The following is a 56529-nucleotide window of genomic DNA, read 5'->3' as shown; positions in this document are numbered from 1 at the left end:
ATGTCGCCGAAGCGGTAGCCCTTGGACGCGGTGTCGTACTTCAGCAGCGACGTCGCGTGGTAGAGGCGGCGTACGGCATCGGCGATCCCGCGCTTGACGGGCTTCGGCACAGCGCGGCCGTATCGCGAGGTCCAGTACCCGAGCAGCTCACCGGGCTCGTCGGCGCGCAGCAGGACGGAGTCGACGACCTGCCGGTTGGACGGTCCGTCCTCGGCACCCGCGTCGAGCCGCGCCTTCACGTACTCGGCGGCGCCGACGATCGACGCGGTCCGCATCCCGCCCTCGCAGCGCAGCCACCCCAGCAGGCCGGCGGTCCACTCGGGGTCGCCGACGGCGAGGATACGCACCAGCTCCGCGAAACGGTTGTCGCGCTGCTCGGCGTTCTCGTAAAAGGTCTGCTGCGAAACAAAATTGGCGACCGCGAGCAGAAAGAGCTCGGAGCGGTTGTCGCGAAGATATCCGCGGCCGCCCTGGCAGGTGGGCGCGGTACGCCCGGTGGACTGCACGGGCGAGGCAACACGGGGCTTGACCGTACGGGTGTTGAAGCGGGTCATGATGAATTCCCCCGAATTCATTCGGAGAAGGAACAGCGCGTGCGGTGCCCGAGATCAAAAGGCGGCGACGGCATTTCTGATGCTCTACCCAGTTGAGCTACCGGCCGCGGCCGGACGGGACTTGAACCCGTAACCGTCAGTTCACATGAAGTAGCCGTCGCCTGCGCACCGGGCACCACCGGCGCTGCGCCTCCCGAGATCAGAGTCGGCGACGGCGGAACTTGTTTCGAAGAAGTAGCCGCAGCCTGCGCACCGGGAGGTGCATGCAGTTCGTGAGGTTGTCTGTGCCCAGAGATCGCAGTCGGCGGAACCGACGAGGGCGTTCCTCCCCTGAACCTCACCGGTCGGAAAACCGGCGGCGGGACTCGGACCCGCAGTCTCCCCCTTGGAAGTAGGTCCTGCCTTCGCACCTGGACACGGACAGCAACCTAGAGGATCAACCCCCGGACGCACCAAGGCTTTTCATCGGGTACCCGCGCGGCGTCATTACCGGTTCGGCTGGCGCTTCCACGGGCCGGTGATGGCGAGCATGATGCCGGGCGTCTGGATGTTGGCGAACAGCGTCTTCCCGTCAGGCGAGAAGGTGACCCCGGTGAACTCGCTGTACTCCGGCTTCTCAGCGGTGCCTGCGTTCAGCTCGTTGCGCGCGATCGGGTACGTACGGCCGCTCTCGGTCGCCCCGAAGAGGTGCTGGATGCCCTCGCCGTCCTCGGCGATGACCAGACCGCCGTAGGGCGAGACGGTGATGTTGTCCGGGCCGTCGAACGCGCCGTCCTTCGACGGGTCGGCGTTCACCCCGAGGAGCACCTTCAGCGTCAGCGTGCGGCGCTTCGGGTCGTAGAACCAGACCTGGCCGTCGTGCTGGACGGGGCTCTCCGCGCGGGCGAACGAGGAGACGATGTACGCGCCGCCGTCACCCCACCACATGCCTTCGAGCTTGCGGGCACGGGTGACGTCCTGGTTGCCGAACTGCTTGCGCACGGAGACGGTCTTGGCGTCACGGTCGACGACGTCGACCCAGTCCACGCCGTACACGGTGCCGATCTTCGTGGCGCGGGACAGGTCGTCGACGAACTGACCACTGCTGTCGAAGCACTTGGTGGCCTGGAGGACACCGGCGTCGTCGGCGAGCGTGCGCAGCTGGCCGCGGCCGTGCTTGAAGCCGTGCGGCGGGACCCAGCGGTAGAGCAGCCCATTGGGACCGGCCGCATCCTCGGTCAGGTAGGCGTGGCCGCGCTTCGGGTCGACGACGACGGCCTCGTGGGCGTACCGGCCGAACGCCTTGATGGGACGCGGGTCGCGGTTGGCGCGCTTGTCGTACGGGTCGACCTCGAAGACGTAGCCGTGGTCCTTCAGCAGACCGTTCTTGCCGGCCCTGTCCTCGGTCTCCTCGCAGGTGAGCCAGGTGCCCCACGGGGTGGCGCCACCGGCGCAGTTGGTGGACGTGCCGGCGATGCCGACCCACTCGGCGGTGTGGCCGTCGCGGCGGGTCTCGACCACGGTGCAGCCACCGGCGGCGATCGGGTCATAGACGAGACCCTCGGTGAGCGGGACCGGGTGCTCCCAGCCGGCCCGGGTGCCGCTCAGCTCGTGGTTGTTGACCAGCAGGGTGACGCCGCGCGGGCCCTCGAAGGTGGCCGTGCCGTCGTGGTTGGAGGGGGTGTACTCGCCGGATTCCAGCTTGGTGACACCGCTGTGCGTGATGATGCGGTACGAGAATCCGGCGGGAAGCGCGAGTATGCCCTTCGGGTCGGGGACCAGCGCCCCGTAGCCGGGTTCGTCGTTCTGACCGTGATCCGGGTCGTCGTCGTGACCCTGGCGGGAATCCTCGGCGGCAAGGGCTCCGGGGGCGGTGGCCAGGGCGGCGACGGTACCCGTCAGGGCAATGCCGGCACCGGTGAGGGCGGACTGCTTGGTGAATTCCCTGCGCGTGAAGGGCATCACGAACTCCTGGTGCAGCTGGGGCGGGTGGGTTGCGGGGTCACGCTCCCGCCCCTGCGCTAACGGAAGTTGAACTGACGGCGACTTCGAATGGCACGCTTCCTGTGAACCTTCACGGAGTTCCTACCGCCGTCATTTCCTCGGCTGCCCGCCCCGGCCGCCGTATCCCGCTTCAGCCGCCCGACCGCGACCGCGCCTTGAACGCCGCCTTGCGGGCGTCCTTCGCCTTCTTCTTGTCACCGTGCAGCCGCCCCATCGCCTCCAGGACGTCCGCCGTCGCGGGGTGCTCCACCCGCCACGCCTGGTCGAAGAAGCCGCTGTGCTGGCCGGACAGCCCTTCAACCAGTCCTTGGAGCTCGTCCAGGTCGCCGGCCGCTTCCAGCTGCGCGGCAATCGTGTCGATAGCGAGCCAGAAGATCATCGACTCCGGCGGCGGGGGCACATCCGCCGCGCCGTGCTCCGCGAGCCAGACCCGGGCGAGGCCGCCCAGCTCCGGCTCGTCGAGCACCGCGCGGACCGCGGGCTCCGCCTCCGCGCCGACCAGGGCGAGGGCCTGCTGGCAGTGCAGCCGGCGGAGCGGGGCCTGCTGGTCCGCGCCGCGAGCGGCGTCCAGCAGTTCGGCCGCGGCGCCGTCCGCCCCGCGGCGGGCCAGCCACTGCTCGACCTCGCTGCGGGCCGCCGCCTCCGGGTAGTACGCGACGCCCCCGAGGAGCGCGTCGGCGTCCTTGTCGGCGAGATCGCCGATCGCGGGGGCGTCGACACCGGCTTCCAGCATCCGGGCCCGGATGCCGTACAGACCGAGGGGGGTCAGCTCCACCATGCCGTACCGGCTGACGTCCTCGTCGTCGGCGGGCGGCTCCGCCGGGTCGCCCTCCTCGACGAGCAACGCCTCGTCCATCGGCTGGTAGGCGACGAGCCCGATCAGCTCGAGGAGCCGGAACTGGTCGTCGAGGCGCATCATCGCCGCCGACACCTGCTCCAGGATGTCGTCGGTGGGCTCGCCCATGTCGTCGGGCACGATCACCGACGCGGCGAGCGCGGGCAGCGGGACGGGTGCCTCGCTGCCGCCGCCGTCACCGACCGTGAGCAGGTACAGGTTACCGAGCACGCCGTCGAGGAATTCGGCTTCCGCCTCCGGGTCCCAGTCCAGGGCGTCGAGGTCGATCGAGCCGTCCTCGCCGACGAGGTCGTCGAGGTCGTCGAAGAAGGGCGCGGTGGCATCGGCGTGCACGGCTTCCAGGCCGTCGAGCCAGATCGCGAGGACATCCTGCGGAGAGCCGCCGGTCAGCAGCCCCAGATTCTCGCCCGCGGACACGGTCCCCTCCGCGTCGTCCTCCTCCGCGTCGACCTCCGGTTCGTGGACGTCGAGGAGCCCGGTGTCGACCGCGAGCCGCCATGCCTCACTGGCCTCCGCTGCACCGTCCTCGTCCGCCGCCAGCCCGAGGTGCTCGGCCGCCGCGGGCAGCTGTGCTTCGACGAGCTCGCCACCGGCGCCGACCCGGGTCTCCGGTCCCGCCCAGCGGGCGAGCCGGACTGCGCGGGCGAGCAGCGGAGCGACGAGCGCGTCCCGTGCCAGCTCCGCCTCGGTGTGCAGCCGTACCGGCGGCAGGGTGGGGCGCTCTGCGGACATCAGGTGGTTCTCCTCGGGCGACGGGTTTCAGTCCGGCCGGCAGTGGGGGCAGCGTCACGGGGCTCGGGGACGCACCTTCTCCCGCCCTGATGTGCCGGTCGGACTCAGGCCGCCCAAGCGTAGACGCTTTTCGCCCGATGCCGCCTGGTTCATGCAACAGAGGGCGGGCCGCCGCCCGGGGAGACCCGGCAACTCGCTTACACAACCAAGAGATTGACGCGCATGGATCTCTCCCCGGCGCCCGCATCGGCCACCGTTCCGGACCGCTCGGCGGGGCTGGGTGTGTGCAGCTGCAGGGCGGAGGAGGGAGGCAACGACGACATGCCCGTTGATCCCCGGGACCGATGGCCGGGGCCACGCACACCCTACTGCTCGGTCACGGGGCCGCACCGGCATCCGGCCACTGGCCTCTCCGGCGCCCGTGCCAGACTCCGGAGCATGATCCTCCGCGTCGCCACCCGCCCCGACCTGCCCGCCGTCCTCGCGCTCCTCGCCGACGAGGGGCGGGTCGTCGCCCCGGCCTCGGTCGTGGTCGACGAGGCGTACGAGAAGGCCTTCGCCGCCATCGAGAGCGACCCACGCAACGAGGTGCTGGTGCTGGTGGACGGCGACACCGTGCTGGGCTGCCTGCAGGTGACGTACATACCGGGGCTCGGCAGGCACGGCGAGGAGCGGGCGCTGATCGAGGCGGTACGGATCAGGGCGGACCGGCGGGGCGGCGGACTGGGTCGGGAGCTGATGAAACAAGCCGTCGACCGGGCCCGGCTGCGGGGGTGCGGGCTGGTGCAGCTGACCAGCAGCAAGCGGCGCACGGACGCGCACCGGTTCTACGAGTCGCTGGGCTTCGCCCGCAGCCACGAAGGCTTCAAGCTCGCCCTCTGATCCCCGCCCGGGGCATACGGGGGCGAAACGGCTCGCCAGGCTGTCATGTTCAGCTCGTCGAGCAGCCGTACGTCGCTCCCCTCCAGCGGGAACGTCCGCGCCTCCAGCCCCGGAGCCGGCGCGATCGCCAGCGCGTCGCCCTCGATGAGGTCGCCGCCGGTCGGGGTGGACACCCAGGCGAGCAGCGCGTTCAGCGCCTCCCCCGGCTTCAGCATGACCTCCTTCGGCCCCCGGTCGGTCCCCATGTACGACGAGCCCGGGTTCACCGGAACCGGCAGCGGATCTCCCTCGTCGTCCAGGGCCCGCACGGACGGGTAGCCGTCCACTCGGAACGGCTTGCTGCCGCAGTTGGTGAGGGTGAGCGACACGGCCCGGTGGCCCAGCGCCGCTTGCACCTCACCCATGTCCACGACGACGCCGGAGGACGGGCAGTCGCCGGTGACGACGGCGCTCGGGGTGGGCGTGGGGCCAGGAACGCCCCCTGGGGGCGGCCGGTCGGGGGGCGGGGCGATGGCCAGGTCGGACGGATCCAGCTTGTCCGCGTGCACGTCCGGCGTGTACGACGCGCTCGGAGTCGGCTCCGGCTCACCCTCGCCCGCCGGTACGAGAAATCCGGCGCATCCCGACAGCGTCAGAGCCAGCGCCCCGGCGAAGCAGGCGGCCACCAGCGCGTGTTTCGAACGTCCCGCCTGCCGGGCGGACGACGCTCCTTTCGAAGCACGCCCCAACCCTCTCCGCGCTCCGGTGCCCGTCCTGGTACCCCCCGGTCCCCGCATATCCGTGCACCCGCCCCCGCATCGGCCTGCCGCATAGGCGTTCGATCATGCCAGACCGCGGTCCCGGCCCTCAGACCAATGGTTGAGCATTTCTACTCCTTCACCTCAAGCAGAACTAAGTAGACCTTCACGGTCGGGGCGGCGGACACTTCGGACATGACACCCCCTGAAGCCCCAGCCACCCCCGCAGCCCCCTTCGGCCGCGCCCTCTGCGCCATGATCACGCCGTTCACCGCCGACGGCGAGCTGGACCTGGACGCTGCCGGGACCCACGCCGCCGGTCTCGTCGCCGACGGCTGCGACGGCCTGGTACTCAGCGGCACCACCGGCGAGTCCCCGACCACCACCGACGCCGAGAAGACCGCGCTGCTGCGCGCGGTCCGTGAGGCGGTCGGCGCAAGTGTGCCGCTGGTCGCCGGGGTGGGCAGTGCGGACACCCGGCACACCGTCGAGCTTGCCCAGCAGGCCGAACGGGCGGGCGCGGACGGCCTGTTGGTCGTGACGCCCTACTACAGCAGACCGCCGCAGCCCGCCGTCGAGGCACACTTCAGGCGCATCGCCGACGCGACCGGCGTTCCTCTGATGCTGTACGACATCCCCGGCCGCACCGGCACCCGCATCGAACCGGAGACCCTGCTGCGGCTCGCGGACCATCCGCGCATCGTGGCGGTGAAGGACTGCGCGTACGACCTGCTCGGCTCGACGAAGGTGATCGGCGCGGGCTCGCTCTCGTACTACTCGGGCTGCGAGGAGCTCAACCTGCCGCTGTACGCGGTGGGCGCGGCGGGCTATGTGAGTACGGTCGCCAATGTGGCGCCCCGGCAGCTGCGGGCGGTCCTGGACGCTTTCGACGCCGGGGACACCGCCGAGGCGGCCCGGCTCAATCGGCTGACCGTTCCGCTGGCCGAGTTGATGATGTCGTCCGGGCTGCCCGGCACCGTGACGGCCAAGGCGCTGCTCGGCGCCGGACCGGTCCGGGAACCGCTGCAGCCCGCCGGGCGCGAGGCGGCCGACGGGCTGCGGAAGGCGTACGAGGAACTCCTCGCCGCTACACGCCAGGGCGTGTTTCTGAAGTAGCGTCGTCCCCCCGTCTGCCGCCTGGCAGACGGGGTTGTCGAAACGCGCCCTAGTTGTGGCTGTGCAGGACCGCGTTGAGACCGTCCCACACCGCATTGTTCGGGCGGGCCTCGACGGCGCCGGTGACCGAGTTGCGGCGGAAGAGGATGTTCGAGGCACCGGAGAGCTCCCGCGCCTTGACGATCTGGCCGTCCGGCAGGGTGATGCGCGTACCCGCGGTGACATACAGCCCCGCTTCGACGACGCACTCGTCGCCGAGCGCGATCCCGACGCCCGCCTCGGCGCCGATCAGGCAGCGCTCACCGATGACGATGCGCTCCTTGCCGCCGCCGGAGAGGGTACCCATCGTCGAGGCACCGCCACCGATGTCGGAGCCGTTGCCGACGACGACGCCCGCGGAGATGCGACCCTCGATCATCGACGTGCCAAGCGTGCCGGCGTTGAAGTTGACGAAGCCCTCATGCATGACCGTCGTACCGGCGGCGAGGTGCGCGCCGAGCCTGACCCGGTCGGCGTCGGCGATCCGGACGCCCTTCGGGGCAACGTAGTCCGTCATCCGGGGGAACTTGTCGACCGAGGTGACCTGGAGGTGCAGGCCGTCGGCGCGGGCGTTCAGCCGCACCTTCTCCAGGTCGTCGACGGCGACCGGACCGAGCGACGTCCAGGCGACGTTGGTCAGGAGGCCGAAGACGCCGTCCAGGTTCTGGCCGTGCGGCTGGACGAGACAGTGCGAGAGGAGGTGCAGGCGCAGGTACGCGTCGTGGGCGTCGAGCGGCTTGTCGTCGAGCGAGGCGATGACCGTGCGCACGGCGACGACCTCGACACCACGGCGGGCGTCCACGCCGACAGCCTTGGCCGCGCCCTCGCCGAGGAGGTTCACGGCCTGGTCGGGGGTGAGCCGTTCGGTTCCGGCCGGGCCGGGCCCGGTGGAGAGCTCGGGGGCGGGGAACCAGGTGTCGAGAACGGAACCGTCGCCGGCGATGGTGGCGAGGCCGGCGGCGACGGCGCCGGTGGTGCGGGAAGTCGTGTCGGTCATGACACGAACCTAACCGGCAGGGCCCCGCCGGAGCCAACCGGTCTCGCCGGATGGTCGCGGCGGGGCCCCACCCGCCCGGACCACCTGGTCAGCCGGGCTGCGCCTGTCGCTCGGGCATCGGAGTCCGCGCCGGGGACACCACGCCCACCGGCCCCCGCAGCCGCCGCGCCGCCAGCACCGCCATCCCCGCACCGCCGGCCAGCACCGCGCACACCGGCCAGAGCAGCTCGGGTGCGGCCGCGTAGAGCGCGCCGCCGAGCGGCGGGGCCAGCACCTGGCCGCTGATGGACGCCCCCGCGTACAGGCTCTGGAAGCGGCCCTGCACATGGCCGGGTGCCTGGTCGGCGACGTACGCCGTGGCGGTGGACTTGTACAGGACCTCGCCCGCGGTCAGCGACACCATCATGGTGACAGCGAACAGCACGCCGGCCCCCGGGATCAGTGCCGCGAATCCGAGCCCCACCAGCAGCAGCCCGGTGCCCACGATGCTCAGCGGAGCCCGTCGGCGCAGCGCGTGCGCCACCGGGAGTTCCAGGCAGAGGATGATGCCGCCGTTGATGGCGAGCAGCCACCCGTAGAACTGGGCGCTGCGGCCGTGATCGGCGAGGAATACGGGCAGGGTGGAGTACTGCTGCCGGTAGACGAAGTCGGCGCAGAGGCTCGCGGCGAGCAGCACCAGCACCGCAGGCCTGACCGACAGCTCCCGCCAGAGCCCGGGCGCGTCGGGATCGTGCGCCGGCCGGGTGTGCACGGTGCCGCGCGCCGGGAGCACCTTCGATGCGTAGGCGGCGAAGAGCAGCGTCCCGAGGCCGTCGGCGACGAACAGCGGGCCGTACGAGAAGTGGGCGGCGATCAGTGCGCCGAGCGGCGGGCCGACGGCGAAGGCGGCGTTGCTCCCGGCGCGCATCAGGGCGAAGCTCTGGCGCCTGCCGCCCTCGGGAACGGAGACGGCGACGAGGGCCGCGTTGGCAGTGCGTACGACGCCTGCCGCGTACTGCGCGAGCGGCAGCACCCCGTACATCGCCACGACCGGCAGGACCGGCAGGGTGACGAGCGCCGCGCCGCTCACCAGCGCGCCCATCAGCAGCATCCGGCGGTGACCGTAGTGGTCGCCGAACCATCCGCCGGTGAAGTTACCGGCGACCAGGCCGATGCCGCCGATGCCCGCGATCACTCCGGCCTGCGGCACGGTGAGTCCGCGCGGTCCGGTCAGATAGACGAAGAGATAGACGAAGGTGAAGCTGACGACTCCGTTGAAGAAGGCCCCCAAGGTCAGCAGCCGTACCGTCCGTGGTACGTCCCGCACCATCCCGAAGATCCTCATCCGCAGCACCCCTCCCCAGTGAGTTCCCTTTGGGAACGGACTATGACAGCATGCCTTGCACAGGTCAATCCGGTAAGGGGCGACCTCTGCACGAGCAAGAACGGAAGAAGACGAAGCCATGCCGCAGCGCACCAGCCTGTCCGACGCCGATTGCGCGATCGCCCAGGCCCTCGATGTCGTCGGCGACTGGTGGACCCTGCTGATCGTGCGCGACACCGCGCGCGGGGTGCACCGCTTCGACGCGCTCCAGCACGAGCTGGGTGCGTCCCGCAAGGTGCTCACCGAGCGGCTGCGGCTGCTGGTGGACGCGGGCGTGCTGTCCCGGGATCCGTACCAGGACCGCCCCGTCCGGTACGAGTACCGGCTCACCCCGCGCGGCCGCGCGCTGCTGCCGGTACTGATCGCGCTCCAGGACTGGGGCGACACCTGGGTGATGGGAGACGGGGAGACGATGGCGACGGCCACGGAGGCGTCCAAGGAGGTGGCGCGGGTGCACGCCCTGGTGGGCACCCGCCTGCCGGAGCTTCAACTCCTCAACCACGACGGCGTTTTGAGCGACCCGGTCGCCGACACCCGGTCCACCGTCCTGTACTGCTTCCCCGGCGCGTACGCCCGCCGGGAAGCCTACCCGCCGGGCTGGGCCGAGATCCCGGGCGCGAGCGGATGCACCCTCGAATCCTGCACGTACCGCGATCAGTTGGCCGAGTTCACCGCAGCGGGGGCGACGGTGCACGGGGTGTCCACCCAACGCCCCGACGAGCAGCGGGCGTTCGCGGACGCGGAGGGGCTGCGCTTCCCGCTGCTGTCCGATGCGGAACTTGAGCTGGCGGCGGCGCTGCGGCTGCCGACGTTCCGGGCGGCGGGAGTCAGCCGGCTGAAGCGGCTCACCCTGGTGGTGGACCGGGACCGGACGATCCACGAGGCGCTGTATCCGATCACGGACATCGAGGCGAGCGTGCAGGCGGCCCTGGCGGCGGTCCGCCGCTGACATCCCGACGCCCGCCCCGGGCCGACCCGCCGACACCCCGGGGCGGCCGACGTGGTCAGCCGATGATCCGCGCCAGCATCTCCCGCGCGTACGCCGCGTCGTAACTCCCGCCCGTCAGCAGCACCTGCAGACAGATCCCGTCCATCAGTGCGATCAGTGCCCGCGCGGTGGCCGGGTCGGTGCGCCCGGCCAGCAGCTCGGCGGTGACATCCGTCCACTCCGCGGCGACCGGCTGCAGCACGGGTCGGCGCAGCGCGGCGAGGTAGAGCTCGTACTCCAGCTCCAGGCGCCCGCGCCCGCCGGAAAACCACTCCTCCAGCAGCCGGGCCAGCGCCTCGGCGAGATCCGCGTCCGGAGCGAGGAGGGCCTCGCTCTCCCGCATGGCCCGGGAGAAATTCTCGTTCGAGCGGCGCAGCGCGGCGACCAGCAGCTCGTCGAGCGAGGCGAAGTGATACGTCGTCGAGCCGAGCGGCACATCCGCCTCCGCGGCGACGGACCGGTGACTGAGCCCCGCGATGCCTTTGGTACCGACCACCCGGATCGCCGCATCGATGATGCGGCCGCGCCGCTCGGGGTCGTACCGGCGGATCATCAGTGCGCTCCGCCCAGGTTGAGCACGACCACACCGGCGATGATCAGCGCGATGCCCGCCATCTTGACCAGGTTTCCGGACTCGCCCATGAAGAGGACCCCTATGGCGGCGACCGCCGCCGTGCCGATCCCGGCCCAGATGGCATAGGCGGTGCCCATGGACAGCGTCTTCAGGGTCTGTGCGAGCAGCGAGAAGGCGAGCAGATAGCCGACGACGGTGATGAGCGAGGGCCAGAGCCGGGTGAAGCCCTCGCTGTACTTCATGGCCGTCGTCCCGGCCACCTCCGCCGCGATGGCCGCGGCCAGCAGTCCGTATCCCATGTGTACGAGAGTACGCATCGTTGCGTACACCCGTACACATAACCCGGTGCGCAGAAGGGATCCACTGCTCCACCAGGAGCGCTACCGTGTCCCGGCCAGCACATGTACCCCGACACGACGGAGCAGCAGTGACGCAGGACGCAGGGTGGGGCGGCGGTCCTCCGGGACCTCCGTACGGAGGAGTGCCGTACGGAGGACCCCCCGGACCGCCGGGATGGGGCGGCTGGATGCCGCCGCCGAAGCCAGGAGTGATACCGCTCGCGCCGCTGAACCTCGGGGACATCCTCGGCGGCGCGTTCTCCACGATGGGCCGCTACTGGAAGCAGCTCTTCGGCATCGGTGCGGCCGTGTACGGCGGGGCCGTCATCGTGGTCGGCGCGGCGGTCGCGATCGCGTACTCCGCGGTCAGCGACCATCTGCACCGGGTCGTCGAGCTCTCCGCCGAGGAGAGCGCGCCCACGGAGGACATCGCCCCGCTGGTGATCGCCTTCGGCGCCGTCTGGCTGGTCGCTCTTCTGTCACTCATGATCGGCACCGCCATGATGTACGCGACCGTACCGGCGGTCCTGCAGGACGCGGTCCTGGGGCGGCGGACCACGTTCGGCATCATCTGGCGCCGGGCCTGGGCACGCGTACCGGCGGTCATCGGCACGGTGATCCTGACCGGACTGATCACATTGATCCCACTGGTCTTCATGATTGTCACCATGGTGTCCGCCGTCGTCGCGGCCGTCACCCTGGATGCCGGGTCCGGCGCCACGGCGCTGATTCCGTTCAGCTTCCTCGGCGCCCTGGCGACGTTCCCGCTGGCGGCCTGGCTCTGGGTGAAGTTCTCCCTGGCACCCTCCGCCGTCGTCTTCGAGGGGCAGAGCCCGGTCGCGGCGCTGCGCCGCTCCTCGCAGCTGGTGCGCGGCGACTGGTGGCGGATCTTCGGCATCTCGCTGCTGGCGCTGATCATGGCGGCGGTGGCGAGCTACCTCATTCAGGTGCCGTTCTCGTTCCTCGGCCTGTTCCCGGGCATGCTCAGCACAGCGAGCCTGGACTCGGACCCGAGCGTCGCGGCCGTCGTCGTCGCCGTCAGCGGCTACCTGGTGGCCATGCTGCTGGGCCAGCTGATCGGCCAGCTCGTCTCGGCGACGTTCCCGCAGCTGGTGATCGGGCTGCTGTACGTGGACCGGCGGATGCGCAGCGAGAACCTGGGCCCGGTCCTCGCCGAAGCAGCCGCCGCGCCCCCGCAGTTCGGTCCGTGAGCGCGGGTCACGCCACTCAGTCGATGAGCGAGTTCTTCGGTCTCAGCACGCAGAACTCGTTCCCCTCGGGGTCCGCCAGCACCACCCAGCCCGCATCGGCCGCCTGGCCGACGTCCAGCCGGGTGGCCCCGAGGCCGATGATCCGCGCGACCTCCACGGCCTGGTCGTCGGGGACGAGATCGATGTGCAGCCGGTTCTTGACCGTCTTCTCCTCCGGTACTTGGACGAAGGTAATGCCGGGCACGGCGCCCTTGTCGGCGCCGATGACGATCTCGCCGTCGGCCTCGAAGAGCACCGTCCAGTCGAGCACCCGGCACCAGAACCGGGCCTGCGACGGCAGATCATGGGCGTCGACGACGACGGAGTAGAAGGAAACGGCCATGACCGCCAGCCTGCCCGGCGGTCATGGCCGTTCGCCACACAGAATCGCGAAGCCGCGCTCGTCCGCAGGCCGTTGACGGTGTACCGGACGGAGCGGGAGTCGCAACCGGCGGACGAACAACGCCGAACGGCCTCCGGCTCGAGCCGGAGGCCGTTCGGAAGCGCAGAGGATCAGACGTTGAAGCCGAGCGCGCGCAGCTGCTCGCGTCCGTCGTCCGTGATCTTGTCCGGGCCCCACGGCGGCATCCAGACCCAGTTGATCCGCAGCTCGTTGACGAGGCCGTCGGTCGCGGACTTCGCCTGGTCCTCGATGACATCGGTCAGCGGGCAGGCCGCGGACGTCAGGGTCATGTCGAGGGTGGCGATGTTCGCGTCGTCGATGTGGATGCCGTAGATCAGGCCCAGGTTGACGACATCGATGCCCAACTCGGGGTCGACGACGTCGTACAGCGCCTCGCGGACCTCCTCCTCGGAGGCCGGCTTGGTGGTCAGCACCTCTGGCGTGCCGTGATCGCTCATGCCATGTTCCCTTCGGACAGCGCCTTCGCCGTCGCGTCCTTCCACGCCATCCAGCTCAACAGCGCGCACTTGACCCGGGCCGGGTACTTCGAGACACCGGCGAACGCGACCGCGTCCTCCAGCACCTCCTCCATCGCGTCGTCCGGCTCGAGCTGGCCCTTCGACTGCATCAGCTCCAGGAAGGTCTCCTGGATCTTCTGCGCCTCGCCCAGCTCCTTGCCGACCAGCAGCTCGTTCATCACGGAGGCGCTGGCCTGACTGATGGAACAGCCCTGGCCCTCGTACGACACATCGGCAATGGTCTCGCCGTCGTACTTCACCCGGAGCGTGATCTCGTCTCCACACGTCGGGTTGACGTGGTGCACCTCGGCGTCGCCGTCCCGCAGACCGCGCCCGTGGGGGTGCTTGTAGTGGTCCAGGATTACTTCCTGGTACATCGAATCAAGCTTCACCAGTCAACCCTCAGCCGAAGAAGTTCCGTACGTGCTCCAGACCGTCCACCAGGGCGTCGACCTCGGCCGGCGTGGAGTACAGATAGAACGACGCTCGCGTCGTCGCAGGAATTCCGTACCGCAGGCAGACCGGCCGCGCGCAGTGGTGTCCGACGCGGACCGCGATGCCCTGCTCGTCGAGGACCTGGCCCACGTCGTGCGGGTGGATGTCGCCGAGCGTGAAGGAGATCGTGGCGCCGCGGTCCTCCGCGGTGGACGGACCGATGATCTTCAGGTCCGGAACCTCCAGGAGGCGCTTCACCGCGTACTCGGTGATCGCGTGCTCGTGCCGGAAGATCTTGTCCATGCCGATCGCGGAGAGGTAGTCCACAGCCGCGCCGAGGCCGACGGCCTGCGCGATCGGGGGCGTACCCGCCTCGAACTTGTGCGGCGCCGGGGCGTACGTCGACGAGTGCATCGACACGGTCTCGATCATCTCGCCGCCACCGAGGAACGGCGGCAGGTCCTCCAGGAGCTCCTGCCGCCCCCAGAGCACGCCGATGCCGGTCGGGCCGACCATCTTGTGGCCGGTGAAGGCCACGAAGTCGGCCTGCAGCGCCTGCACGTCGAGCACCATGTGCGGGGCCGCCTGCGATGCGTCGATGCAGACCAGCGCGCCGACCTGCTGGGCGCGGCGGACGATCTTCTCGACCGGGTTGATCGTGCCCATGATGTTGGAGACCAGCGTGAAGGAGACGATCTTCGTCTTCTCCGTGATGATCTCGTCTATGTTGGACAGGTCGAGGCGGCCGTCGTCGGTGATGCCGAACCACTTCAGCTTCGCACCGGTGCGCTGCGCGAGCAGCTGCCACGGCACGATGTTGGAGTGGTGCTCCATCTCCGTGGTGACGATCTCCGTCTCGTGGTCCACCCGGTAGGGCTCGTCGGCCCAGCCGAGCATGTTGGCCACGAGGTTGAGCGACTCCGAGGCGTTCTTGGTGAAGATCACCTCGTTGCGGCTCGGCGCGTTGATGAAGGCGGCGACCTTGTCACGGGCGCCTTCGTACAGCGCCGTGGCCTCCTCCGCGATCGTGTACACGCCGCGGTGGACATTGGCGTTGTGCCGCTCGTAGTACTCGCTGAGCGCGTCGAGGACCTGGCGCGGCTTCTGCGAAGTCGCCGCGCTGTCCAGGTAAACGATCCTCTTCCCGTCGTGGACCGTACGATCCAGCAGGGGGAAGTCCTTGCGGATCGCCTCGGTGTCGAGGAGGCCCGGCAGCTGTGTCACGCGGAAGCGCCACCCTTCACATATGCCTCGTAGCCCTCGTTCTCCAGCTTGTCGGCGAGCTCGGCGCCGCCGGACTCGGCAATACGGCCGTTGGCGAAGACGTGCACGAAGTCGGGCTTGATGTAACGGAGGATCCGCGTGTAGTGCGTGATCAGCAGCGTGCCGACCTCGCCGGTCTCGCGCACCCGGTTGACGCCCTCGGAGACGACGCGCAGGGCATCGACGTCGAGGCCGGAGTCGGTCTCGTCGAGGATCGCGACCTTGGGCTTGAGAAGCTCCAGCTGAAGGATCTCGTGGCGCTTCTTCTCACCGCCGGAGAAGCCCTCGTTGACGTTGCGCTCGGCGAACGCGGGGTCCATCTGGAGGTCGGCCATCGTCTCCTTGACCTCCTTCACCCACGTACGCAGCTTGGGCGCCTCGCCGCGGACGGCGGTGGCGGAGGTACGCAGGAAGTTGGAGACCGAGACACCGGGAACCTCGACCGGGTACTGCATGGCCAGGAACAGGCCGGCGCGGGCGCGCTCGTCGACGGTCATCGCGAGGACGTCCTCGCCGTCCAGGGTCACCGTGCCGCTGGTGATCGTGTACTTGGGGTGACCTGCGAGGGAGTACGCGAGGGTCGACTTGCCGGACCCGTTGGGGCCCATGATGGCGTGCGTCTCGCCCTGCTTCACGGTCAGGTCGACGCCCTTGAGGATCTCCTTCGTGGCGTTGTCGGCCTCGACGGAGACGTGCAGGTCGCGGATTTCAAGCGTTGCCATGGGTGACTCAGGACTCCTGGGTGACGGAGACGAGCACATCGTCCCCTTCGATCTTGACGGGGTATACGGGGACGGGGCGCGTCGCGGGAAGGCCGGACGGCTTGCCGGTACGCAGGTCGAAACTGGAGCCGTGCAGCCAGCACTCGATCATGCAGTCCTCGACCTCTCCCTCGGACAGTGAGACGTTCGCGTGCGAGCAGATGTCGTTGATCGCGAACACCTCCCCCTCGGTACGGACGAGAGAGACCGGCGTTCCGTCGAGTTCCACCCGCTTCGGGGTGTCCTCTTCCAGCTCGCTCAGCGCACAGACTCTGACGAAGGCCATCAGACGGAAGCCTTCAGCTCGGCCTCGATCTTGTCGAGCAGACGGGCCTCGACGTCCGGCAGACCGATCTGCTGGACCAGCTCGGCGAAGAAGCCGCGCACGACGAGCCGGCGGGCCTCCTCGGCCGGGATGCCGCGGGACATCAGGTAGAAGAGCTGCTCGTCGTCGAAGCGGCCGGTCGCGGAGGCGTGACCGGCGCCGACGATCTCGCCGGTCTCGATCTCCAGGTTCGGCACCGAGTCGACCCGCGCGCCGTCCGTGAGGACGAGGTTGCGGTTCATCTCGTAGGTGTCGGTGCCCTCGGCCCTGGCCTGGATGAGCACGTCACCGATCCACACCGCGTGCGCGCCGTCGCCCTGGAGCGCGCCCTTGTAGACGGCGTTGGACTTGCAGTGCGGGGTGTTGTGGTCGACGAAGAGACGGTGCTCCTGGTGCTGGCTCCTGTCGGTGAAGTACAGACCGAAGAGCTCCGCCTCACCGCCGGTGCCCGCGTAGGAGACCCGCGGGTGGAGGCGGACCAGGTCGCCGCCGAAGGTGACGACGATCGACTTGAAGGTGGCGTCCCGGCCGATCAGCGCGTTGTGCTGAGCGGCGTGGACGGCGGTGTCGTCCCAGTCCTGGACGGAGACGACGGTCAGCTTCGCACCGTCACCGAGGACGTAGTCGACGTTGCCCCCGAGGACCGCGTCACCGGTGTGGTCGATGACGACCACGGCCTCGGCGAAGGCTCCCAGCTCGATGACCTGGTGGGCGTAGGCCACGCCGCCCTCGCCGTGCACCGCGATCCGGATCGGCTCGGCGAGCACGGCCTCCTTGGCGACCGTGATGACCGAGGCCTTCTCGAAGGACGAGTACGCCTGAGCGGCGACGCGGTCCACCGGGGTGCCCGCCCTGCCGATCCGCGCATCGTCGCGGCCGACGGTCTCGACGGTGACACCCTCGGGAACGTCGACCTCGACCTTGACGGCGCCACCGGTCGCGACGGCCGTGCCGTCGTGCAGGCCGCGCAGCCGCTCCAGCGGCGTGAACCGCCACTCCTCCTCGCGGCCGTGCGGGACCGGGAAGTCCGCGACGTCGAACGACGGGGGCGCGCTCATGCGCGTGGCGACGGTCGACTCGGCGGCCACCGCGATGGACCCGGTGGTGGTGGACCCCGCCGGAATGTTCTGAGCCTCAGCCATGGCTGTCGTAGTGCTCGCTTTCTCTGTCAAAAGTCGGGGGATTCGGTCGTCAGGCTGTACTAGCCGACCGAACCCTCCATCTGCAGCTCGATCAGCCGGTTGAGCTCAAGCGCGTACTCCATGGGCAGCTCGCGCGCGATCGGCTCGACGAAGCCGCGCACGATCATGGCCATGGCCTCGAACTCGGTCAGACCGCGGCTCATCAGGTAGAAGAGCTGGTCCTCGGAGACCTTGGAGACAGTGGCCTCGTGACCCATGGACACATCGTCCTCACGGACGTCCACGTACGGGTACGTGTCGGAGCGGGAGATCGTGTCGACCAGGAGCGCGTCGCACAGCACGTTGGACTTGGAGCCCGCGGCGCCCTCGCCGATCTCGACCAGGCCGCGGTACGAGGTACGGCCGCCGCCTCGCGCCACCGACTTGGAGACGATGTTGGAGGAGGTGTTCGGCGCCATGTGGACCATCTTGGATCCGGCGTCCTGGTGCTGGCCCTCGCCGGCGAAGGCGATGGAGAGCGTCTCGCCCTTGGCGTGCTCGCCCATCAGGTAGACGGCCGGGTACTTCATGGTGACCTTGGAGCCGATGTTGCCGTCGACCCACTCCATGGTCGCGCCCTCGTACGCCACGGCGCGCTTGGTGACCAGGTTGTAGACGTTGTTCGACCAGTTCTGGATCGTCGTGTAGCGGCAGCGGCCGCCCTTCTTCACGATGATCTCGACGACGGCGGAGTGCAGCGAGTCCGAGGAGTAGATCGGCGCGGTGCAGCCCTCGACGTAATGGACGTAGGCGTCCTCGTCGACGATGATCAGCGTCCGCTCGAACTGGCCCATGTTCTCCGTGTTGATACGGAAGTAGGCCTGCAGCGGGATGTCGACGTGGACACCCTTCGGCACGTAGATGAACGAGCCACCGGACCACACGGCCGAGTTCAGCGAGGCGAACTTGTTGTCGCCGACCGGGATGACGGTGCCGAAGTACTCCTTGAAGAGCTCCGGGTGCTCCTTCAGCGCGGTGTCCGTGTCGAGGAAGATGACGCCCTGCTCCTCCAGGTCCTCACGGATCTGGTGGTAGACGACCTCGGACTCGTACTGCGCGGCGACACCGGCGACCAGGCGCTGCTTCTCCGCCTCCGGGATGCCGAGCTTGTCGTACGTGTTCTTGATGTCCTCGGGCAGGTCCTCCCAGGACTCCGCCTGCTTCTCGGTGGACCGCACGAAGTACTTGATGTTGTCGAAGTCGATGCCCGACAGGTCCGATCCCCAGTTCGGCAGGGGCTTCTTGTCGAACAGCCGCAGGCCCTTGAGGCGGAGCTTCAGCATCCACTCGGGCTCGTTCTTCTTCGCCGAGATGTCACGTACGACAGCCTCGGAGAGGCCGCGCTTGGCCGCCGCGCCTGCCGCGTCGGAGTCGGCCCAGCCGAATTCGTACGTACCCAGACCCTCGAGCTCAGGGTGGGCAGTCTCCGTAGGGAGCGTCATGCGGGGTTCCTCCCGGCCGTGCTTGCAGATGCTGATGTGGTGGTCTGTGCGGTTGGGGGTCCGCCGCGCGGTACGAACGTCGTGCACACCCCGTCGCCGTGGGCGATGGTGGCCAGACGCTGCACATGGGTCCCGAGCAGGCTGGAGAAGATTTCCGTCTCCGCCTCGCACAGCTGCGGGAACTGTTCGGCGACATGGGCGACCGGGCAGTGGTGCTGGCACAGCTGCTCGCCCTGCTGGGGGCCCGGCGCGCTGCGCGCCGTAGCAGCGTACCCGTCGGCGGACAAGGCCTTGGCCAGCGCCTCGGTGCGCTCCTCGGGGTCCACGGCCTCGATCGCCTTGCGGTAGGCCACTGACTGGGCAGCGGTCCTGGCACGGGCGAAGACGGCGACCGCTTCATCGCCCGCGGTCTCGGCGATCCAGCGAAGAGCGTCGGCGGCAAGTTTGTCGTAGGACTGGTCGAAGGCGTCCCGGCCGCAGTCGGTCAGAGCGAACACCTTGGCCGGGCGGCCACGGGTCCGCGCCCCGTACACCCGCTGCTCGCGGGCCTCGACGACATTGTCGGAGAGGAGGGCATCGAGATGACGGCGGACGGCGGCCTGGGTCAGTCCGAGCCGCTTCGCCAGGTCGGCGACGGTGGACGGGCCGTGGTCCAGGATGGAGCGCGCGACCCGGTTGCGCGTCGAGCGCTCGCCGGTCGCGAGTTCCTCCTGTCGAGCCTCGCCCTGGTATTTCACAACGCCATTGTTGCGTAATTCCTCCGGCCCTGACAACCACGGTCCGGAACGATCAACGGTGGAGTTCGTCACTAAGGGTTACCTAATCCGGCCCCCGGGGACTCGCCCGCCGGGCCGCTGCCTAGACTTACCGGCCATGAAGAACGAGCCGGTCGTGCAGATCCGTGGCCTGGTGAAGCGGTACGGCGCCAAGACCGCGGTGAACGGCCTCGACCTGGGTGTACGCACCGGTACGGTCACCGCCGTCCTCGGCCCCAACGGCGCCGGCAAGACCACCACCATCGAGACCTGCGAGGGCTACCGCCGCCCCGACGCCGGGAGCGTACGCGTCCTCGGCCTCGACCCGGTCGCCGACGCCGCGGAGCTCCGCCCCCGGATCGGCGTGATGCTGCAGTCGGGTGGCGTCTACTCCGGAGCGCGCGCCGACGAGATGCTCCGCCACATGGCGAAACTGCACGCCCACCCGCTCGACGTCGACACGCTGATCGAGCGTCTCGGCCTCGGCAGCTGCGGCCGGACGACATACCGCCGGCTCTCCGGCGGCCAGCAGCAGCGCCTCGCCCTGGCGATGGCCGTCGTCGGCCGCCCCGAGCTGGTATTCCTGGACGAGCCGACCGCGGGCCTCGACCCGCAGGCCCGCCGCTCCACCTGGGATCTCGTACGGGAACTGCGCGCAGACGGCGTATCGGTCGTCCTCACCACCCACTTCATGGACGAGGCCGAGGCGCTCGCCGACGAGGTCGCCATCATCGACGCGGGCCGGGCCATCGCCCAGGGCAGCCCGGAGCTGCTGTGCCGCGGCGGCGCCGAGAACACCCTGCGCTTCACCGGCCGCCCCGGTCTCGACCTCGGCTCGCTGCTGAAGGCGCTGCCCGACGGCACGCAGGCGGCCGAGCCCACCACCGGCACCTACCGCATCACCGGCCAGATCGACCCACAACTGCTGGCCACCGTCACCTCCTGGTGCGCGCAGCACGGCGTGATGCCCGAGGGCATCTCCGTCGAGCGTCACACCCTGGAGGACGTCTTCCTGGAACTGACCGGCAAGGAGCTGCGCGCATGAGCGCCGGTACGTACGCCCCGCGGCCCGGGGCCGCCCCGCTGCCCCGCATGATCGGTGCGCAGACCGCGCTGGAGACGCAGATGCTGCTGCGCAACGGCGAGCAGCTGCTCCTGACGGTGATCATTCCGACGCTGCTGCTGGTGCTGTTCAGCGCCGTCGACATCGTGGACACCGGCGCGGGCAGGTCCGTCGACTTCCTGGCGCCGGGCATTCTGGCGCTCGCCGTGATGTCCACCGCCTTCACCGGCCAGGCCATCGCGACCGGCTTCGAGCGGCGGTACGGCGTGCTCAAGCGCCTCGGTGCCTCACCGCTGCCCCGCTGGGGGCTGATGACCGCGAAGACCCTCGCGGTACTGGTCACCGAGGTGCTGCAGGTCGTGCTGCTGACGGTGATCGCGTTCGCGCTGGGCTGGTCGCCGCACGGCAACCCGCTCGCCGTCCTGCTGCTGCTCGCGCTCGGCACCGCCGCGTTCTCCGGGCTCGGCCTGCTGATGTCCGGGACGCTGAAGGCGGAGGCGACGCTCGCCGCCGCCAACCTGGTCTTTCTGCTGCTACTGGTCGGCGGCGGAGTCGTCGTGCCGCTGGACAAGTTCCCGGACGCGGCGCAGTCCGTGCTGGGGCTGCTGCCGATCGCGGCCCTGTCCGACGGGCTGCGGGACGTGCTCCAGCACGGCGCCTCGATGCCGTGGGGCGATCTCGGGATCCTCGCGGTCTGGGCGGTGCTCGGGCTGGGCGCGGCGGCAAAGTTCTTCCGTTGGGAATGACCTGCGGCAACGTGCGCCATGACGTTTCGAGGTAACTCGTCCCCCTCGTGAAAGCTTGCACAAGCCGCCGCTTACGATGGTGCGCGTGCCCAAGCTGACCCGAGCCGAAGTCGCTCAAGCCGCGCGGAACCCGCTCCTCTACATCGCCGAACGCTGGACCCCGTCCCCCCGGACGGTCCGCCGTGCGGCGATGTCGGCCGTCGTGATGGCCGTCGTCATCGTGGTCACCGGCGGTGCGGTGCGGCTGACCGGCTCCGGTCTCGGCTGCCCCACCTGGCCCAAGTGCACCGACGAGTCCCTGACGGCGACGAGCGCGATGGGCTTCCACGGCGCCATCGAGTTCGGCAACCGGATGCTCACCTACGTGCTGTGCGCGGCGGTCGGCTGGGCGATCATCGCGGCCCGCTCCGCGCAGCCCTGGCGGCGCAGCCTCACCCGGCTCGGCTGGGCGCAGTTCTGGGTGGTCATGGGCAACGCCGTGCTCGGCGGCATCGTCGTGCTGGTCGGCCTCAACCCGTACACCGTCGCGGCGCACTTCCTGCTCTCCACCGCGCTGCTCACGGTCGCCGTCGTGACCTGGCAGCGGGTCCGGGAGGGCGACGCGGAGCCGCGTCCGCTGGTCGGCAAGGCGGTCTCGCAGCTGACCTGGCTGCTGGTGACCGCGGCCGGCCTGCTGATCGCCGTCGGCACCGTCGTGACGGGTGCCGGACGGCATGCGGGCGACTCCAGCGAGGTCCACCGCATCCCGCTCGACTGGAAGATGATCGCGCAGCTCCACGCAGACCTGGCCTGGGTCGTGGTGGCGCTCACGGTCGCGCTCTGGTTCGTACTGAAGGCCGTCGACGCGCCGGTCGGTCCGCTGCACCGCACCCGTGATCTCTTCCTGGTGCTGATGGCGCAGGGTGTGATCGGGTATGTGCAGTACTTCACCGACACCCCGGAGATCCTGGTCGGGCTGCACATGCTCGGTTCGTGCCTGGTGTGGATCGCCGTCGTGCGGGTGCTGCTCTCGCTGCGCGAGCGCCCGGTGGCGACCGCCCCGGTGCCCGCCCCGGCCGCGGAGACCCCGGAGCCCGCAGCCGCCGGCTGAGCCCGCTGCGAGGGCCGCCGGTCCAGCCCGTACAACCGGCGCGCGTTGCCGGACGCGATCATCGCCGCGACCCGCGTGGCGTCAGTGCGCGACCACGCGCCGTCCGCCACCCGGCACCCTGCCGAGCGCCTCACGGAACTGCCCCGCGCCCACCACATGCGGCTCCGGCAGTCCATGGGCGCCGCTGGAGAACGCCAGCCTGCCGAACGCGGCGAGCTCCGGGACCTCCGCGAGAACGGCGGTGGCGGCCGCGGTGTGCACGGCCGCCACGAGGTCGGCGAGAAGCTCTCGAGGGTGCCCGAGGTGTCGGCGACCGGCTCGGTGCGGAGCACCCCGTGAGATGCGCCCGACGGTGTCCCGGGCGGCGGCTCAGCCCTTGTCGGAGGGGCCTCCGACCTGGATCCCGGCCATCCGCGTCCACTCGTACGGGCCGGTGCGGACCTTGGCGGCGAACTCTCCGTCGAAGGACTCGTGCATCGTGATCCCGGCCTTCGCGGTGGCCTTCTCGGCGACCGCGTACGAGGGTGCGACCAGGTCGCCCCAGCCGCCGTCCTCGCCGACCAGCACGATGCGGGTGCCCATCTGCCCGATGTAGGCGAGCTGCCCCTCGGCGCCGCCGTGCGCCTTGGCGAAGGCGCCGATCTGCTTGGCGAGCCTGGCTGCCCTGCGCTCCGCGCGGGCGGCCTGCTTCCTGTCGTGGACCTGCTGGGTCTCTGCCGTGTCTGCCGTGTCTGCCATGCAACGGATGCTACCGATGGGTAGATCAACTGGCGACGGGCGGGGCACGTGGCATGGGCCACGTACCCCGCCCGTCGGCAGGAGCGAAACGGTGTCAGCGCAGGAACGGGTCGACCGCGACGGCGACGAACAGCAGCGACACATAGGTGATCGACCAGTGGAACAGTCGCATTTCCTTGAGCTTGGCACCGGACACGCCGGCCTTCGCCCGGTTCTGCAGGCCGTGCGCCTCCCAGAGCCAGAACCCGCCGGTCAGCAGCGCCACGGCCGTGTAGAACCAGCCGGTGTAGCCGAGCGGGGTCAGCAGCAGCGACACCGCCACCATCACCCAGCTGTAGATGACGATCTGGCGGGCCACCACCCGGTTGGACGCGATGACCGGGAGCATCGGTACGCCGACACGGGCGTAGTCGTCCTTGACCTTCATCGACAGCGGCCAGTAGTGCGGCGGCGTCCAGAAGAAGATGACGGCGAAGAGGATGACCGCGGCCCAGGACATGGAGTTGGTCACTGCGGACCAGCCGATGAGGACCGGCATGCAGCCCGCGATACCGCCCCAGACGATGTTCTGCGAGGTGCGCCGCTTCAGCAGCATCGTGTAGACGACGACGTAGAAGAGCAGCGCGCCCAGCGACAGTGCCGCCGACAGCCAGTTGACGAGCAGCCCGAACCAGACCGTCGAGATCACCGCGAGGGCAATGCCGAAGGCCAGGCACTCGCGCGGGCTCACCATGCCGGTGACCAGCGGACGCTGCGACGTACGGTCCATCAACGCGTCGATGTCGCGGTCGATGTACATGTTGAGTGCATTGGCACCACCCGCGGAGAGATATCCCCCGATGGTGGTGGTGAGCACGAGCCACAGGTCGGGCACACCCTGAGCGGCCAGGAACATCACCGGAACAGTGGTGATCAGCAACAGCTCGATGATCCGCGGCTTGGTAAGCGCCACGAATGCCTTGACACGGGCCCCGAACGGGCGATGGCCCCCTGGGCTCGGAGTCAAGGCGACCCCTGCGGGTCGGGACTCGACGGCCGTCACGCACACCCCTGACAGAGAAATCCCAGCAAGCTCCGGACATGAAGGCCCAGTAAAGACTTGCGCGAACCAGACCACTGTAGACGTTGGAGACACGCCGTTCTTCGCGGGGGTGGCGTCGTGTTGGAGTGGCGCAGAAACACGGTGTCCGATGAGCGCATAAGTAAGGAGTGATGCTCATCCGAGTGGCGCAGAAGTGAGCCGTTGCGCTCATACGGGAGGCGAACTCCACAGGCCGCCCGCACCCTGGAAAGCACCCGGAAAATGCGTGCTGTGTCGGGGGTAGGCTCGACGACGCCCGGTGCGGTCACCAGCCACCGGTTTACAACAGTGGAGAGGAGCCCTGACTCAGGGTGAGCACCAAGCCGACCACCACAGACCTCCAGTGGACCGAATTGGACCAGCGGGCCGTGGACACCGTCCGCGTCCTTGCCGCTGACGCCGTACAGAAGGTCGGAAACGGCCACCCGGGTACGGCGATGAGCCTGGCTCCCGCCGCATACACGCTCTTCCAGAAGGTGATGCGGCACGACCCCGCCGACGCGGACTGGACCGGTCGCGACCGGTTCGTGCTCTCGGCGGGTCACTCGAGCCTGACCCTCTACATCCAGCTCTACCTCGCCGGGTACGGCCTGGAACTCGACGACCTCAAGGCGTTCCGCACCTGGGGCTCGAAGACCCCCGGTCACCCGGAGTACGGCCACACCACCGGTGTCGAGACGACGACGGGCCCGCTGGGCCAGGGCGTCGCCAATGCCGTGGGCATGGCCATGGCCGCCCGCTACGAGCGCGGCCTGTTCGACCCGGAGGCGGCCCCCGGCACCTCCCCGTTCGACCACATGGTCTGGGTCATCGCCGGTGACGGCTGCCTCCAGGAAGGCATCTCCGCGGAGGCCTCCTCGCTGGCCGGGCACCAGAAGCTCGGCAACCTGGTCCTCCTGTGGGACGACAACCACATCTCCATCGAGGGCGACACGGAGACCGCGGTCTCCGAGGACACCCTGAAGCGGTACGAGGCGTACGGCTGGCACGTTCAGCGCGTCGAGCAGCTGCCGAACGGCGACCTGGACCCCGCCGGTCTCTACCGGGCGCTCCAGGCGGCCAAGGCCGAGACCGAGCGCCCGTCGTTCATCGCGGCCCGCTCGATCATCGCCTGGCCGGCCCCGCACGCCCAGAACACCGAGGCCTCGCACGGCTCGGCGCTCGGCGAGGACGAGGTCGCGGCGACCAAGAAGGTCCTGGGCTTCGACCCGGAGAAGACCTTCGAGGTGGCCGACGAGGTCATCGCGCACACCCGTGAGGCGCTGGACCGCGGCCGCGAGGCCAAGGGCGAGTGGGAGAAGACGTTCGCCGCGTGGCGCACCGCCAACCCGAAGCGCGCCGCCGAGTTCGACCGGATCTCCGCGGGCGAGCTGCCCGAGGGCTGGGAGGACAGCATTCCGGTCTTCGAGCCGGGCAAGAGCGTCGCCACCCGCGCCGCCTCCGGCAAGGTGCTCCAGGCTCTCGGCGAGATCGTCCCCGAGCTGTGGGGCGGCTCCGCCGACCTCGCGGGCTCGAACAACACGACGATCGACAAGACGTCGTCGTTCCTCCCGGTGGGCAACCCGCTGCCGGGCGCGGACCCGTACGGCCGCACGATCCACTTCGGTATCCGCGAGCACGCCATGGCCGCGGCCATGAACGGCATCGCACTGCACGGCAACACCCGCATCTACGGCGGCACCTTCCTGGTGTTCTCCGACTACATGCGCAACGCCGTGCGGCTGTCCGCACTGATGCACCTGCCGGTGACGTACGTGTGGACGCACGACTCGATCGGTCTCGGCGAGGACGGCCCGACCCACCAGCCGGTGGAGCACCTGGCCTCGCTGCGCGCCATCCCGGGCCTGAACATCGTCCGCCCCGCCGACGCCAACGAGACCTCCGTCGCCTGGCGCGAGATCCTGCGCCGCTACACCAAGGTGTTCGGCAAGGGCACCCCGCACGGCCTGGCGCTGACCCGTCAGGGCGTGCCGACGTACGAGGCGAACGAGGACGCGGCCAAGGGCGGCTACGTGCTGTTCGAGGCCGAAGGGCCCGAAGGGCAGAAGACAGAGCCGCAGGTCCTCCTGATCGGCACGGGTTCCGAGGTCCACCTCGCCGTCGAGGCGCGCGAGGAACTGCAGGCGGCCGGCATCCCGACCCGGGTGGTCTCGATGCCGTCGGCCGAGTGGTTCGAGGAGCAGGACCAGGCGTACAAGGACAGTGTTCTGCCGCCGTCCGTGAAGGCCCGCGTCGCCGTCGAGGCGGGCATCGGGCTGACCTGGTACCGGTACGTCGGAGACGCGGGCCGGATCGTCTCGCTGGAGCACTTCGGTGCCTCGGCCGACGCCAAGGTCCTCTTCCGCGAGTTCGGTTTCACCGGTGCGCACGTTGCCGCCGCAGCGCGGGAATCTCTCGCCGCCGCCGCGCGCTGACGCCGTTATACGACTAGTAGGAGATGCAATTCTCATGACAGACGCACTCAAGCGCCTCTCCGATGAGGGCGTGGCGATCTGGCTCGATGACCTGTCGCGCAAGCGGATCACCTCCGGCAACCTCGCCGAGCTGATCGACCAGCAGCACGTCGTGGGCGTCACCACCAACCCGTCCATCTTCCAGAAGGCGATCTCGCACGGAGAAGGTTACGAGCAGCAGCTCACCGACCTGGCGACCCGCAAGGTCACGGTCGACGAGGCCATCCGCATGATCACGACGGCGGACGTCCGCGACGCCGCCGACATCCTGCGCCCGGTCTTCGACGCCACGGGCGGCCAGGACGGCCGGGTCTCCATCGAGGTCGACCCGCGTCTGGCCCACCACACCCACGCCACGATCGCCGAGGCCAAGCAGCTGGCCTGGCTGGTCGACCGGCCGAACACGCTCATCAAGATCCCGGCGACGAAGGCCGGTCTGCCGGCGATCACCGAGGTCATCGGCAAGGGCATCAGCGTCAATGTCACGCTGATCTTCTCGCTGGAGCGCTACCGCGAGGTCATGAACGCCTACCTGGCCGGCCTGGAGAAGGCGCAGGCCGCAGGCCTGGACCTGTCCAGGATCCACTCGGTGGCGTCGTTCTTCGTGTCCCGTGTGGACTCCGAGATCGACAAGCGGCTCGACGCGATCGGCACCGACGAGGCCAAGGCGCTGAAGGGCAAGGCGGCGCTCGCCAACGCCCGGCTGGCATACCAGGCGTACGAAGAGGTCTTCTCCTCCGACCGCTGGGCGGCTCTGGACAAGGCGCAGGCCAACAAGCAGCGTCCGCTGTGGGCCTCCACCGGTGTCAAGGACCCCGCGTACAAGGACACGCTGTACGTCGTCGACCTGGTCGCCCCCGGCACGGTGAACACCATGCCCGAGGCAACCCTGGAGGCCACGGCCGATCACGGGCAGGTCACCGGCAACACTGTCGCCGGCACCTACGAGCAGGCGCGGGCCGAGCTCGACGCCGTGGCAAAGCTCGGGATCTCCTACGACGACGTCGTGCAGCTCCTCGAGGACGAGGGCGTCGAGAAGTTCGAGGCGTCCTGGATCGATCTGCTCAACTCCACCGAGGCGGAGCTCAAGCGCCTCGCTCCTTCGGAGGGCTGACCACATTGTCTGGTGTTCTCGGAGCCAACCCGCTCCGTGACGCCCAGGACCGCCGGCTCCCGCGTATCGCGGGGCCGTCGGGTCTGGTCATCTTTGGCGTCACGGGCGATTTGTCCCGCAAAAAGCTGATGCCCGCTGTCTACGACCTGGCCAACCGCGGCCTGCTGCCACCGGGCTTCTCGCTCGTCGGCTTCGCGCGCCGCGAGTGGCAGGACGAGGACTTCACCCAGGAGGTCCACGACGCCGTCAAGCAGCACGCCCGCACGCCGTTCCGTGAGGAGGTCTGGCAGCAGCTCGTCCAGGGGATGCGCTTCGTCCAGGGCAACTTCGACGACGACGAGGCCTTCGAAACCCTCAAGGCCACCATCGAGGAACTCGACAAGGAACAGGGCACGGGCGGCAACTTCGCCTTCTACCTGTCCGTGCCGCCGAAGTTCTTCCCGAAGGTCGTCCAGCAGCTGAAGAAGCACGGACTGGCGGACCAGAAGGAGGGTTCCTGGCGGCGTGCCGTCATCGAGAAGCCGTTCGGTCACGACCTCACCAGTGCGCAGGATCTCAACCAGATCGTGCACGACGTGTTCCCACCCAACGAGGTCTTCCGGATCGACCACTATCTGGGCAAGGAGACGGTCCAGAACATCCTGGCGCTGCGGTTCGCCAACACGATGTTCGAGCCGATCTGGAACCGGAGCTACGTCGACCACGTCCAGATCACGATGGCCGAGGACATCGGCATCGGCGGCCGGGCCGGCTACTACGACGGCATCGGCGCCGCCCGTGACGTCATCCAGAACCACCTGCTGCAGCTACTGGCGCTGACCGCGATGGAGGAGCCCGGCTCCTTCCACCCGAAGGCCCTGGTCGCCGAGAAGCTCAAGGTGCTCACGGCGGTCGAACTGCCGGATGACCTGGGCAAGCACACCGTGCGCGGCCAGTACGCCCACGCCTGGCAGGGCGGCGAAGAAGTCCTCGGCTATCTGGAGGAGGACGGCATCGACCCCAAGTCGAAGACCGACACCTTCGCCGCGATCAAGCTGACGATCAACAATCGCCGCTGGGCGGGCGTGCCGTTCTACCTCCGTACCGGAAAGCGGCTCGGCCGCAGGGTCACGGAGATCGCGGTCGTCTTCAAGCGCGCCCCGTACCTGCCGTTCGAGTCGGGGGCCACGGAGGAACTGGGCGGCAACGCGCTGGTCATCCGGGTCCAGCCGGACGAGGGCGTGACCGTGCGGTTCGGCTCCAAGGTGCCCGGCACCTCCATGGAAGTCCGGGACGTCACGATGGACTTCGCCTACGGCGAGTCCTTCACCGAGTCCAGCCCGGAGGCGTACGAGCGGCTCATCCTCGATGTGCTGCTGGGCGACGCCAACCTCTTCCCCCGCCACCAGGAGGTCGAGCTCTCCTGGAACATCCTCGACCCCATCGAGGAGTACTGGGACAAGCACGGCAAGCCCGCGCAGTACCCGGCGGGCACCTGGGGTCCGGCAGAGGCGGACGAGATGCTCGCACGAGACGGACGGAGCTGGCGTCGGCCATGAAGATCGACCTCACGGAAACCACCTCCAGCAAGATCAACCAAGCGCTGGTGTCGGCTCGGCGTGCCGTCGGCACGCCGGCCATCGGCATGGTGCTGACCCTGGTCATCGTCACCGACGAGGAGAACGCGTACGACGCCCTCAAGGCGGCGAGCGATTCCTCCCGCGAGCACCCCTCGCGGATCATCGCGGTGATCAAGCGGGTCAGCCGCTCGCCGCGCAGCCGGCGCGACGCGCGGCTCGACGCCGAGCTACGGGTCGGTTCCGACTCGGGCTCCGGCGAGACCATCGTCCTGCGCCTCCACGGTGAACTGGCCAACCACGCCCAGTCGGTGGTCCTGCCGCTGCTGCTGCCGGACGCCCCGGTCGTGCTGTGGTGGCCCGAGGACGCGCCGTCCAGCCCGGCGAAGGACCCGCTGGGCGCGCTCGCCCAGCGTCGGATCACGGACGCCTACTCGGCGGAGGCGCCGAGCGCCGAACTCGTGGCGCGCGCCCAGTCGTACACCCCGGGCGACACGGATCTGTCATGGACCCGCATCACCCCGTGGCGCTCGATGCTGGCGGCCGCGCTCGACCAGAAGCCGGGCGAGGTACTGTCGGCGACGGTCGAGGGCGAGTCGGAGAACCCCAGCTGCGAGCTGCTCGCCATGTGGCTCGCGGACCGGCTCAAGGTACCGGTGCAGCGCACGCTGTCCGCCGGCCCCGGTCTGACGGCCGTACGGATGGAGACCAAGGACGGCACCATCGTCCTGGATCGCCCGGACGGTTCGCTGGCCACGCTCTCCATGGAGGGACAGCCGAACCGTGCGGTGGCGCTCAAGCGGCGGGAGACCGCCGAGCTGCTCGCCGAGGAGCTGCGCCGTCTGGACCCGGACAACACGTACGAGGCCACGGTGAAGTTCGGTGTGGAGAATCTGGCCGGCGCGGCAGCGCCCGAGCCCGCCGCAGCGAAGGCGTCCGAGCCCGCCGCCACCCCGGCCCCGGCGAAGAAGAGCGCGGCGAAGAGGGCGGCAGCGAAGTGAGTGCCCCTCAACTTGTCGTGCACCGCGACAAGGAGCTGATGGCTCAGGCCGCCGCGGCCCGGCTGATCACGAAGATCGTGGACGCCCAGGCCGCGCGCGGCTATGCCTCGGTGGTCCTCACCGGCGGGCGCAACGGCAACGGCCTGCTGGCCGCGCTCGCCGCCGCGCCCGCCCGGGACGCGATCGACTGGTCGCGGCTCGACCTGTGGTGGGGCGACGAGCGGTTCCTGCCGGACGGCGATCCGGAGCGCAATGTCACGCAGGCCCGTGAGGCCCTGCTGGACTCGGTGCCGCTCGACCCGTCCCGGGTCCATGCGATGCCCGCTTCGGACGGTCCCTGCGGCAACGACGCCGAGACCGCCGCGGCCGCGTACGCTGCCGAACTGGCCACCGCTGCCCGTCCGGAGGACCACGGCCCGGTCCCGACGTTCGATGTGCTGATGCTGGGCGTGGGCCCGGACACGCATGTCGCGTCGCTCTTCCCGGAGCTGCCCGCGGTACGGGAGACCGAGCGCACCGTCGTCGGTGTGCACGGCGCTCCGAAGCCGCCGCCCACCCGTATCTCGCTGACGCTGCCCGCGATCCGGGCCGCGCGCGAGGTGTGGCTGCTCGCGGCGGGCGCGGACAAGGCGGAGGCCGCGGCCATCGCACTGTCGGGCGCCGGAGAGATCCAGGCCCCGGCGGCGGGCGCGTACGGACGCAGCCGCACGCTGTGGCTGCTGGATTCGGCGGCCGCCTCGCAGCTGCCGCGCGCGCTGTATCCGCCGGCCTCTTCCTGAGCGGTCGTCAACGCGACTGACAACAGGCCCGGTTCGCTCCCAGGAGCGGGCCGGGCCCGTCTGTGTCCGGTACCCCCAGTCGTCGACGGCCCGAAGGGGGCGCAGGCGGAGGACGTCCGATCCGCCTGACACCGGAGCGGGGTCAGGCGTGCGGCGGCGTGCGCTCCAGGAAGGGCTCCAGCAGGCCGGGGGCGGCCTCGGAGGCGAAGTCGAGGCCCTCGCTCGTACCGGCGTCGTACACCGTGTAGGCGCCCGCTCCGGCCGCCGTCGTGGCGGTCACACTCAGCAGTCCCGCCCGCCGCTGGAAGTACGACTGCCTCACCGTCCAGCCGATCACTCCGGCCCGCTCCAGTGCGGCGGTGGAGCGCCGCACGGTGCCGGAGCGGGTCACCAGATAGTCACCGCTGAGAGCGTGTCCCAGGCCGCGGTACGCATCACGGGCCAGCACCACGCCGACCGGCAGCCCCACCACGGCGCAGCCCAGGGCAACCCAGAGCAGGACGGGCGTCAGCAGCACGCCCAGGACACCAAGGATCAGCACGGGCGCCAGGACGGCCCGGGCCGCCCGGCGCAGCCGTCTGCCACGGGCCGCGAGGGGGTGCGGGATCAGCGGGGCACGGGTCGGGGCCGTGGACTCGCGCAGCGCGGCGGCGGCCACGGCGTCGGCGACGCTGCGGGGCGCGGCGGGCAGCAGGGTGTTGTGGTCGCCGTGCTGCTCCTCGTCGTCCTTGGCGAGGCCGGTGGTGATCGCGTCCACCCGGGCGGCGCCGAACAGCCGGATGCCGAGCGGTTCGACGACGTCGACGCCACGCAGTCGGCGCTCCTCGATGGTGACGGACCGGGAGGTGAGGAGCCCGCGCCGGATCCGTAGGGTGCCGCCTGGTTCGCGCTCCAGGCGGTAGCTCCACCACATCTCGATCCAGAGGCCGAGCGCGCCGAAGACCCCGGCGACCGTCACGGTGACGGCAAGGATCACGGCCGTCGTGAGCAGCGAGGTGTCCCGGAAGCGGTCGCCGATCCAGTGGAGCACCTGGCCCTGTTCCCCGAACCAGTCGCTGACCTGCAGCACCGCCCCGGCCGCCGCCCCGCCGAGGGCGGGGGTGACGAACGAGACCGGTGCGTAGCGGATCCAGCGCGGGTCGAGTGCGGCGAGCTCGCCCTCGCGGTGGGTGCCGGGCGCGCCGGTGGCCGCGCGGCTCAGCAGTTCGTGGCGGAGCCGTTCGCCCTCGCTCCTGCGGACCGGGTCGAGCTCCAGGGTGGCCTCGTTGCCGGCGTGCTCCCCGGTGCCGATCCGGACGGTGACGAGGCCGAGTATCCGCAGCAGGGGGTGGGCGGTGAGGTCCACGCTGCGGATGCGTTCGCGGGCCAGTGAGCGCTTCTTGAGCAGCAGCAGCCCCGTGTGGAGTTCGACGCGCTCGGCACCGATGCGGTAGCGGGTGCGGCGCCAGCGTACGTAGTCGCCGCCCGCACCGCAGCCGATCAGTACGAGCGCGCCGGTCAGCACCCAGGCAACGGCGGCCGCGAGGCCGAGCCGTCCGGCCAGGCCGAGCGTGGTGGGCACGGCAGCGCCGGCCGCCACGCCGGCCGAGACGAGTGCGGTGACGAGGACCGTACGCCGGTCGAGCTGCCGCCAGCCGGCTCCTGCGGTCGCCCCCGGATCCGTACCGTCCCGGTCCGATATGCCGGCCGGTGAGGCGAGCCGCTCGCTGCCCGTGCCGTCCGCGACCTCACTCATGTGGCGTCCCCGGGCGTGTCCTGGGTGATCCGGGTCAGCCGCTCGGCCAGTTCGGCGGCGAGCTCGTGGTCGAGGCCCTCGATCTTCAGGGAACCTTTGGCGGAGGCGGTGGTCACGGTGACCGAGGCCAGCCTGTACAGCTGCTCCAGCGGGCCTCGCACCGTGTCGACGGTCTGGATCCGGGACATCGGCGCGATCCGCCACTCCTGCCGGATCATGCCGGTCCTGATGTACACCGCCTCGCCGGTGACCTCCCAGCGGTGGGTGCGGTACCACCAGCGGGGGAAGAGGACGGCGCAGGCCGCACCGAGGACCGCGAGGACCACGGCGGGCAGCAGCAGCCAGAACCGGGCGGGCGCGATGAGTGCACCCAGCACGGCCAGGACGGCCACCGGCGCCGCGGTCAGCAGCAGCCACTGGGTCCGCCACCAGCCGACTGCCCTCGGGTCCAGCGTGTTGTTCGGCGGCCGGAGCCGCACCGTCCCCTCCCCGGCGGTCATCGGATCAGCGGCCCCGCAGCGTGCGGTACGCGGCGACGAGGGCGGCGGTCGAGCTGTCCAGCTGCTCGCCCCCTGTCCCCTCGGTCAGCACCGGCTCGATCTTCTTGGCGAGGACCTTGCCGAGCTCGACGCCCCACTGGTCGAAGGAGTCGATGTTCCAGACGGCGCCCTGGACGAAGACCTTGTGCTCGTACAGCGCGATGAGCTGGCCGAGAACGGACGGCGTCAGCCGGTCCGCGAGGATCGTCGTCGTGGGGTGGTTGCCCCGGAACGTCTTGTGCGGCACCAGTTCCTCGGCGACACCCTCCGCGCGGACCTCGTCCGGCGTCTTGCCGAAGGCCAGCGCCTGGGTCTGGGCGAAGAAGTTGGCCATCAGCAGATCGTGCTGGGCGACCAGCCCGGGCAGCAGGTCGGCCACCGGCTCGGCGAAGCCGATGAAGTCGGCCGGGATGACCTTGGTGCCCTGGTGGATCAACTGGTAGTAGGCGTGCTGCCCGTTGGTGCCGGGCGTGCCCCAGACGACCGGCCCGGTCTGCCACTCGACCGGACTTCCGTGCCGGTCAACGGACTTGCCGTTGGACTCCATGTCCAGCTGCTGCAAGTAGGCGGTGAACTTGGACAGATAGTGGCTGTACGGCAGTACGGCATGCGACTGGGCGTCGAAGAACGCGCCGTACCAGATGCCCAACAGGCCGAGCAACAGAGGGGCGTTGGCCTCCGCCGGTGCGGTGCGGAAGTGTTCGTCGACGAGGTGGAAGCCGTCGAGCATCTCGCGGAACCGGTCCGGTCCGATGGCGATCATCAGCGAGAGACCGATGGCGGAGTCGTACGAGTAGCGGCCGCCGACCCAGTCCCAGAACTCGAACATGTTCGCGGTGTCGATGCCGAAGTCCGCGACCTTCCCGGCGTTGGTCGAGAGCGCCACGAAGTGCTTGGCGACCGCGTCCTGATCGGCCCGAAGGCCGGTCAGCAGCCAGTTGCGGGCGGAGGTGGCGTTGGTGATCGTCTCGACCGTGGTGAAGGTCTTCGACGCGACGATGAACAGCGTCTCGGCGGGGTCGAGGTCGCGAACGGCCTCGTGCAGGTCGGCGCCGTCGACGTTCGACACGAAGCGGACGGTGAGCGAGCGGTCCGCGAAGGAGCGCAGCACTTCGTACGCCATGGCGGGGCCGAGGTCCGAGCCGCCGATGCCGACGTTGACGATGTTCTTGATCGGCTTGCCGGTGTGGCCGGTCCACTCCCCCGACCTTACGCGGTCGGCGAAGGCCGCCATCCTGTCGAGCACGGCGTGCACGGCGGGCACCACGTTCTTACCGTCGACCTCGATCACGGCGTCGCGGGGGGCGCGCAGAGCGGTGTGCAGGACGGCGCGGTCCTCGGTGGTATTGACCTTCTCGCCGCGGAACATGGCGTCACGCAGCTCGGCGACTCCGGTGGCGGCGGCGAGCTCGCGCAGCAGTCGGAGCGTCTCGTCGGTGACCAGGTGCTTGGAATAGTCGAGATACAGATCGCCGACCCGGAGGACATATCCGGCCCCGCGCTCCGGATCGTCGGCGAACAACTGCCGCAGATGCGTCTGCCCGAACTGCTCGCGGTGCTTGCCGAGAGCGGTCCACTCGGGCGTCTGATTCAGCTTGGTTCGGCTTCGTGTGTTCATCCCGGATATCAGCCCACTTCTTCTCGTACGTGCACGTGCCCCGCTGCCCCTCCAACTTAATTGATCAGAGGGGTTGACGAGGCGACGAAAAGCTGTGACGCCGCCGCATGCACTCCGGCCGGGCACCCTTGGGGTGACCGGCCGGTGAGCCAAAACTAGATTTCGCCCCGGAGTTTGGCCAGGGCCTCGGCGAGGATGGCCTCGCCGTCCGCATCGCTGCGACGCTCACGTACGTACGCGAGGTGCGTCTTGTACGGTTCGGTGCGCGGCGGGTCCGGCGGGTTGTCCCGGTCCTGACCGGCCGGGAAGCCACAGCGCGGGCAGTCCCAAGTGTCCGGTGTCTGCGCGTCACTGGCGAAGCTCGGCTGCGTCTCGTGCCCGTTCGAGCACCAGAAGGAGATGCGGAGACGCGGCGCGGACTCGCCACGCTCGGCCTCACCCATCGGCCCCGCTCCGACCCGGCTTCCCCGGATCGCGTTGCCACTTGCCACGGTCGTAACTCCCTGCGTGATGGTGCTCGAAGATGCCCCAGTCTACGTAAGGCCCAACGCGCGTCCAGTGAAAGGAGTTACACCCTCACCGGGAATCGCGGACGCCGGGTCAGCTGTCCAGCTTCATCAGCAGACCAAGCACGACAATGCATGCGAACCATCCCAGACCGACCACCACGGTGATCCGGTCGAGGTTTCGCTCGGCGACCGAGGAGCCACCGACGGACGACTGCATACCGCCACCGAACATGTCGGAGAGGCCGCCGCCCTTTCCCTTGTGCATCAGCACCAGCAGCATCAGCAGCAGGCTGAAGACGATCAGGGCGATCGAGAACCCCATAACCACGGCTGGTCCCTACTTTCCGGAATTCCCTTGGACTGCTCTAACGGACAACGGGGGCCGGGGGGACAATGCCCCCAGCCCCCGCAAGGGTACGACGGATCGGCGCTACCGCATACTCACTGGTCGCGGAAGCGGACGATCTTGACGAATTCGTCGGCATCCAGTGCGGAGCCGCCGATCAGGGCGCCGTCCACGTCGGGCTGCGCCATGATCGCCGCGACGTTCCCGGACTTCACCGAGCCGCCGTACTGGATACGGACAGCATCCGCCAGCTCCTGCGAGTACAGCTCGGCGAGCCGGCGGCGGATCGCACCGCAGACCTCCTGCGCGTCCTCGGGGGTGGCGACCTCACCGGTGCCGATGGCCCAGACCGGCTCGTAGGCGATCACGATGGACTCGGCCTGCTCGGCCGGGATGTCCTTCAGGCCGCCGTCGAGCTGCGCGAGGGTGTACGCGACCTGGTCACCGGCCTTGCGGATGTCCAGGCCCTCACCGACGCAGAGGATCGGCGTCAGGCCGTACCGGTACGCGGCCTTCACCTTGGCGTTGCAGATCTCGTCGTTCTCGCCGTGGTACTGGCGGCGCTCGCTGTGGCCGACCGCGACATACGTGCACTTCAGCTTGGCGAGCATGGAGCCGGAGATCTCACCGGTATACGCGCCGGAGTCGTGCGCCGAGAGGTCCTGGGCGCCGTACTTGATCTTCAGTTTGTCGCCGTCGACCAGCGTCTGCACCGAGCGCAGGTCGGTGAAGGGCGGCAGGACGGCGACCTCGACGGCGTCGTAGTCCTTGTCGGCCAGGGCGAAGGCGAGCTTCTGGACGTGTGCGATGGCCTCGAGGTGGTTGAGGTTCATCTTCCAGTTGCCCGCCATCAGCGGGGTACGGGTGCTCATGAAAGGTCAGTCCTCCAGTGCGGCGAGGCCGGGAAGCGTCTTGCCCTCGAGGTATTCGAGGCTGGCGCCGCCACCGGTCGAGATGTGGCCGAATGCGTTCTCGTCGAAGCCCAGGATGCGGACGGCAGCGGCGGAGTCGCCACCACCGACGACACTGAAGCCCGAGGAGTCGACGAGGGCCTGGGCGACCGCCCGGGTGCCCTCGGCGTAGTCGGGGTGCTCGAAGACGCCCATGGGGCCGTTCCAGAAGACGGTGACGGCGTCGGCGAGCTTCGAGGCGTACAGCTTGTTGGTCTCGGGTCCGTTGTCCAGACCCATCACGCCGGCCGGGATGGCGTGCGCGGGCACGGTGCTGTGCTGGGTCGGCGCCTTGGTCCTGAGGTCCGGGAACTGCTCGGAGACGACGACGTCGACGGGGAGCACGAACTCCACGCCCTTCTCCTCGGCGCGCTTCAGATACTGCAGCACCGCCGGGATCTGGTCCTCCTGCAGGAGGGAACTGCCGACCTCGTGGCCCTGGGCCTTGAGGAAGGTGTACGCCATGCCACCGCCGATGAGGATGCGGTCGGCCCGCTCCAGGAGGTGGTCGATGACGCCGAGCTTGTCGGAGACCTTGGAGCCGCCGAGCACGACGGCGTACGGACGCGCGACGTCCTCGGTGAGCTTCTTCAGCACGCCGACCTCGGTGGCGATCAGGTCGCCCGCGGCGTGCGGCAGCCGGGCCGGGAGGTCGAAGACCGAGGCGTGCTTGCGGTGGACGGCTCCGAAGCCGTCGCCCACGTAGACGTCGGCGAGTTCGGCGAGCTGGTCGGCGAATGCGCCGCGCTCGGCGTCGTCCTTCGACGTCTCACCGGGGTTGAAGCGGAGGTTCTCGATGACGGCGACCCGGCCGTCGGTGAGGGCTGCGACCGTGGCGCGGGCGGACTCGCCGACCGTGTCGGTCGCGAAGGCGACGTCGGCGCCGATCAGCTCGCCGAGCCGGGCGGCGGCGGGGGCCAGGGAGAAGGCCGGGTCCGGGGCGCCCTTGGGGCGGCCCAGGTGCGAGGCGACGATGACCTTCGCACCGGCCGCGGCGAGCTTCTGCACGGTCGGCTGGACGGCGCGGATGCGGCCGTCGTCGGTAATGGTGGTGCCGCTCAGCGGCACGTTGAGGTCGGCGCGGACGAATACGCGCTTGCCGGTGACCCCTTCGGCGAGAAGTTCGTCGATCGTCTTCATCTTGCTGGACTCCTTGGAGGGCGGGAGAGAGCATGCAACGAGGCTCGAACGGCGCTGCGTTGCGCTGTCCGAGCCCCGTGCTCACATCGAGGTGCCTGCCGATTCGGCGGTCAGAGCTGGCTGCCGACGAACACGGTCAGGTCGACGAGGCGGTTGGAGTAGCCCCACTCATTGTCGTACCAGCCGATGACCTTGACCTGCGTGCCCTCTGCCATGGTCAGCAGAGAGTCGAAGGTGCAGGACGCCGGGTCCGAGACGATGTCCGAGGACACGATCGGATCCTGGGTGTAGACGAGCTTGCCCTTGAGGGGGCCCTCGGCGGCCTTCTGGAAGGCGGCGTTGACCTCGTCGCGGGTGACCTCGCGCTCCAGCGTAATGACCAGGTCGGTGACCGAGCCGGTCGGGACCGGAACGCGCATCGCGATGCCGTCGAGCTTGCCCTTGAGCTGAGGGAGCACCAGAGCGGTGGCCTTGGCGGCACCGGTCGTGGTCGGGATGATGTTCTCCGCGGCGGCGCGGGCGCGACGCAGGTCGGAGTGCGGGAAGTCCAGGATGCGCTGGTCGTTCGTGTACGCGTGAACCGTCGTCATGAGGCCCTTGACGATGCCGAAGCTCTCGTCCAGAACCTTGGCCATCGGCGCAACACAGTTGGTGGTGCAGGAGGCGTTGGAGATGACGTGGTGGTTGGCCGCGTCGTACTTGTCCTCGTTGACGCCCATCACGATGGTGATGTCCTCGCCCTTGGCCGGAGCCGAGATGAGGACCTTCTTGGCACCACCGGCGATGTGCTTCTCGGCGTCGGCCTTCTTGGTGAAGATGCCGGTCGACTCGATGACGATGTCGACGCCCAGCTCACCCCAGGGAATGTCGGCCGGGTTGCGCTCGGAGAGCACCTTGATGGTGTGACCGTCGACGGTGATGCTGTCGGCGGTGTGGCTGACCTCTGCGTTCAGACGACCCAGAATGGTGTCGTACTTCAGCAGGTGAGCCGTGGTCGCAGTGTCCCCCAGGTCGTTGACAGCCACAATCTCGATGTCCGCACCCTGCTCCAGCAGCGCGCGGAAGTAGTTACGACCGATGCGGCCAAAGCCGTTGATGCCTACGCGGATCGTCACGAACCGATCTCCTCGTTGGTAAGCCGGGTTTCGACGCCGGCTAGCTTCATGAGATGTCCCCGACCGCCTACGACCCTACCTCCCCCGATGCCCAGGCATGACATCAAGCGGCCGTATACACGGCGCGGCGGCCCGTACCCCCCGGTTAGGGGCACGGACCGCCGCAATCCTGTGGCTGCTCGGCGTCAACGACGCAGGGCAGCGAGTGCCTTTCCGACGAGCCGCGTGCGCTCGTCCGGGTTCACGAGGTGCTCGAGCCCGAAGCCCAGCAGCACGGTGTCGCGGGTGGCCACCGACGCGTACGACTTGAAGAGCTCACCCGTGCGGGCCCAGTCTCCGTCGACGGCCGGGCTGCCGGCCGGCGCGCCCTGCACGGTCCAGGCGCCGAGGGAGGTCTCGAAGCCCTCGGACTCCTTCTCCGTCCCTCCGACGAACAGGGCGGCGTTGTCCGCGAACACACCGCGGCCGCCGGAGCCGGGGTCGGTGATGTAGCTCAGGGACAGTTCGACCTTATTGCCCGCGTAGCCGCTGAGGTCGAAGGCGACCTGCTTCCAGCCGGCGGAGGAGCCGGTGAAGCTGTTCCAGGCTCCGCTGGTGCCGTTGGCCACGCAGCCGGCCGCAGTGAGGGTCAGGTAGTGCCGAAGGAACGGGTGGCCGTTGATGAAGTACCCGGCTTCGCACTCCGTGGGCACCGCAGTCCTGGTGGCACCGCCGGCCTCGGGCAGCGTGGTCCAGTCCTCGGCCCCGGTGGTGTGCGCCTCCAGCACGGCGTGGTCGTAGCCCTGCTCGGTGTTCCAATTGACCGCGAAGCGCAGCTCGGGCTTGTCGGCCGCGCTGACTCCCGTCAGATCGACGGTACGGGTCAGCCGCTTCCAGTCGTTGTCCGTGTGCGTGGCGGCCGCCATCCACTGGCCGGCGTAGGGGGCGTACGGATTGACGATTCCGGCGTACCGGCCCGCCTCGGCGCTCTTGAACTGCGGGAACTCCGTCGCGGGCAGGCTGTCCGAGGTGACCGTGTACGCGCCGGCCGCATTCAGCGGACCGTCGGCGCTGCCGCTGAGTCCGCCGGTGGCGCCGACGAGGACTCCGCTGCCGTTGAACCCGGTGGCGCCGTTGGCGTTCACACGGCCGTACGCCCCCAGGTAGTACTGGCTGAAGTCGTCCGTCACAGCCCGGCCGATCTGGACGTTGCCGCCGGCCCGGGTGCCGGCCTCGATCAGCTTGCCGCCTCCGTTGAGGAAGTCACGGAGCGCCAGCTGCGTGGGTCCGCCGGGCGTCCTGGTTCCGGCGTAGTGCACGACGGTGGAGAAGTGGCTGAGGGCCCCGAGCGGGTGCGGTACACCCTGGGTGGCGACGTCCCAGACGACCGCGCTGCGGCCGTTGGCCTTCAGGGCGTCGGCGTACAGCTGGGCGTTCTGGGCGGCGGCACCCTCCTCGGCGATCACCAGGGTGTTCGCCTTGGCGCGCTCGGCGACGGTGTAGGTGAAGGGCTCGCTGGAGGTGCGCTGGCCGCCCTTCGTGCGGCCGGTGAACCAGACCTCGACCCGGTCACCCGGCTCCGCGTCCTCGACCTCGGCCCGGTAGTCGTCGAAGTGAATGTTGTCCTTGCCGCCGTAGAACTTGCCGCCCTTCCAGGCTTCGAGGTCCTCCTTGTGCGTGCGGCCCCCGTTGACGCGGTAGTTCAGCTCCTTGTCGCGCAGCGACTTGCGGGCCACGACGGAGATCTCCTGGTCGCCACCGCGGGCGTAGGAGGTGGTGAAGGTGTCGGGGGTGAAGTCGGGGGCGGTCAGGCCGACCGCGGAGGAGGGCTGGTCGGGGTGGGCGGCGGTCTCGGCGACCGAGAGGGCGAACGGGATGTTCTTGGCGAACTCCTGCTGGATCAGCTTCTCGTCGTCCGGGAAGTTGAACCCGGACTGGCAGTCCTCGGCGCGCCAGGCGTCATCGGGGTCGATGGCGGAAGCCGTCTGGCAGGTGCTCATCTCCGGGGTGAACATCATCATCCCGTTGACGTTCGCCGCGTGTCCGTCGGCCTCGCCGTTGGTGGTGTAGAGCTCGGAGGAGACCTGCGGGTAGTAGCCGGGGACGGCTGAGTTCTCGGGCGTACCGGCGAGGGCCTTGTACAGGACGTCGTCGGGGGTCGGGGTGGCGACCTGCCATCCCACGCCGTAGAGGAGCAGCTCGGCGGCGGAGTGGTAGTTGATGCCGTACTCGAAGCCGATCCGCTTCTCGAAGCGGTCCAGGGCGACGGTCTCCGGCTCGGAGTTGGGGCCCGCGCCGCGGAAGGTCTGGCTCGCTGGGTTGGCGGACGAACCCTCGTTGTCGTAGCCCCATTTGTAGGCGAAGTTACGGTTGAGGTCGACGCCGTCGGTGGCGGTGTAGGCGCCGTCGCCGTTGTTGTCGCGCATGTTCTTGCGCCACAGCCGCTGGCCGTCGGAGTTGTGGGTGAAGTCGTAGCCGTCCGGGTTGGCGGAGAGCACGAACCACAGCTCGGTGGAGTCCACGATCTTGGTGATCCGCGGGTCCTTGCCGTAGTTGTCGAGGTAGTAGTGCATCAGCCGCCGGGTCATCTCGGGCGTGATCCACTCGCGGGCGTGCTGGTTGGACATGTACAGCACCGCGGGCTTGGAGCCGTCCCCGGCGGTCTTGGCGCCCTTGGTGAGCTTGAGGGCGAGGATGTCCTGGCCCTGGAGCGTCTTACCGATCGAGATGACCTTGGTGAGGCCCGGGTGGGCCTTTCCGGTCGCGATGATCTCTTCCTGGATGTTGCCCTTGCCGCTGTACGGGCGGAAGACGCCGTCCCCAGCGGCGGCCAGCCCGCGCTGCGTCCGAGCCGAGACCTTGCGCTCAATGAGTTCGACGCCCTTCGCCTTCAGACCGGCCGCTTCGGCGTCGGTGAGGAAGAGCTCGACCTTCGCGGTGCCCTTGTCGGGCGCGCGCTCGCCCAGTTCGTGTGCGTCCTGGCCGGCCGCGAGGAGAAGCGGAATCTGCTCCTTGGTGACATCGGCGTTGTAGACCTTCACCGCGTCGGCGCCCGCGTTGGATGCCTGTCCGTCCTGCGCCTGGGCGACGGGTGCCGCCGCCAGACCCGCTATCAGCAGTGAAGCCGCTGCGAGCATCGATCTCGCCCTGCGTCTCATAAGCCCCCCTTGCTGTTGGCTGCCACATGAGTGAACCGACGCAAGGCTCATGACAACCCCATGATCAAGTCAAGGGTCGTAACAGGGTCCGTAAAAGCCGCTGCCGGTACCCCGTCGGGGCACCGGCAGCGGCCAGTTGGCCTGGAACGTCACATTCAGCCCACCAAGCCGTCCGCGAGCTCTTCACTGAGGGTGGATTCCGTCCCCGGGATACCGAGGTCCTGGGCCCGCTTGTCGGCCATGGCCAGCAGCCGGCGGATCCGGCCGGCGACCGCGTCCTTCGTCAACGGCGGGTCGGCGAGCGCCCCCAGTTCCTCCAGGGATGCCTGCTTGTGTTCCATGCGCAGCCGTCCGGCCGCCGCAAGGTGCTCAGGCACCTCTTCGCCCAGGATCTCCAGGGCACGCCCCACCCGGGCACCCGCGGCCACCGCGGCCCGCGCGGAGCGGCGCAGATTGGCGTCGTCGAAGTTGGCCAGCCGGTTGGCCGTGGCGCGGACCTCGCGGCGCATCCGCCGCTCCTCCCAGGCGAGCACCGACTCATGAGCGCCGAGCCGGGTGAGCAGCGCACCGATCGCGTCGCCGTCGCGGACGACGACGCGGTCGACGCCACGCACCTCGCGTGCCTTCGCCGCGATGGAGAGCCTGCGGGCCGCGCCGACCAGCGCGAGCGCCGCCTCGGGGCCCGGGCAGGTCACCTCAAGCGAGGAGGAGCGGCCCGGCTCGGTGAGCGAGCCGTGGGCCAGGAATGCCCCACGCCAGGCGGCCTCGGCATCGCAGGTGGCCCCCGAGACCACCTGCGGCGGCAGACCGCGGATCGGGCGGCCTCGGCCGTCCACCAGGCCGGTCTGGCGGGCCAGCTGGTCGCCGCCCGCCACCACGCGTACGACATAGCGGGAGCCGCGCCGCAGACCGCCGGGGGCCATCACGATCAGCTCCGAGCTGTGCCCGAAGATCTCGAGAATGTCCCGCTTCAGCCGGCGTGCCGCCATAGCGGTGTCCAGCTCCGCCTCGATCACAATCCGGCCGCTCACCAGGTGCAGCCCGCCCGCGAACCGAAGAATCGCCGAGACCTCTGCCTTCCTGCAGCAGGTCCGGGTCACGGGAAGCCGAGAGATTTCGTCCTTCACCGCTGGCGTCATCGCCATGGGCCGATCCTTCCATGCATCCGAAAAATACGGTCGTACGCGGCGGCCAACAGCTCCGGATCATGGATCGGAACGCCGTCGGGTGAGGCCACCGGCGCCAGCTCGACCGCGGCACCGAGCCGCTTCGCGGCTTCGGCGAGGGACTCGCGATCGGGCACGGCGGCTTCGTCGGCCAGCACCACGTCCAGGGCGAGTTTAGGGGCGTGTCGTCCCAAAACCTCCAAATGACGCTGCGGAGAGAAGCCATCAGTTTCACCGGGCTGCGGTGCGAGGTTGAGCGAGAGGACCTTGCGGGCCTTCGTCACGACGAGCGCGTCGAGCAGTTCCGGTACGAGCAGATGCGGGATCACCGAGGAGAACCACGATCCCGGGCCGAGCACCACCCAGTCCGCGTCCAGGACCGCCTCGACCGCCTCCGGGACGGCGGGCGGGTCGTTCGGGACGAGGTGCACGGACTGCACCTCACCGGGGGTGAGTGCCACCGTCGCCTGGCCGCGCACCGTGTCCACGTCGTCCGGCCGGGCCGGGTCGTGGCCCCGTACGAGCGCCTGGAGCTCCAGCGGCACGGCGGACATGGGCAGCACCCGGCCGTGCGCGCCGAGGAGCTTGCCAACCAGGTCCAGGGCCTGCACATGGTCGCCGAGCTGCTCCCACAGGGCGACGATCAGCAGATTCCCGACCGCGTGCTCGTGCAGATCGCCCTTGGACTGGAAGCGGTGCTGGATGACCTGGGCCCAGGTCTGGCCCCAGTCGTCGTCGCCGCAGAGCGCGGCGAGCGCCTTCCGGAGGTCGCCGGGCGGCAGGACGCCGAGCTCCTCACGGAGCCGGCCGCTGGAGCCGCCGTCGTCGGCGACGGTGACCACTGCGGTGAGATCACCGGTGATCCGGCGCAGCGCCGCGAGCGAAGCGGACAGCCCCATGCCGCCGCCGAGGGCGACGACCTTGGGCTGCTGGGCGCCGCGCTTGCGGGCGGAGAGCGCAGAGGTGGCTCGGCGCAGCCGCCGCAGGCGCAGATTACGACTGGTCACTCGCGCCCCATGTCCCGGTGGACGAGGACGGTCTCGATGCCTTCGGTGGCAAGCCGCGCGGCGAGCTTCTCCGACATTGCGACGGAGCGGTGCTTGCCGCCCGTGCAGCCGACGGCGATCGTCACATAGCGCTTGCCCTCGCGGCGGTAGCCCGCGGCGACGAGCTGCAGCAGCTCGGTGTACTGGTTGAGGAACTCCTTGGCGCCCGGCTGGTCGAAGACGTACGCCGACACCTCCTCGTTGAGCCCGGTGAACGGGCGCAGCTCCGGAACCCAGTGCGGATTGGGCAGGAAGCGGCAGTCCACCACCAGGTCGGCGTCGACCGGCAGGCCGTACTTGAAGCCGAACGACATCACCGTGGCGCGCAGCTCCGGCTCCTCGTCGCCCGCGAACTGGGCGTCCATCTTGGCGCGCAGCTCGTGCACGTTGAGGCTGGAGGTGTCGATCACCAGGTCGGCGTCACCGCGCAGCTCGCGCAGCAGGTCGCGCTCGGCCGCGATGCCGTCGACGATGCGGCCGTCACCCTGGAGGGGGTGCGGGCGGCGGACCGATTCGAACCGGCGGACCAGCGCGTCGTCGGAGGACTCCAGGAAGACGATGCGCCGGGTGACGTGCTTGGCCTCGAGGTCGGCGAGGGATTCGCGGAGGTTGTCGAAGAAGCGGCGGCCGCGCACGTCGACGACGACGGCGATCCGGGCCACATTGCCCTGCGACCGGGCGCCCAGCTCCACCATGGTGGGGATCAGCGCGGGTGGCAGGTTGTCGACGACGAACCAGCCGAGGTCCTCCAGACATTTGGCGGCGGTGGACCGCCCGGCGCCCGACATACCGGAGATGATCACCAGCTCGGGGATGGCCGCAGTGGCATCGCCCATCTCGGTCGTGGTGCCCGTACTCACGTGTCCTGCTCCGTCTGCTCGGTCTGTGCGGTCGTGCGCGCGCTCTTGCTCGTGCCGGTTCTGCTGATTGTGCTCTTGTTCCTGCTCGTGCTCAGTCATGTTGCGCTGCCCCCGTCGTCCTCTTCAATGATCTCTCCTGTCGCCGTGTTCACGGCAGGCGCGGCCGGGACGGCCGAGGCGAGGGCGAGAGCCACTGATTCCGCCGTCCTGCGGCCTATTCCCGGAACCTCGCAGATCTCGTCGATTGTCGCGTGCTTCAGCTTCTTCACGGAGCCGAAATGCTTGATCAACGCCTGCTTCCTGGTCTCGCCGAGTCCGGCGACCGCATCGAGAGGGCTGGAGCGGATGCGCTTGGCCCGCTTGGCGCGCTGGTAGGTGATCGCGAAGCGGTGGGCCTCGTCGCGGACACGCTGCAGGAGGTAGAGGCCCTCACTGGAGCGGGGCAGGACCACGGGGTCGTCGTCGTCGGGCAGCCAGACCTCTTCGAGACGCTTGGCGAGGCCGCAGACGGCGATGTCGTCGATCCCCAGCTCGTCGAGGGCCCGCTTGGCCGCGGCGACCTGCGGCTGGCCGCCGTCGACCACCACGAGCTGCGGAGGGTAGGCGAACCGCTTGGGGCGGCCGTCGTCCTCACGGGACTCGTTCTCGAAGGGGCCGGCACCGGAGGCTTCCGGGGCCGGGACCGCTCCGGTGGGGGCAGGGATCTCCTCCCACTCCCCTGTTCGTTCCTTCTCCTGCAGGTACCGCTTGAAGCGGCGGCCGATCACCTCGTGCATCGAGCGGACGTCGTCCTGGCCCTCGAAGCCCTTGATCTGGAAGCGGCGGTACTCGCTCTTGCGGGCCAGACCGTCCTCGAAGACGACCATCGAGGCGACCACGTCGTCACCCTGGAGGTGGGAGATGTCGAAGCACTCGATGCGCAGCGGAGCCGTGTCGAGGCCGAGCGCCTCGGTGATCTCCTCCAGGGCGCGGGAGCGCGTCGTCAGATCGGAGGCGCGCTTGGTCTTGTGCAGCCCCAGGGCCTGCTGGGCGTTGCGCTGGACCGTCACCATCAGGTCCTTCTTGTCGCCGCGCTGCGGGATGCGCAGGCTGACCTGGGAGCCCCGGCGGTCGGCGAGCCACTGGGAGACCGCGTCCGGGTGCTCCGGAAGGGCCGGGACGAGGACCTCCTTGGGGACGGAGTCGCCCGTCTCCTCCCCGTACAGCTGCTGCAGGGCGTGCTCGACGAGGCTCGAGGTGTCGACCGCCTCGACCTTGTCGGTGACCCAGCCGCGCTGGCCGCGCACCCGGCCGCCGCGGACGTGGAAGATCTGCACGGCGGCCTCCAGCTCGTCCTCGGCGAGAGCGATCAGGTCGGCGTCGGTGGCGTCGGCGAGCACGACGGCGCTCTTCTCCATGGCCCGCTTGAGAGCCTCCACATCGTCGCGGAGCCGGGCCGCCCGCTCGTACTCCATCTCCTCGGCCGCCGCCATCATGTCCTTCTCCAGGCGGCGGATGTACGTACCGGTGCGGCCGGCCATGAAGTCGCAGAAATCGTCCGCAAGTTCGCGGTGTTCCTCCGGGGTGACCCGGCCGACGCATGGCGCCGAGCACTTGCCGATGTAGCCGAGGAGGCAGGGGCGGCCGGTCCGCGCGGCGTTCCTGAAGACACCCGCGGAGCACGTGCGTACGGGAAAGACCCGGAGCATCAGGTCGACGGTCTCGCGGATCGCCCAGGCGTGCCCGTACGGACCGAAGTAGCGCACGCCCTTCTTCTTGGCACCGCGCATGACCTGCACGCGCGGGAACTCCTCGTTGAGCGTGACCGCGAGGTACGGATAGCTCTTGTCGTCCCGGTACTTGACGTTGAACCGGGGGTCGTACTCCTTGATCCAGGAGTACTCCAGCTGGAGCGCCTCGACCTCGGTGGCGACTACGGTCCACTCGACGGAGGCGGCCGTGGTGACCATCGTGCGCGTACGGGGGTGGAGATTGGCCAGGTCCTGGAAGTAGTTGGCCAGGCGCTGGCGCAGGCTCTTCGCCTTCCCGACGTAGATCACCCGGCGGTGCTCGTCGCGGAATTTGTAGACCCCCGGCGAGTCGGGGATCTGTCCCGGCTTGGGGCGGTAGCTGGAGGGGTCTGCCATGGCTCCCACCCTACTTGCGGGCAGTGACAGTGCGGTGACGTCCGTGGCAATGCCGTGCTCCGGGCACGGGTTGAGCGAGTGCGCCCCGGAGCACGGGGCAGCGGGTGCCTGTGACGGTGGTGGTGCCGGCGGCTGTGCGGCGCGCCCTCACCGCGCAGGACCAGCACGGCGAGGACGCCCGTGCCATCCGGAGCTCTTGCGGGCTCCCTCGGTGGCGTACCGCGTCACGTCGTCGCCGGTGGCGATGTTCACCACCTTGCAGGCGTCGGACGTCCCGGCCTCGGAAACGGTCCAGAGGGACGCCTTGGAAACGACCCGGCCCAGGACGTCAGGCGTCAGGACCGGCGATCAGCTTTCCGCCCTCGACCCGGACCGGGACGGAGGGCAGCGGCACGGTCGCCGGACCGCGCACCGCCTTGCCGGTGGTCGTGTCGAAGCGGCTGCCGTGGCAGGGGCAGTTCCCCTCGTTGTCCTCGACCTTGTCCAGCAGGCAGCCCGCGTGGGTGCACTGGGCGCTGAACGCCTTGAACTCGCCCTTGGCCGGGCAGCAGACGACGACCCGCTGCTCGCGGTAGAGCTTGGATCCGCCGACCGGCACCTCGTCCGGGGAGCCGAGCTCGACGGGGGCCGTGGGGGTCGGTGTCTGGGCGTGCCCGAGCTTCGATTCGGTCGAACAGGCAGCCACTCCCAGCCCGGCGACACCGGCGAGAGCGGCACCCTTCAGCACGGTACGGCGGGCGGCGGGCTGGCCGGACATGCGGACTCCACGGGGTGAGAGGGGTGGGACGAGGAGGGGGCTTCGGAGAGGCGCAGGGTGCGCCAGAGGTACCGGAAGGCACCCGGGGCGCCACCGGCATCAGTGACAGAACCGACGATACCGGCGGAGACGGGCGGCCCTGCGGCCGGGCCGGTCGTGGACGGTCATGCCTGGTCAGGACCGGTCGCGACGACGCCTGAGCAGGCATGACCGACCCACAACGGCCGACGCGGACCGCGGCGGTGGTGGGCCGGGCCAACCGCGCCGCACGGCAGCAGGCGGCCAGGCGGTGGTGACCGTCGCCGGTTGTGGCCGCCCGCGCCGGGCCGTGACCGGGCGGCAGTCGAGCGTGGCCCGGAGCGGCCGGCTGTGGCCGTCCACGAGGTGACGGCTGCCCGCCTGCCGGCCGGGAGCCGTCACCTCGACGCGCCGCGGGTCAGGCCTTGCGCGCGCGGGTCGTCTTCTTCGCCACAGCCGTCTTGGCCGGCTTGGCCGCCGCGCTCCCGACAGCATCCGTCTTGGCCGTCGCCGTCTTCCGCGCAGGGGACGACTTCGCGGCCACCGTCTTCTTCGCAGCCGTCCTCCGCACCGGCTTCCGCGCTGCGGGCACCGCCGCCTCGCTCACCCGGTCCGCGTCCAGGATGCCCTGGAGGAACTTGCCCGTGTGGCTCGCCGGGACCGTCGCGACCAGCTCCGGCGTGCCCTCGGCGATCACCAGGCCACCGCCGCTGCCACCCTCGGGCCCCATGTCGATGACCCAGTCCGCGGTCTTGATGACATCGAGGTTGTGCTCGATGACGATCACCGAGTTGCCCTTGTCGACCAGTCCGGACAGCACCTTGATGAGCTTGCTGATGTCCTCGAAGTGCAGTCCGGTGGTCGGCTCGTCCAGGACGTAGACCGTGCGGCCGGTGGAGCGCTTCTGGAGCTCGCTCGCGAGCTTCACGCGCTGCGCCTCACCGCCGGAGAGCGTCGGCGCGGACTGGCCGAGCCTGACGTATCCGAGGCCCACGTCGTGGAGCGTGCGGAGATGGCGGGCGATCGTCGGGACGGCCTCGAAGAACTCCAGGCCCTCCTCGATCGGCATGTCGAGCACCTCGGCGATCGACTTGCCCTTGTAGTGGACCTCCAGCGTCTCCCGGTTGTACCGCGCCCCGTGGCAGACCTCGCACGGGACGTACACGTCCGGCAGGAAGTTCATCTCGATCTTGATCGTGCCGTCGCCGGAGCAGTTCTCGCAGCGGCCGCCCTTGACGTTGAAGGAGAAGCGGCCCGGCAGATAGCCGCGCACCTTCGCCTCCATCGTCTCGGCGAACAGCTTGCGGACATGGTCGAAGACACCGGTGTACGTCGCCGGGTTGGACCGGGGTGTACGGCCGATGGGCGACTGGTCGACGTGTACCACCTTGTCGACCAGGTCGTCGCCGTCGACCCGGGTGTGCCGCCCGGGGACCGTCTTGGCGCCGTTCAGCTCGCGCGCCAGGTGGGTGTAGAGGATGTCGTTGACCAGGGTCGACTTCCCCGACCCCGAGACTCCGGTGACGGCCGTGAGCACCCCCAGCGGGAAGGAGACGTCGATGTCCTGGAGGTTGTTCTCCCGGGCTCCGTGCACCGTGAGCCTGCGCGTCGGGTCGACCGGGCGCCGGATGTCGGGCATCGCGATGGCCTTCTTGCCGACCAGATACTGGCCGGTGATCGACTCCTCGTTGCCGAGCAGTTCCTTGAGCGAGCCGGAGTGGACCACCTTGCCGCCGTGCTCACCGGCGCCGGGGCCGATGTCGACGACCCAGTCGGCGACCTTGATGGTGTCCTCGTCGTGCTCGACGACGATGAGCGTGTTGCCCATGTCACGGAGCCGGACCAGCGTCTCGATCAGCCGGTGGTTGTCGCGCTGGTGGAGGCCGATGGACGGCTCGTCCAGCACGTACAGCACGCCGACGAGTCCGGAGCCGATCTGGGTGGCGAGCCGGATGCGCTGCGCCTCACCGCCGGACAGAGTGCCTGCCGCGCGGTTCAGCGAGAGATAGTCGAGGCCGACGTCGACGAGGAACTTCAGCCGCTCGTTGACCTCCTTGAGCACCCGCTCGGCGATCTTCTTGTCGCGGGCGTTCAGCTTCATCCGGCCGAGGAATTCGGCGCACTCGCTGATGGACATCGCAGCGACCTGGGCGATGGACTTCTCCATCACCGTGACCGCGAGGACGATCGGCTTCAGCCTGGTGCCCTCACAGGTCGGGCAGGGCACCTCGCGCATATAGCCCTCGAAGCGCTCCCTGCTGGAGTCGCTCTCGGCGTCGGAGTGCCGCCGCTTGACGAACTGCACCGCGCCCTCGAAGGCCGGGGTGGTGTACGCGCGCTCGCGCCCGTACCGGTTGCGGTAGCGGACCTCGGTCTGGATCTTGTGGCCGAAGAGCAGGGCCTTCCTGGCCCGCTGAGGCAGCCCGGCCCACGGGATGTCCGTACGGAATCCGAGGGCTGCGGCAAGCGCGTCGATCTGCCGCCCGAAATACTCCTTGGTGTGGCCGTGCGACCAGGGGTGGATCGCGCCCTCGTCGAGGGACTTCTCCTCGTCGGGGACGATCAGCTCCGGGTCGACCTCCATCCGCGTACCGATGCCCGTGCAGTCGGGGCAGGCGCCGAAGGGGGAGTTGAAGGAGAAGGAGCGCGGCTCCAGCTCCTCGAAGGAGAGGTCGTCGTACGGGCAGTAGAGGTGCTCCGAGTACATCCGCTCACGCTCGGGGTCGTCCTCGGGGAGGTCGACGAAGTCGAGCACGACCATGCCGCCGGAGAGCCCGAGCGCCGTCTCGACCGAGTCGGTCAGCCGGCGCTTGGCGCCGTCCTTCACCGTGAGACGGTCGATGACCACCTCGATGGTGTGCTTCTCCTGCTTCTTCAGCTTGGGCGGCTCGGCGAGGTGGATGGTCTCGCCGTCGACCCGGGCCCTGCTGTAGCCCTTGGTCTGCAGATCTGTGAAGAGGTCGACGAACTCACCCTTGCGCTCACGCACCAGTGGTGACAGCACCTGGAAGCGGCTGCCCTCGGGCAGGCCGAGCACCTTGTCGACGATGGCCTGCGGCGACTGGCGGGAGATGGGGCGAGAACACTCGGGGCAGTGCGGCTTGCCGATCCGGGCGAAGAGCAGCCGGAGGTAGTCGTACACCTCGGTGATCGTGCCGACCGTCGAGCGAGGGTTGCGCGAGGTCGACTTCTGGTCGATGGAGACGGCGGGCGACAGGCCCTCGATGAAATCGACGTCCGGCTTGTCCATCTGGCCGAGGAACTGCCGGGCGTACGAGGAGAGCGACTCCACGTACCGGCGCTGGCCCTCGGCGAAGATCGTGTCGAACGCGAGAGACGACTTGCCCGACCCGGAGAGCCCGGTGAAGACGATGAGGGAGTCGCGGGGAAGGTCGAGCGAGACGTTCTTGAGGTTGTGCTCGCGAGCGCCACGGACGATGAGACGGTCGGTCACGCCGGTCCGCACCTTTCTAGAGAGAAATGGGGGAACTGAGCCCCTGTCCCAGGGTATGGGGGGCACCACAGCGGTGTACGAAGCTTTTTCGACTCCGAGCGTATAGCACGCGCATTCGATTTACGGACGGTCGGCGACTCCTTCACCCGAACGAGTGCCGAGGCTAGGCTCGGCCGCATGATTGATCACGAGCACGACCTGGCATCCGTACGTGAAGCGACGGACCGGCTCCTCGGCGCGACGGTGAAACTGGACGACGTCACCGCCGCCGAACCGTCACGGCTGCCCGGCTGGAGCCGGGGCCATGTCCTTGCACACCTTTCCCGTAACGCCGACGCGCTCGTAAACGTTCTCCAGGGCCGTCCCATGTACGCAGACAGCGAAACCCGCGACCGGGACATCGAGCGAGACGCACCCCGGCCGCTTACCGAACAGCTGGCCGACCTGCGCGAGAGCGCGGCCCGCTTCCTGGCCGCCGCCGCAGAGCCGGCCGACTGGTCCCGCACCGTCACCCTGCGCAACGGCGTCACCGACTCCGCCTCCCGGGTACCCTTCCGCCGCTGGGTCGAGATCGAGCTGCACCATGTCGACCTGGGAATCGGCTACGAGCTCGAGGACCTTCCGGACGAATTCGTGGCCCGTGAGATCGACTTCCTCGCGGAGCGGTTCGGCCGTCATCCGCAGGTCGTTTCCACGGGGCTGACCACCGGCGACGGCCGGATCTGGACCACGGGTGGCGGCGCCGAGGGCCCGTCCGTCGCGGTCCGCGGCCCGGCGCCGGAGCTGCTCGGCTGGCTCGCCGGGCGCCGCGACGGCTCGGCGCTGAAGGTCGACGGCGGCCCTCTCCCCGTACTGCCGCCGCTATAGGCTGAGACGTATGACGTACAGCGGAGCGGTCAAGGTCGGCGGACCTGCGGATGTACACGAGTTGACGGACCTGATGATCTCCAAGGTCGCTGTAGGCCCGATGAACAACAACGCGTATCTGCTGCGGTGCCGGGCCACCGGCGAGCAGCTCCTGATCGACGCGGCCGCCGACGCCCCCGCCCTGCTGCGGCTGATCGGTGACGACTCCATCGCGTCCGTCGTCACCACCCATCGGCACGGCGATCACTGGCAGGCGCTGGGCGAGGTGGTGGCGGCCACCGGTGCGCTCACCTATGCGGGGCGGCACGACGCCGAGGGCATCCCGGTCCCGACCGATGTGCTGGTCGACGACGACGACACGATCCGGGTGGGGCAGGTCACCCTGACCGCGCGTCATCTGGTCGGTCACACCCCGGGCTCCATCGCACTGGTCTACGACGACCCGCACGGCGCCCCGCATCTGTTCACCGGGGACTGCCTCTTCCCGGGCGGGGTCGGCAATACCCACAAGGACCCCAAGGCGTTCGCGAGCCTGATCCACGACGTGGAGACCAAGCTCTTCGACGTGCTGCCTGACGAGACCTGGGTCTATCCGGGCCACGGCCACGACACGACGCTCGGCGACGAGCGTCCGCAGCTGCCCGAGTGGCGCGCCCGCGGCTGGTGACACGAGAGTGCGGGTGAGCGGTCGCACCGCCCACCCGCACGGCCGCATCAGGCCTCGACGCGGGAACTCTTCTCCACCTCGCGGTCGGCCTCGGCCGCGGCCTGCTTCTTGTTGGCGAGGAGGCTGGTGATCGTGGTGATCACCAGCACGCCGCAGATGACGCCGAGGGAGACCGGGATCGAGATCTCGGGGACATGCACCCCGGACTCGTGCAGAGCGTGCAGCACCAGCTTGACGCCGATGAAGCCGAGGATGACCGAGAGCCCGTAGCTGAGGTGGACCAGCTTCTTCAGCAGACCGCCGATGAGGAAGTACAACTGCCGCAGCCCCATCAGGGCGAAGGCGTTGGCGGTGAAGACGATGTACGGATCCTGGGTCAGCCCGAAGATCGCGGGGATGGAGTCCAGCGCGAACAGCACATCGGTGGTGCCTATGGCGAGCATGACGACCATCAGCGGAGTCAGGACGCGCTTGCCGTTGATCCTGATGAAGAGCTTGGTGCCGTGGTACCTGTCGGCGACACCGAAGCGGCGTTCGATCGACTTGAGGAGACGGTTCTCCTCGAAGTCGTCCTCCTCCTCACCGGCCCGCGCCTCCTGGATGAGCTTCCAGGCGGTGTAGATCAGGAACGCGCCGAAGATGTAGAAGACCCACGAGAAGTTGGCGATGACCGCGGCGCCCGCAGCGATGAAGACCGCTCGCAGAACCAGTGCGATCAGCACGCCGACCAGCAGCACGCGCTGCTGGAGATGGGACGGCACCGAGAACTTCGCCATGATCAGGACGAAGACGAAGAGGTTGTCCACGCTGAGCGACTTCTCGGTGATGAACCCGGCGAAGAACTCGCCCGATGCCTGGCTCTCACCGAACACGAGCAGGCCGAGTCCGAAGAGCACAGCCAGCGCGATCCAGACGATCGTCCAGATTCCGGCTTCCTTTGTCGTCACGTCATGAGGCTTGCGCCCGATGAAGAAGTCGACGGCGATAAGGGCTGACAGACCAAGAATGGTCAGCACCCAGAGGGTCCACGAAACGTCCACTGCGCCTCCGGCAGTTCGCTACGGCTACTGATCAGCGTCGTCGCTGCCGAAGGTCTCTTCCACCCGGGCGCACGGGGTGCGCACCACGGGCCGACGCCCCGGGACCGGTCACAGTCCGTACTGACGGGCACGCCGCATATGGGAGTACTCCCCTCCGTTCGAAGAACAGTACAGGGAATACCAAGAAAAGGTAAAGGTCAGCAAAAAGATCTTTCAAAATCGCAGGTTAGGGACGGTTCGATGGGTCAAGGCCGCCGCCCGCTACGTCGGGCGGCGGCCACCTGGGCGAGCACGTTGTGCAGCACCCGGCTGCCCGGCGGAGTCCTCAGCGGCTCGTACGTCCAGGCGTGGCCGACCCAGGGATCGGCCAGGTGGTCGTCGGCGACCGGGGTGATCCGCAGCAGGGAGCGCCAGAGCGGGTCGAGCACCGGCCCGTACGCGCTCGCGTCCTCCCGGTCCGCGACCATCAGCAGGTGGACGCCGACCGAGGGGCCCTCGTCCGCGAGGTAGCGCAGTTGGGTGACGGCCCGGTCGTCGAAGCCGTGCGGGAAGTCGTTGACGATCAACAACTGCTCGGCGGTGTCCAGGTCCGGCGGGAGCGCATCGCCGGCGCCGGCCCGGATCGCCATCTGCACGAGGTCGACGCGCCGGGTGAGGTGGGCGAGGACCGAGGCCACTCCCCCGGCGCCGGCGGCGGGGGGCGCGGCGAGCACCCCGGAGTCGACCAGGGGCGCGAGCGCCGCTGTGGCCGAGCCCGCGGGGTCGATGACATGGACGGAGAACTCACCCGCCGGGTAGACGGCGAGCAGCCGGGCCGCGTGCGCGACGGCGTTCTCCATGGCGAGGCGGCGGAGCTGGTCCGGACCCGTCAGGGCCGCCGCCTCGGGGGCCGTACGCCCGCTGTCGACCCAGAGTCCGCGCTCCAGCGGCAGCCGGACGAGCAGCGGGATGCGCAGGTCGACGCTCTCGGGCAGATGGAGGTCGCCGATCCGCAGGGCCATGGGGATCTCCATCGGGACGCGGTAGGCGTGCCAGACGGGGTTGTCCCAGCCCGCGTACGCGGCGGGGAGTGCGGGTTCGACGACGGCGGCCTCGGCGGCGAGCTGGGCGAGATCGCGGTCGAGCGCCGCACGGGCCCGGTCGGTGAGCTGGTCCCGCTTGGTGCGGGCCTCCTCGCGGGCCCGGTCGCCCGCTCCTCCGATCCGGTTGCGCGGGTCGGACAGGGCCCGGTCGAGCTCCTGGTCCATGCGGGACTCGGCGAAGTCGACGGCGCTGCGGTACGCGGCGGTGGTGCGGGCCAGGTCCTCGAACATGCCCCAGACCTGGTTGTAGAGGCGCTCCTCCATGGACCAGCCGGTCGCGTCCCCGGCGACGGGCTGGGCTGGCCGGCCCGGTTCGGCGGGCGGTGCGGTGGGCGGGGGCGGCGGGGGCGCCGCGGACTGGCGGCGCGGGTGCGCGTAGTTGATGGGGCCACTGGTGGCGGGACCCGCTGTGGGGACCGCGCCGTCGGCCGGCCGGGGCTGTGCAGGGTCGGGCCGCGGGGTGGCTGCCGGGGCCGGGTCGCCGATCGGTGGGGCGGGAGGTGTCGCGGGCGCCTGCTGGCCGGAGGCCGCGCCGGCGTGGCGGACCCGGTCGCCTTCCGGGGTGCGGGGCGGGGGTGGCGCCACCGAGCGGGCCATGCCCCGGGCGACCGCCTCATGGACCGACCGGGCCAGCTCCTGCGCGCCGGACACCCCCTGGTCGGCGAGCATCGCGGCGAGGCCGCCCGCGTAGCCCTGGCCGACCGCGCGGACCTTCCAGGCGCCCTGGCGGCGGTAGAGCTCCAGGGCTGCGACTGCGGACTCGCTGTCGAGACCGGTGAGGGTGAAGGTGGCGATCTCGGTGCCTTCGAGACCCGTGACAGCGACGAAGGGTGCGGCGACCGCGCCGAACCTGACCGGGCCGCCGACGCCCATGGGCAGCGCCAGCAGCACGGTGACGCGGTGCACCGGAGCGGGCAGGGCGTCGAGGTCGACGGCGAGCCGGTGCCCGGCGGCGGCCTGCTTGGACACTTCGAGTCCGGGCAGCTGGGGCGAGCCCGGGTGGGCGATCCACTCGACGCCGTGCACGGTGCCCTGCTCGTCGCCGAGCGTGGCACCCGCCACGACGGGCGTGCCGGCCGATACCCGGATCTCCAGACGGGTCTGGGGCAAGGTGTGATTCTGCCCCCGGACCAGCTCGGCCGTCATTGCTCTGTCCCCTCGACGAGTTGCTGCGGCGCGGCGCGGCGCGCGTCTGTCGGCGTGATGCCGTGGTGCGGTGCCATGCAGGGGCAGCTCCCGGCGGC

50 protein-coding genes and 1 pseudogene (1 of these 51 only partly in view) are annotated in these 56529 nt (G+C 69.6%); 14 read left to right on the top strand and 37 right to left on the bottom strand.

Features of this window, described 5'->3' with window-relative positions; translation table 11 throughout:
* The 3 genes from ACNPQM_RS28180 to ACNPQM_RS28170 all read right to left on the bottom strand — a co-directional run.
* Positions 1 to 554 carry the 5' portion of a TROVE domain-containing protein gene (locus tag ACNPQM_RS28180; RefSeq protein ID WP_418086168.1) on the bottom strand. Its footprint begins 1027 nt before the window's first position, so the window shows 554 of its 1581 coding nt (coding positions 1-554); it begins with the start codon at positions 552 to 554; the stop codon falls past the left edge of the window.
* 486 nt (positions 555 to 1040) lie between these two features.
* Entirely contained in the window at positions 1041 to 2495 is a 1455-nt protein-coding gene (locus ACNPQM_RS28175; RefSeq protein WP_418086167.1) for an alkaline phosphatase PhoX, read from the bottom strand.
* A gap of 172 nt (positions 2496 to 2667) precedes the next feature.
* Positions 2668 to 4125, bottom strand: coding sequence for a hypothetical protein (locus tag ACNPQM_RS28170; protein ID WP_358860167.1), 1458 nt, complete (start codon positions 4123 to 4125; stop codon positions 2668 to 2670).
* A gap of 438 nt (positions 4126 to 4563) precedes the next feature.
* Between ACNPQM_RS28170 and ACNPQM_RS28165 the strand changes: the two genes are divergently transcribed.
* Complete coding sequence (locus tag ACNPQM_RS28165; RefSeq protein ID WP_418086166.1) at positions 4564 to 5007, top strand: GNAT family N-acetyltransferase; 444 nt, start codon at positions 4564 to 4566, stop codon at positions 5005 to 5007.
* On the opposite strand, the gene ACNPQM_RS28160 is transcribed toward ACNPQM_RS28165, so the two are convergent.
* Positions 4953 to 5672, bottom strand: a complete 720-nt coding sequence (locus tag ACNPQM_RS28160; RefSeq protein ID WP_418086165.1) for a DUF4232 domain-containing protein — start codon at positions 5670 to 5672, stop codon at positions 4953 to 4955. The genes ACNPQM_RS28165 and ACNPQM_RS28160 overlap by 55 nt on opposite strands.
* Positions 5673 to 5939: 267 nt before the next feature.
* On the opposite strand from ACNPQM_RS28160, the gene dapA reads away from it, so the two are divergent.
* The gene (dapA, locus tag ACNPQM_RS28155; RefSeq protein WP_418086164.1) at positions 5940 to 6860 is read left to right on the top strand and encodes a 4-hydroxy-tetrahydrodipicolinate synthase; all 921 of its coding nucleotides are present in this window, start codon (positions 5940 to 5942) and stop codon (positions 6858 to 6860) included.
* A gap of 49 nt (positions 6861 to 6909) precedes the next feature.
* Here dapA and dapD read toward each other — a convergent pair whose 3' ends face one another.
* Both dapD and ACNPQM_RS28145 read right to left on the bottom strand, forming a co-directional pair.
* Positions 6910 to 7896 (bottom strand): 2,3,4,5-tetrahydropyridine-2,6-dicarboxylate N-succinyltransferase, encoded by a 987-nt coding sequence (dapD, locus tag ACNPQM_RS28150; RefSeq protein ID WP_358860171.1) that lies wholly within the window; start codon positions 7894 to 7896, stop codon positions 6910 to 6912.
* A gap of 88 nt (positions 7897 to 7984) precedes the next feature.
* Positions 7985 to 9220: an MFS transporter gene (locus ACNPQM_RS28145; protein ID WP_418086163.1), complete on the bottom strand. Its 1236-nt coding sequence runs from the start codon at positions 9218 to 9220 to the stop codon at positions 7985 to 7987.
* A gap of 118 nt (positions 9221 to 9338) precedes the next feature.
* On the opposite strand from ACNPQM_RS28145, the gene ACNPQM_RS28140 reads away from it, so the two are divergent.
* The gene (locus ACNPQM_RS28140) at positions 9339 to 10208 is read left to right on the top strand and encodes a winged helix-turn-helix transcriptional regulator (RefSeq protein ID WP_418086162.1); all 870 of its coding nucleotides are present in this window, start codon (positions 9339 to 9341) and stop codon (positions 10206 to 10208) included.
* A 55-nt stretch (positions 10209 to 10263) separates the two neighbouring features.
* Here the strand turns inward: ACNPQM_RS28140 and ACNPQM_RS28135 are convergent, their stop codons facing one another.
* Positions 10264 to 10800, bottom strand: a complete 537-nt coding sequence (locus ACNPQM_RS28135) for a TetR/AcrR family transcriptional regulator (protein ID WP_358860174.1) — start codon at positions 10798 to 10800, stop codon at positions 10264 to 10266.
* Complete coding sequence (locus ACNPQM_RS28130; RefSeq protein ID WP_358860175.1) at positions 10800 to 11120, bottom strand: DMT family transporter; 321 nt, start codon at positions 11118 to 11120, stop codon at positions 10800 to 10802. The genes ACNPQM_RS28135 and ACNPQM_RS28130 overlap by 1 nt, the downstream gene beginning before the upstream one ends.
* A 227-nt stretch (positions 11121 to 11347) precedes the next feature.
* Here ACNPQM_RS28130 and ACNPQM_RS28125 point away from each other — a divergent pair, with 227 nt between their 5' ends.
* On the top strand, positions 11348 to 12370 hold the full coding sequence (locus ACNPQM_RS28125) for a hypothetical protein (RefSeq protein ID WP_418086161.1): 1023 nt from the start codon (positions 11348 to 11350) through the stop codon (positions 12368 to 12370).
* Between the two features lie 16 nt (positions 12371 to 12386).
* On the opposite strand, the gene ACNPQM_RS28120 is transcribed toward ACNPQM_RS28125, so the two are convergent.
* The 9 genes from ACNPQM_RS28120 to ACNPQM_RS28080 all read right to left on the bottom strand — a co-directional run bounded on the left by ACNPQM_RS28120 (position 12387) and on the right by ACNPQM_RS28080 (position 19474).
* Positions 12387 to 12752, bottom strand: a complete 366-nt coding sequence (locus tag ACNPQM_RS28120) for a VOC family protein (RefSeq protein WP_418086160.1) — start codon at positions 12750 to 12752, stop codon at positions 12387 to 12389.
* Between the two features lie 170 nt (positions 12753 to 12922).
* On the bottom strand, positions 12923 to 13270 hold the full coding sequence (locus ACNPQM_RS28115) for a metal-sulfur cluster assembly factor (RefSeq protein WP_037691711.1): 348 nt from the start codon (positions 13268 to 13270) through the stop codon (positions 12923 to 12925).
* Positions 13267 to 13722, bottom strand: a complete 456-nt coding sequence (sufU, locus tag ACNPQM_RS28110; protein WP_358860178.1) for a Fe-S cluster assembly sulfur transfer protein SufU — start codon at positions 13720 to 13722, stop codon at positions 13267 to 13269. Before sufU ends, ACNPQM_RS28115 begins: the two co-directional genes overlap by 4 nt.
* Positions 13723 to 13732: 10 nt before the next feature.
* On the bottom strand, positions 13733 to 14989 hold the full coding sequence (locus tag ACNPQM_RS28105) for a cysteine desulfurase (protein ID WP_418086159.1): 1257 nt from the start codon (positions 14987 to 14989) through the stop codon (positions 13733 to 13735).
* The gene (sufC, locus tag ACNPQM_RS28100) at positions 14986 to 15750 is read right to left on the bottom strand and encodes a Fe-S cluster assembly ATPase SufC (RefSeq protein WP_345514757.1); all 765 of its coding nucleotides are present in this window, start codon (positions 15748 to 15750) and stop codon (positions 14986 to 14988) included. The genes ACNPQM_RS28105 and sufC overlap by 4 nt, the downstream gene beginning before the upstream one ends.
* Positions 15751 to 15757: 7 nt before the next feature.
* Positions 15758 to 16075, bottom strand: a complete 318-nt coding sequence (locus ACNPQM_RS28095; protein WP_358860180.1) for a bifunctional 3-phenylpropionate/cinnamic acid dioxygenase ferredoxin subunit — start codon at positions 16073 to 16075, stop codon at positions 15758 to 15760.
* Positions 16075 to 17256 (bottom strand): Fe-S cluster assembly protein SufD, encoded by a 1182-nt coding sequence (sufD, locus tag ACNPQM_RS28090; RefSeq protein ID WP_418086158.1) that lies wholly within the window; start codon positions 17254 to 17256, stop codon positions 16075 to 16077. The genes ACNPQM_RS28095 and sufD overlap by 1 nt, the downstream gene beginning before the upstream one ends.
* Positions 17257 to 17315: 59 nt before the next feature.
* Positions 17316 to 18737, bottom strand: coding sequence for a Fe-S cluster assembly protein SufB (gene sufB, locus ACNPQM_RS28085; protein WP_345514753.1), 1422 nt, complete (start codon positions 18735 to 18737; stop codon positions 17316 to 17318).
* On the bottom strand, positions 18734 to 19474 hold the full coding sequence (locus ACNPQM_RS28080) for a helix-turn-helix transcriptional regulator (protein WP_358860182.1): 741 nt from the start codon (positions 19472 to 19474) through the stop codon (positions 18734 to 18736). The genes sufB and ACNPQM_RS28080 overlap by 4 nt, the downstream gene beginning before the upstream one ends.
* A gap of 136 nt (positions 19475 to 19610) precedes the next feature.
* On the opposite strand from ACNPQM_RS28080, the gene ACNPQM_RS28075 reads away from it, so the two are divergent.
* From ACNPQM_RS28075 to ACNPQM_RS28065, 3 genes are all read left to right on the top strand, one after another.
* Positions 19611 to 20537, top strand: coding sequence for an ABC transporter ATP-binding protein (locus tag ACNPQM_RS28075; protein WP_418086157.1), 927 nt, complete (start codon positions 19611 to 19613; stop codon positions 20535 to 20537).
* Positions 20534 to 21301, top strand: a complete 768-nt coding sequence (locus ACNPQM_RS28070) for an ABC transporter permease (protein ID WP_358860184.1) — start codon at positions 20534 to 20536, stop codon at positions 21299 to 21301. Before ACNPQM_RS28075 ends, ACNPQM_RS28070 begins: the two co-directional genes overlap by 4 nt.
* Positions 21302 to 21377: 76 nt before the next feature.
* Entirely contained in the window at positions 21378 to 22391 is a 1014-nt protein-coding gene (locus tag ACNPQM_RS28065) for a COX15/CtaA family protein (RefSeq protein WP_358860185.1), read from the top strand.
* Between the two features lie 23 nt (positions 22392 to 22414).
* On the opposite strand, the pseudogene ACNPQM_RS28060 reads toward ACNPQM_RS28065, so the two are convergent.
* From ACNPQM_RS28060 to ACNPQM_RS28050, 3 genes and pseudogenes are all read right to left on the bottom strand, one after another.
* Positions 22415 to 22715, bottom strand: a pseudogene (locus ACNPQM_RS28060) (amidohydrolase); the annotation flags it as partial.
* Between the two features lie 45 nt (positions 22716 to 22760).
* Positions 22761 to 23129 carry a hypothetical protein gene (locus ACNPQM_RS28055; RefSeq protein ID WP_418086156.1) on the bottom strand — a complete coding sequence of 123 codons (369 nt, stop codon included), beginning with the start codon at positions 23127 to 23129 and terminating at the stop codon, positions 22761 to 22763.
* A gap of 94 nt (positions 23130 to 23223) precedes the next feature.
* A complete protein-coding gene (locus ACNPQM_RS28050) occupies positions 23224 to 24177 on the bottom strand; it encodes a heme o synthase (RefSeq protein ID WP_358860187.1) in 954 nt (317 codons plus the stop codon).
* 344 nt (positions 24178 to 24521) lie between these two features.
* Between ACNPQM_RS28050 and tkt the strand changes: the two genes are divergently transcribed.
* Genes tkt through pgl form a run of 5 tightly spaced genes read left to right on the top strand, consistent with a single transcriptional unit; the run spans position 24522 to position 31113 of the window.
* Positions 24522 to 26624, top strand: coding sequence for a transketolase (gene tkt / locus ACNPQM_RS28045; RefSeq protein WP_358860188.1), 2103 nt, complete (start codon positions 24522 to 24524; stop codon positions 26622 to 26624).
* A gap of 34 nt (positions 26625 to 26658) precedes the next feature.
* Positions 26659 to 27777: a transaldolase gene (gene tal / locus ACNPQM_RS28040; RefSeq protein ID WP_358860189.1), complete on the top strand. Its 1119-nt coding sequence runs from the start codon at positions 26659 to 26661 to the stop codon at positions 27775 to 27777.
* Between the two features lie 5 nt (positions 27778 to 27782).
* The gene (zwf, locus tag ACNPQM_RS28035) at positions 27783 to 29315 is read left to right on the top strand and encodes a glucose-6-phosphate dehydrogenase (RefSeq protein WP_418086155.1); all 1533 of its coding nucleotides are present in this window, start codon (positions 27783 to 27785) and stop codon (positions 29313 to 29315) included.
* Positions 29312 to 30334: a glucose-6-phosphate dehydrogenase assembly protein OpcA gene (gene opcA, locus ACNPQM_RS28030; protein ID WP_358860191.1), complete on the top strand. Its 1023-nt coding sequence runs from the start codon at positions 29312 to 29314 to the stop codon at positions 30332 to 30334. The genes zwf and opcA overlap by 4 nt, the downstream gene beginning before the upstream one ends.
* A complete protein-coding gene (gene pgl, locus ACNPQM_RS28025) occupies positions 30331 to 31113 on the top strand; it encodes a 6-phosphogluconolactonase (RefSeq protein WP_418086154.1) in 783 nt (260 codons plus the stop codon). The genes opcA and pgl overlap by 4 nt, the downstream gene beginning before the upstream one ends.
* Before the next feature lie 142 nt (positions 31114 to 31255).
* Here pgl and ACNPQM_RS28020 read toward each other — a convergent pair whose 3' ends face one another.
* The 15 genes from ACNPQM_RS28020 to uvrA form a co-directional block, all read right to left on the bottom strand.
* Positions 31256 to 32848: a PH domain-containing protein gene (locus tag ACNPQM_RS28020; RefSeq protein ID WP_358860193.1), complete on the bottom strand. Its 1593-nt coding sequence runs from the start codon at positions 32846 to 32848 to the stop codon at positions 31256 to 31258.
* Positions 32845 to 33348: a PH domain-containing protein gene (locus tag ACNPQM_RS28015; protein WP_358860194.1), complete on the bottom strand. Its 504-nt coding sequence runs from the start codon at positions 33346 to 33348 to the stop codon at positions 32845 to 32847. The genes ACNPQM_RS28020 and ACNPQM_RS28015 overlap by 4 nt, the downstream gene beginning before the upstream one ends.
* A gap of 4 nt (positions 33349 to 33352) precedes the next feature.
* Positions 33353 to 35005, bottom strand: coding sequence for a glucose-6-phosphate isomerase (pgi, locus tag ACNPQM_RS28010; protein WP_418086153.1), 1653 nt, complete (start codon positions 35003 to 35005; stop codon positions 33353 to 33355).
* Positions 35006 to 35160: 155 nt separating this feature from the next.
* Complete coding sequence (locus tag ACNPQM_RS28005) at positions 35161 to 35496, bottom strand: RNA polymerase-binding protein RbpA (protein ID WP_078839979.1); 336 nt, start codon at positions 35494 to 35496, stop codon at positions 35161 to 35163.
* Positions 35497 to 35605: 109 nt separating this feature from the next.
* Positions 35606 to 35836 (bottom strand): preprotein translocase subunit SecG, encoded by a 231-nt coding sequence (secG, locus tag ACNPQM_RS28000; protein WP_358860196.1) that lies wholly within the window; start codon positions 35834 to 35836, stop codon positions 35606 to 35608.
* 119 nt (positions 35837 to 35955) lie between these two features.
* Positions 35956 to 36732 (bottom strand): triose-phosphate isomerase, encoded by a 777-nt coding sequence (gene tpiA / locus ACNPQM_RS27995; RefSeq protein ID WP_358860197.1) that lies wholly within the window; start codon positions 36730 to 36732, stop codon positions 35956 to 35958.
* A gap of 6 nt (positions 36733 to 36738) precedes the next feature.
* Positions 36739 to 37950 (bottom strand): phosphoglycerate kinase, encoded by a 1212-nt coding sequence (locus tag ACNPQM_RS27990; protein ID WP_418086152.1) that lies wholly within the window; start codon positions 37948 to 37950, stop codon positions 36739 to 36741.
* A 110-nt stretch (positions 37951 to 38060) separates the two neighbouring features.
* Positions 38061 to 39065 (bottom strand): type I glyceraldehyde-3-phosphate dehydrogenase, encoded by a 1005-nt coding sequence (gap, locus tag ACNPQM_RS27985; protein ID WP_358860199.1) that lies wholly within the window; start codon positions 39063 to 39065, stop codon positions 38061 to 38063.
* Positions 39066 to 39250: 185 nt separating this feature from the next.
* The gene (locus ACNPQM_RS27980) at positions 39251 to 42202 is read right to left on the bottom strand and encodes a M14 family zinc carboxypeptidase (RefSeq protein WP_418086151.1); all 2952 of its coding nucleotides are present in this window, start codon (positions 42200 to 42202) and stop codon (positions 39251 to 39253) included.
* A gap of 155 nt (positions 42203 to 42357) precedes the next feature.
* A complete protein-coding gene (gene whiA / locus ACNPQM_RS27975; protein WP_030919772.1) occupies positions 42358 to 43347 on the bottom strand; it encodes a DNA-binding protein WhiA in 990 nt (329 codons plus the stop codon).
* Positions 43338 to 44375, bottom strand: coding sequence for a gluconeogenesis factor YvcK family protein (locus ACNPQM_RS27970; protein WP_358860201.1), 1038 nt, complete (start codon positions 44373 to 44375; stop codon positions 43338 to 43340). The genes whiA and ACNPQM_RS27970 overlap by 10 nt, the downstream gene beginning before the upstream one ends.
* A complete protein-coding gene (gene rapZ, locus ACNPQM_RS27965; RefSeq protein WP_418086150.1) occupies positions 44372 to 45373 on the bottom strand; it encodes an RNase adapter RapZ in 1002 nt (333 codons plus the stop codon). Before rapZ ends, ACNPQM_RS27970 begins: the two co-directional genes overlap by 4 nt.
* A complete protein-coding gene (gene uvrC, locus ACNPQM_RS27960; protein WP_418086149.1) occupies positions 45370 to 47400 on the bottom strand; it encodes an excinuclease ABC subunit UvrC in 2031 nt (676 codons plus the stop codon). Before uvrC ends, rapZ begins: the two co-directional genes overlap by 4 nt.
* Positions 47401 to 47728: 328 nt before the next feature.
* Positions 47729 to 48157, bottom strand: coding sequence for a Rieske (2Fe-2S) protein (locus ACNPQM_RS27955; protein ID WP_358860204.1), 429 nt, complete (start codon positions 48155 to 48157; stop codon positions 47729 to 47731).
* 436 nt (positions 48158 to 48593) lie between these two features.
* Complete coding sequence (uvrA, locus tag ACNPQM_RS27950; protein ID WP_418086148.1) at positions 48594 to 51629, bottom strand: excinuclease ABC subunit UvrA; 3036 nt, start codon at positions 51627 to 51629, stop codon at positions 48594 to 48596.
* Positions 51630 to 51806: 177 nt separating this feature from the next.
* On the opposite strand from uvrA, the gene ACNPQM_RS27945 reads away from it, so the two are divergent.
* Complete coding sequence (locus ACNPQM_RS27945; RefSeq protein WP_358860206.1) at positions 51807 to 52496, top strand: maleylpyruvate isomerase family mycothiol-dependent enzyme; 690 nt, start codon at positions 51807 to 51809, stop codon at positions 52494 to 52496.
* Positions 52497 to 52506: 10 nt separating this feature from the next.
* Positions 52507 to 53163, top strand: a complete 657-nt coding sequence (locus tag ACNPQM_RS27940; protein WP_358860207.1) for an MBL fold metallo-hydrolase — start codon at positions 52507 to 52509, stop codon at positions 53161 to 53163.
* 47 nt (positions 53164 to 53210) lie between these two features.
* Here ACNPQM_RS27940 and ACNPQM_RS27935 read toward each other — a convergent pair whose 3' ends face one another.
* Together ACNPQM_RS27935 and ACNPQM_RS27930 are read right to left on the bottom strand one after the other, a co-directional pair.
* Positions 53211 to 54203 carry a TerC family protein gene (locus ACNPQM_RS27935; RefSeq protein ID WP_358860208.1) on the bottom strand — a complete coding sequence of 331 codons (993 nt, stop codon included), beginning with the start codon at positions 54201 to 54203 and terminating at the stop codon, positions 53211 to 53213.
* A 245-nt stretch (positions 54204 to 54448) separates the two neighbouring features.
* Positions 54449 to 56431: a TerD family protein gene (locus tag ACNPQM_RS27930; RefSeq protein ID WP_418086147.1), complete on the bottom strand. Its 1983-nt coding sequence runs from the start codon at positions 56429 to 56431 to the stop codon at positions 54449 to 54451.
* Between the last annotated feature and the right edge of the window lie 98 nt (positions 56432 to 56529).

Origin of the sequence: Streptomyces sp. NPDC056231 (assembly GCF_048270745.1) — a bacterium.
GTDB lineage: Bacteria > Actinomycetota > Actinomycetes > Streptomycetales > Streptomycetaceae > Streptomyces.
Note: the sequence above shows the minus strand (reverse complement) of the source record. Positions and strands in the feature narration are given on the sequence as shown.

Excerpts from the sequence above, each read along its gene's own strand:
- ACNPQM_RS28175 (WP_418086167.1), bottom strand. The coding sequence starts at position 2,495 with ATGCCCTTCACGCGCAGGGAATTCACCAAGCAGTCCGCCCTCACCGGT.
- ACNPQM_RS28170 (WP_358860167.1), bottom strand. The coding sequence starts at position 4,125 with ATGTCCGCAGAGCGCCCCACCCTGCCGCCGGTACGGCTGCACACCGAG.
- ACNPQM_RS28165 (WP_418086166.1), top strand. The coding sequence starts at position 4,564 with ATGATCCTCCGCGTCGCCACCCGCCCCGACCTGCCCGCCGTCCTCGCG.
- dapA (WP_418086164.1), top strand. The coding sequence starts at position 5,940 with ATGACACCCCCTGAAGCCCCAGCCACCCCCGCAGCCCCCTTCGGCCGC.
- dapD (WP_358860171.1), bottom strand. The coding sequence starts at position 7,896 with ATGACCGACACGACTTCCCGCACCACCGGCGCCGTCGCCGCCGGCCTC.
- ACNPQM_RS28145 (WP_418086163.1), bottom strand. The coding sequence starts at position 9,220 with ATGAGGATCTTCGGGATGGTGCGGGACGTACCACGGACGGTACGGCTG.
- ACNPQM_RS28140 (WP_418086162.1), top strand. The coding sequence starts at position 9,339 with ATGCCGCAGCGCACCAGCCTGTCCGACGCCGATTGCGCGATCGCCCAG.
- ACNPQM_RS28135 (WP_358860174.1), bottom strand. The coding sequence starts at position 10,800 with ATGATCCGCCGGTACGACCCCGAGCGGCGCGGCCGCATCATCGATGCG.
- ACNPQM_RS28130 (WP_358860175.1), bottom strand. The coding sequence starts at position 11,120 with ATGGGATACGGACTGCTGGCCGCGGCCATCGCGGCGGAGGTGGCCGGG.
- ACNPQM_RS28125 (WP_418086161.1), top strand. The coding sequence starts at position 11,348 with ATGCCGCCGCCGAAGCCAGGAGTGATACCGCTCGCGCCGCTGAACCTC.
- ACNPQM_RS28120 (WP_418086160.1), bottom strand. The coding sequence starts at position 12,752 with ATGGCCGTTTCCTTCTACTCCGTCGTCGTCGACGCCCATGATCTGCCG.
- ACNPQM_RS28115 (WP_037691711.1), bottom strand. The coding sequence starts at position 13,270 with ATGAGCGATCACGGCACGCCAGAGGTGCTGACCACCAAGCCGGCCTCC.
- sufC (WP_345514757.1), bottom strand. The coding sequence starts at position 15,750 with ATGGCAACGCTTGAAATCCGCGACCTGCACGTCTCCGTCGAGGCCGAC.
- ACNPQM_RS28095 (WP_358860180.1), bottom strand. The coding sequence starts at position 16,075 with ATGGCCTTCGTCAGAGTCTGTGCGCTGAGCGAGCTGGAAGAGGACACC.
- sufD (WP_418086158.1), bottom strand. The coding sequence starts at position 17,256 with ATGGCTGAGGCTCAGAACATTCCGGCGGGGTCCACCACCACCGGGTCC.
- sufB (WP_345514753.1), bottom strand. The coding sequence starts at position 18,737 with ATGACGCTCCCTACGGAGACTGCCCACCCTGAGCTCGAGGGTCTGGGT.
- ACNPQM_RS28075 (WP_418086157.1), top strand. The coding sequence starts at position 19,611 with ATGAAGAACGAGCCGGTCGTGCAGATCCGTGGCCTGGTGAAGCGGTAC.
- ACNPQM_RS28070 (WP_358860184.1), top strand. The coding sequence starts at position 20,534 with ATGAGCGCCGGTACGTACGCCCCGCGGCCCGGGGCCGCCCCGCTGCCC.
- ACNPQM_RS28065 (WP_358860185.1), top strand. The coding sequence starts at position 21,378 with ATGGTGCGCGTGCCCAAGCTGACCCGAGCCGAAGTCGCTCAAGCCGCG.
- ACNPQM_RS28055 (WP_418086156.1), bottom strand. The coding sequence starts at position 23,129 with ATGGCAGACACGGCAGACACGGCAGAGACCCAGCAGGTCCACGACAGG.
- tal (WP_358860189.1), top strand. The coding sequence starts at position 26,659 with ATGACAGACGCACTCAAGCGCCTCTCCGATGAGGGCGTGGCGATCTGG.
- opcA (WP_358860191.1), top strand. The coding sequence starts at position 29,312 with ATGAAGATCGACCTCACGGAAACCACCTCCAGCAAGATCAACCAAGCG.
- ACNPQM_RS28020 (WP_358860193.1), bottom strand. The coding sequence starts at position 32,848 with ATGAGTGAGGTCGCGGACGGCACGGGCAGCGAGCGGCTCGCCTCACCG.
- ACNPQM_RS28015 (WP_358860194.1), bottom strand. The coding sequence starts at position 33,348 with ATGACCGCCGGGGAGGGGACGGTGCGGCTCCGGCCGCCGAACAACACG.
- pgi (WP_418086153.1), bottom strand. The coding sequence starts at position 35,005 with ATGAACACACGAAGCCGAACCAAGCTGAATCAGACGCCCGAGTGGACC.
- secG (WP_358860196.1), bottom strand. The coding sequence starts at position 35,836 with ATGGGGTTCTCGATCGCCCTGATCGTCTTCAGCCTGCTGCTGATGCTG.
- tpiA (WP_358860197.1), bottom strand. The coding sequence starts at position 36,732 with ATGAGCACCCGTACCCCGCTGATGGCGGGCAACTGGAAGATGAACCTC.
- ACNPQM_RS27990 (WP_418086152.1), bottom strand. The coding sequence starts at position 37,950 with ATGAAGACGATCGACGAACTTCTCGCCGAAGGGGTCACCGGCAAGCGC.
- ACNPQM_RS27980 (WP_418086151.1), bottom strand. The coding sequence starts at position 42,202 with ATGAGACGCAGGGCGAGATCGATGCTCGCAGCGGCTTCACTGCTGATA.
- whiA (WP_030919772.1), bottom strand. The coding sequence starts at position 43,347 with ATGGCGATGACGCCAGCGGTGAAGGACGAAATCTCTCGGCTTCCCGTG.
- rapZ (WP_418086150.1), bottom strand. The coding sequence starts at position 45,373 with ATGACTGAGCACGAGCAGGAACAAGAGCACAATCAGCAGAACCGGCAC.
- uvrC (WP_418086149.1), bottom strand. The coding sequence starts at position 47,400 with ATGGCAGACCCCTCCAGCTACCGCCCCAAGCCGGGACAGATCCCCGAC.
- ACNPQM_RS27955 (WP_358860204.1), bottom strand. The coding sequence starts at position 48,157 with ATGTCCGGCCAGCCCGCCGCCCGCCGTACCGTGCTGAAGGGTGCCGCT.
- ACNPQM_RS27945 (WP_358860206.1), top strand. The coding sequence starts at position 51,807 with ATGATTGATCACGAGCACGACCTGGCATCCGTACGTGAAGCGACGGAC.
- ACNPQM_RS27940 (WP_358860207.1), top strand. The coding sequence starts at position 52,507 with ATGACGTACAGCGGAGCGGTCAAGGTCGGCGGACCTGCGGATGTACAC.
- ACNPQM_RS27930 (WP_418086147.1), bottom strand. The coding sequence starts at position 56,431 with ATGACGGCCGAGCTGGTCCGGGGGCAGAATCACACCTTGCCCCAGACC.